At 51.6% G+C, this 57,530-nt stretch carries 57 protein-coding genes and 1 pseudogene; 22 read left to right on the top strand and 36 right to left on the bottom strand.

Annotated features, from left to right (window positions below; all coding sequences use genetic code 11):
• Positions 1-55: 55 nt before the first annotated feature.
• On the top strand, positions 56-1,216 hold the full coding sequence (locus OGX66_RS05380) for an IS30-like element ISCfr4 family transposase (RefSeq protein ID WP_286510989.1): 1,161 nt from the start codon (positions 56-58) through the stop codon (positions 1,214-1,216).
• Positions 1,217-1,350: 134 nt separating this feature from the next.
• On the opposite strand, the gene OGX66_RS05385 is transcribed toward OGX66_RS05380, so the two are convergent.
• From OGX66_RS05385 to OGX66_RS05395, 3 genes are all read right to left on the bottom strand, one after another.
• Positions 1,351-2,340: a hypothetical protein gene (locus OGX66_RS05385; protein ID WP_088902448.1), complete on the bottom strand. Its 990-nt coding sequence runs from the start codon at positions 2,338-2,340 to the stop codon at positions 1,351-1,353.
• Positions 2,341-2,370: 30 nt separating this feature from the next.
• Positions 2,371-2,916: a TetR/AcrR family transcriptional regulator gene (locus OGX66_RS05390; protein ID WP_088902449.1), complete on the bottom strand. Its 546-nt coding sequence runs from the start codon at positions 2,914-2,916 to the stop codon at positions 2,371-2,373.
• A 280-nt stretch (positions 2,917-3,196) separates the two neighbouring features.
• Positions 3,197-3,418, bottom strand: a complete 222-nt coding sequence (locus OGX66_RS05395) for a hypothetical protein (RefSeq protein WP_003036289.1) — start codon at positions 3,416-3,418, stop codon at positions 3,197-3,199.
• Positions 3,419-3,515: 97 nt separating this feature from the next.
• Between OGX66_RS05395 and OGX66_RS05400 the strand changes: the two genes are divergently transcribed.
• From OGX66_RS05400 to OGX66_RS05415, 4 genes are all read left to right on the top strand, one after another.
• A complete protein-coding gene (locus tag OGX66_RS05400; RefSeq protein WP_088902450.1) occupies positions 3,516-3,710 on the top strand; it encodes an N-acetyltransferase in 195 nt (64 codons plus the stop codon).
• Between the two features lie 244 nt (positions 3,711-3,954).
• Positions 3,955-5,271 carry a shikimate transporter gene (gene shiA / locus OGX66_RS05405; protein WP_088902451.1) on the top strand — a complete coding sequence of 439 codons (1,317 nt, stop codon included), beginning with the start codon at positions 3,955-3,957 and terminating at the stop codon, positions 5,269-5,271.
• A gap of 118 nt (positions 5,272-5,389) precedes the next feature.
• Complete coding sequence (locus OGX66_RS05410; protein WP_003836722.1) at positions 5,390-6,844, top strand: AMP nucleosidase; 1,455 nt, start codon at positions 5,390-5,392, stop codon at positions 6,842-6,844.
• Positions 6,845-6,860: 16 nt separating this feature from the next.
• Positions 6,861-8,639 (top strand): aminopeptidase P family protein, encoded by a 1,779-nt coding sequence (locus OGX66_RS05415; protein WP_094544801.1) that lies wholly within the window; start codon positions 6,861-6,863, stop codon positions 8,637-8,639.
• Positions 8,640-8,694: 55 nt separating this feature from the next.
• Here OGX66_RS05415 and ptsG read toward each other — a convergent pair.
• From ptsG to yceD, 14 genes and pseudogenes are all read right to left on the bottom strand, one after another.
• Positions 8,695-10,117 (bottom strand): annotated as a pseudogene (gene ptsG, locus OGX66_RS05420) (PTS glucose transporter subunit IIBC).
• 293 nt (positions 10,118-10,410) lie between these two features.
• Positions 10,411-11,208 (bottom strand): metal-dependent hydrolase, encoded by a 798-nt coding sequence (locus OGX66_RS05425; RefSeq protein ID WP_003036276.1) that lies wholly within the window; start codon positions 11,206-11,208, stop codon positions 10,411-10,413.
• 10 nt (positions 11,209-11,218) lie between these two features.
• Entirely contained in the window at positions 11,219-12,223 is a 1,005-nt protein-coding gene (gene holB, locus OGX66_RS05430) for a DNA polymerase III subunit delta' (RefSeq protein WP_270921794.1), read from the bottom strand.
• On the bottom strand, positions 12,220-12,861 hold the full coding sequence (gene tmk, locus OGX66_RS05435) for a dTMP kinase (protein ID WP_003036268.1): 642 nt from the start codon (positions 12,859-12,861) through the stop codon (positions 12,220-12,222). Before tmk ends, holB begins: the two co-directional genes overlap by 4 nt.
• Complete coding sequence (gene yceG, locus OGX66_RS05440) at positions 12,851-13,873, bottom strand: cell division protein YceG (protein ID WP_088902454.1); 1,023 nt, start codon at positions 13,871-13,873, stop codon at positions 12,851-12,853. The genes tmk and yceG overlap by 11 nt, the downstream gene beginning before the upstream one ends.
• Before the next feature lie 2 nt (positions 13,874-13,875).
• On the bottom strand, positions 13,876-14,685 hold the full coding sequence (gene pabC, locus OGX66_RS05445; RefSeq protein ID WP_003846794.1) for an aminodeoxychorismate lyase: 810 nt from the start codon (positions 14,683-14,685) through the stop codon (positions 13,876-13,878).
• A gap of 135 nt (positions 14,686-14,820) precedes the next feature.
• Complete coding sequence (gene fabF / locus OGX66_RS05450) at positions 14,821-16,062, bottom strand: beta-ketoacyl-ACP synthase II (RefSeq protein WP_003036260.1); 1,242 nt, start codon at positions 16,060-16,062, stop codon at positions 14,821-14,823.
• An 85-nt stretch (positions 16,063-16,147) separates the two neighbouring features.
• Positions 16,148-16,384: an acyl carrier protein gene (acpP, locus tag OGX66_RS05455; protein WP_000103754.1), complete on the bottom strand. Its 237-nt coding sequence runs from the start codon at positions 16,382-16,384 to the stop codon at positions 16,148-16,150.
• Positions 16,385-16,539: 155 nt separating this feature from the next.
• Positions 16,540-17,274 (bottom strand): 3-oxoacyl-ACP reductase FabG, encoded by a 735-nt coding sequence (fabG, locus tag OGX66_RS05460; RefSeq protein ID WP_003036255.1) that lies wholly within the window; start codon positions 17,272-17,274, stop codon positions 16,540-16,542.
• Positions 17,275-17,286: 12 nt separating this feature from the next.
• Entirely contained in the window at positions 17,287-18,216 is a 930-nt protein-coding gene (gene fabD / locus OGX66_RS05465; RefSeq protein ID WP_008320343.1) for an ACP S-malonyltransferase, read from the bottom strand.
• A gap of 15 nt (positions 18,217-18,231) precedes the next feature.
• On the bottom strand, positions 18,232-19,185 hold the full coding sequence (gene fabH / locus OGX66_RS05470) for a beta-ketoacyl-ACP synthase III (protein ID WP_003832181.1): 954 nt from the start codon (positions 19,183-19,185) through the stop codon (positions 18,232-18,234).
• A 77-nt stretch (positions 19,186-19,262) separates the two neighbouring features.
• The gene (gene plsX / locus OGX66_RS05475) at positions 19,263-20,342 is read right to left on the bottom strand and encodes a phosphate acyltransferase PlsX (RefSeq protein ID WP_003846798.1); all 1,080 of its coding nucleotides are present in this window, start codon (positions 20,340-20,342) and stop codon (positions 19,263-19,265) included.
• 122 nt (positions 20,343-20,464) lie between these two features.
• Positions 20,465-20,638 carry a 50S ribosomal protein L32 gene (gene rpmF / locus OGX66_RS05480; RefSeq protein ID WP_003036242.1) on the bottom strand — a complete coding sequence of 58 codons (174 nt, stop codon included), beginning with the start codon at positions 20,636-20,638 and terminating at the stop codon, positions 20,465-20,467.
• Positions 20,639-20,654: 16 nt separating this feature from the next.
• A complete protein-coding gene (gene yceD / locus OGX66_RS05485) occupies positions 20,655-21,176 on the bottom strand; it encodes a 23S rRNA accumulation protein YceD (protein ID WP_003036239.1) in 522 nt (173 codons plus the stop codon).
• Positions 21,177-21,373: 197 nt separating this feature from the next.
• Between yceD and OGX66_RS05490 the strand changes: the two genes are divergently transcribed.
• Entirely contained in the window at positions 21,374-21,958 is a 585-nt protein-coding gene (locus tag OGX66_RS05490; RefSeq protein WP_003836743.1) for a Maf family protein, read from the top strand.
• Positions 21,959-22,040: 82 nt separating this feature from the next.
• Here the strand turns inward: OGX66_RS05490 and rluC are convergent, their stop codons facing one another.
• Positions 22,041-22,994, bottom strand: a complete 954-nt coding sequence (gene rluC / locus OGX66_RS05495; protein ID WP_175420704.1) for a 23S rRNA pseudouridine(955/2504/2580) synthase RluC — start codon at positions 22,992-22,994, stop codon at positions 22,041-22,043.
• Positions 22,995-23,693: 699 nt separating this feature from the next.
• On the opposite strand from rluC, the gene rne reads away from it, so the two are divergent.
• Positions 23,694-26,957: a ribonuclease E gene (gene rne / locus OGX66_RS05500; RefSeq protein WP_103798227.1), complete on the top strand. Its 3,264-nt coding sequence runs from the start codon at positions 23,694-23,696 to the stop codon at positions 26,955-26,957.
• A 40-nt stretch (positions 26,958-26,997) separates the two neighbouring features.
• Here rne and OGX66_RS05505 read toward each other — a convergent pair whose 3' ends face one another.
• Positions 26,998-28,023: a LysR family transcriptional regulator gene (locus OGX66_RS05505; protein ID WP_088902456.1), complete on the bottom strand. Its 1,026-nt coding sequence runs from the start codon at positions 28,021-28,023 to the stop codon at positions 26,998-27,000.
• Between the two features lie 21 nt (positions 28,024-28,044).
• On the opposite strand from OGX66_RS05505, the gene OGX66_RS05510 reads away from it, so the two are divergent.
• Complete coding sequence (locus OGX66_RS05510) at positions 28,045-29,244, top strand: MFS transporter (RefSeq protein ID WP_088902457.1); 1,200 nt, start codon at positions 28,045-28,047, stop codon at positions 29,242-29,244.
• A 77-nt stretch (positions 29,245-29,321) separates the two neighbouring features.
• Here the strand turns inward: OGX66_RS05510 and flgL are convergent, their stop codons facing one another.
• From flgL to flgB, 11 genes are all read right to left on the bottom strand, one after another.
• A complete protein-coding gene (gene flgL / locus OGX66_RS05515; protein ID WP_003836751.1) occupies positions 29,322-30,275 on the bottom strand; it encodes a flagellar hook-associated protein FlgL in 954 nt (317 codons plus the stop codon).
• A 14-nt stretch (positions 30,276-30,289) separates the two neighbouring features.
• A complete protein-coding gene (flgK, locus tag OGX66_RS05520; RefSeq protein WP_136345695.1) occupies positions 30,290-31,948 on the bottom strand; it encodes a flagellar hook-associated protein FlgK in 1,659 nt (552 codons plus the stop codon).
• Positions 31,949-32,012: 64 nt separating this feature from the next.
• Entirely contained in the window at positions 32,013-32,963 is a 951-nt protein-coding gene (gene flgJ / locus OGX66_RS05525; RefSeq protein ID WP_003836755.1) for a flagellar assembly peptidoglycan hydrolase FlgJ, read from the bottom strand.
• Positions 32,963-34,039: a flagellar basal body P-ring protein FlgI gene (locus tag OGX66_RS05530; protein WP_057063917.1), complete on the bottom strand. Its 1,077-nt coding sequence runs from the start codon at positions 34,037-34,039 to the stop codon at positions 32,963-32,965. Before OGX66_RS05530 ends, flgJ begins: the two co-directional genes overlap by 1 nt.
• A gap of 33 nt (positions 34,040-34,072) precedes the next feature.
• Positions 34,073-34,771 (bottom strand): flagellar basal body L-ring protein FlgH, encoded by a 699-nt coding sequence (gene flgH, locus OGX66_RS05535; RefSeq protein ID WP_003836756.1) that lies wholly within the window; start codon positions 34,769-34,771, stop codon positions 34,073-34,075.
• 57 nt (positions 34,772-34,828) lie between these two features.
• Complete coding sequence (flgG, locus tag OGX66_RS05540; protein ID WP_003036202.1) at positions 34,829-35,611, bottom strand: flagellar basal-body rod protein FlgG; 783 nt, start codon at positions 35,609-35,611, stop codon at positions 34,829-34,831.
• 13 nt (positions 35,612-35,624) lie between these two features.
• On the bottom strand, positions 35,625-36,380 hold the full coding sequence (locus tag OGX66_RS05545) for a flagellar basal body rod protein FlgF (protein ID WP_003036200.1): 756 nt from the start codon (positions 36,378-36,380) through the stop codon (positions 35,625-35,627).
• Between the two features lie 20 nt (positions 36,381-36,400).
• Positions 36,401-37,612 (bottom strand): flagellar hook protein FlgE, encoded by a 1,212-nt coding sequence (flgE, locus tag OGX66_RS05550; RefSeq protein WP_044700686.1) that lies wholly within the window; start codon positions 37,610-37,612, stop codon positions 36,401-36,403.
• Positions 37,613-37,638: 26 nt separating this feature from the next.
• Positions 37,639-38,337 carry a flagellar hook assembly protein FlgD gene (flgD, locus tag OGX66_RS05555; protein WP_003832158.1) on the bottom strand — a complete coding sequence of 233 codons (699 nt, stop codon included), beginning with the start codon at positions 38,335-38,337 and terminating at the stop codon, positions 37,639-37,641.
• Between the two features lie 11 nt (positions 38,338-38,348).
• Entirely contained in the window at positions 38,349-38,753 is a 405-nt protein-coding gene (gene flgC, locus OGX66_RS05560) for a flagellar basal body rod protein FlgC (protein ID WP_003036191.1), read from the bottom strand.
• Between the two features lie 3 nt (positions 38,754-38,756).
• A complete protein-coding gene (gene flgB / locus OGX66_RS05565) occupies positions 38,757-39,173 on the bottom strand; it encodes a flagellar basal body rod protein FlgB (protein WP_003836763.1) in 417 nt (138 codons plus the stop codon).
• 157 nt (positions 39,174-39,330) lie between these two features.
• Between flgB and flgA the strand changes: the two genes are divergently transcribed.
• The 3 genes from flgA to flgN all read left to right on the top strand — a co-directional run bounded on the left by flgA (position 39,331) and on the right by flgN (position 40,803).
• Positions 39,331-39,990 (top strand): flagellar basal body P-ring formation chaperone FlgA, encoded by a 660-nt coding sequence (flgA, locus tag OGX66_RS05570; RefSeq protein ID WP_003036186.1) that lies wholly within the window; start codon positions 39,331-39,333, stop codon positions 39,988-39,990.
• Between the two features lie 93 nt (positions 39,991-40,083).
• Entirely contained in the window at positions 40,084-40,377 is a 294-nt protein-coding gene (flgM, locus tag OGX66_RS05575) for a flagellar biosynthesis anti-sigma factor FlgM (protein WP_003036183.1), read from the top strand.
• Between the two features lie 3 nt (positions 40,378-40,380).
• Positions 40,381-40,803 (top strand): flagella biosynthesis chaperone FlgN, encoded by a 423-nt coding sequence (gene flgN, locus OGX66_RS05580; protein ID WP_088902460.1) that lies wholly within the window; start codon positions 40,381-40,383, stop codon positions 40,801-40,803.
• Between the two features lie 85 nt (positions 40,804-40,888).
• On the opposite strand, the gene murJ is transcribed toward flgN, so the two are convergent.
• From murJ to rimJ, 4 genes are all read right to left on the bottom strand, one after another.
• Positions 40,889-42,424, bottom strand: coding sequence for a murein biosynthesis integral membrane protein MurJ (gene murJ / locus OGX66_RS05585; protein WP_088902461.1), 1,536 nt, complete (start codon positions 42,422-42,424; stop codon positions 40,889-40,891).
• 222 nt (positions 42,425-42,646) lie between these two features.
• Positions 42,647-43,570, bottom strand: coding sequence for a Gfo/Idh/MocA family protein (locus OGX66_RS05590; protein ID WP_088902462.1), 924 nt, complete (start codon positions 43,568-43,570; stop codon positions 42,647-42,649).
• A 1-nt stretch (position 43,571) separates the two neighbouring features.
• Positions 43,572-44,219 carry a YceH family protein gene (locus OGX66_RS05595; RefSeq protein ID WP_088902463.1) on the bottom strand — a complete coding sequence of 216 codons (648 nt, stop codon included), beginning with the start codon at positions 44,217-44,219 and terminating at the stop codon, positions 43,572-43,574.
• Positions 44,220-44,253: 34 nt separating this feature from the next.
• Positions 44,254-44,838: a ribosomal protein S5-alanine N-acetyltransferase gene (rimJ, locus tag OGX66_RS05600; RefSeq protein WP_003832145.1), complete on the bottom strand. Its 585-nt coding sequence runs from the start codon at positions 44,836-44,838 to the stop codon at positions 44,254-44,256.
• Positions 44,839-45,097: 259 nt separating this feature from the next.
• Between rimJ and mdtH the strand changes: the two genes are divergently transcribed.
• The 9 genes from mdtH to OGX66_RS05645 all read left to right on the top strand — a co-directional run bounded on the left by mdtH (position 45,098) and on the right by OGX66_RS05645 (position 51,844).
• Complete coding sequence (gene mdtH / locus OGX66_RS05605) at positions 45,098-46,306, top strand: multidrug efflux MFS transporter MdtH (protein ID WP_003036166.1); 1,209 nt, start codon at positions 45,098-45,100, stop codon at positions 46,304-46,306.
• Between the two features lie 114 nt (positions 46,307-46,420).
• Positions 46,421-46,981 (top strand): lipoprotein, encoded by a 561-nt coding sequence (locus OGX66_RS05610; RefSeq protein WP_003836774.1) that lies wholly within the window; start codon positions 46,421-46,423, stop codon positions 46,979-46,981.
• Between the two features lie 105 nt (positions 46,982-47,086).
• The gene (gene pyrC, locus OGX66_RS05615) at positions 47,087-48,133 is read left to right on the top strand and encodes a dihydroorotase (RefSeq protein WP_003836776.1); all 1,047 of its coding nucleotides are present in this window, start codon (positions 47,087-47,089) and stop codon (positions 48,131-48,133) included.
• A 65-nt stretch (positions 48,134-48,198) separates the two neighbouring features.
• Positions 48,199-48,444: a DNA damage-inducible protein I gene (gene dinI / locus OGX66_RS05620; protein ID WP_003036157.1), complete on the top strand. Its 246-nt coding sequence runs from the start codon at positions 48,199-48,201 to the stop codon at positions 48,442-48,444.
• Between the two features lie 340 nt (positions 48,445-48,784).
• Positions 48,785-49,039 (top strand): biofilm formation regulator BssS, encoded by a 255-nt coding sequence (gene bssS / locus OGX66_RS05625; protein WP_003036154.1) that lies wholly within the window; start codon positions 48,785-48,787, stop codon positions 49,037-49,039.
• A gap of 114 nt (positions 49,040-49,153) precedes the next feature.
• Complete coding sequence (solA, locus tag OGX66_RS05630) at positions 49,154-50,269, top strand: N-methyl-L-tryptophan oxidase (protein ID WP_003836779.1); 1,116 nt, start codon at positions 49,154-49,156, stop codon at positions 50,267-50,269.
• A 55-nt stretch (positions 50,270-50,324) separates the two neighbouring features.
• Entirely contained in the window at positions 50,325-50,438 is a 114-nt protein-coding gene (locus OGX66_RS05635; protein WP_003036148.1) for a YceO family protein, read from the top strand.
• Positions 50,439-50,700: 262 nt separating this feature from the next.
• On the top strand, positions 50,701-51,267 hold the full coding sequence (locus tag OGX66_RS05640) for a cytochrome b (RefSeq protein ID WP_003846816.1): 567 nt from the start codon (positions 50,701-50,703) through the stop codon (positions 51,265-51,267).
• A gap of 1 nt (position 51,268) precedes the next feature.
• Positions 51,269-51,844 carry a YceI family protein gene (locus tag OGX66_RS05645; RefSeq protein WP_003832130.1) on the top strand — a complete coding sequence of 192 codons (576 nt, stop codon included), beginning with the start codon at positions 51,269-51,271 and terminating at the stop codon, positions 51,842-51,844.
• 46 nt (positions 51,845-51,890) lie between these two features.
• Here OGX66_RS05645 and trhO read toward each other — a convergent pair whose 3' ends face one another.
• Positions 51,891-52,943 carry an oxygen-dependent tRNA uridine(34) hydroxylase TrhO gene (trhO, locus tag OGX66_RS05650; RefSeq protein ID WP_044711575.1) on the bottom strand — a complete coding sequence of 351 codons (1,053 nt, stop codon included), beginning with the start codon at positions 52,941-52,943 and terminating at the stop codon, positions 51,891-51,893.
• Between the two features lie 220 nt (positions 52,944-53,163).
• On the opposite strand from trhO, the gene OGX66_RS05655 reads away from it, so the two are divergent.
• Together OGX66_RS05655 and mdtG are read left to right on the top strand one after the other, a co-directional pair.
• Positions 53,164-54,084, top strand: a complete 921-nt coding sequence (locus OGX66_RS05655; protein ID WP_003036136.1) for a Kdo(2)-lipid IV(A) acyltransferase — start codon at positions 53,164-53,166, stop codon at positions 54,082-54,084.
• Positions 54,085-54,239: 155 nt separating this feature from the next.
• Complete coding sequence (gene mdtG, locus OGX66_RS05660) at positions 54,240-55,460, top strand: multidrug efflux MFS transporter MdtG (protein WP_057101960.1); 1,221 nt, start codon at positions 54,240-54,242, stop codon at positions 55,458-55,460.
• A gap of 62 nt (positions 55,461-55,522) precedes the next feature.
• Here the strand turns inward: mdtG and OGX66_RS05665 are convergent, their stop codons facing one another.
• Positions 55,523-56,854, bottom strand: coding sequence for a sensor domain-containing diguanylate cyclase (locus tag OGX66_RS05665; RefSeq protein ID WP_309298509.1), 1,332 nt, complete (start codon positions 56,852-56,854; stop codon positions 55,523-55,525).
• Positions 56,855-57,530: the final 676 nt, after the last annotated feature.

Raw genomic sequence — 57,530 nt, forward strand, 5'->3', positions numbered from 1 at the left:
GCTGTGAGTTCAACGGGTCGATGCAACGCTATCCTTAATCAAGGGGGACGTTGCCATGAAACGAAGAACTCGGATTAACTACACGCCAGAGCAGAAGGCAATTATCTGGGACAGATATAAGCAAGGTGATTCTCTACATGATATCGCCAGAATGTTCGACAGATATCATTCTTCCATTATGCCCACTATCCACCAGACAGGCGGCTACCGTCCTCCCGTGCCAAAACGGCACCGATTAGCGCTTTCGCTTGATGAAAGAGAGGAGATATCCAGAGGGCTGGTAGCAAAACTCAGTATCAGGGACATCGCCACCAAATTATCAAGAGCGCCCTCAACGATTAGCCGCGAGGTCAGGAGGCACGGTGGTGCAAAACAATACCGTGCAGCAAAAGCCGATGCTGCTGCGTGGGAAAATGCGCTGAGACCAAAACCTTGCAAGCTAATTGAAAGCCCCGCATTGTGTAAAATCATTGCAGAGAAGATGCATCAGGACTGGTCGCCGGAACAGATCGCCGGTTGGCTGAAACGCTGTTATCCGGATAATCAGGAAATGCATGTGTCACACGAAACGATTTATAAAACGCTTTTTATACAAACCCGGGGAGCATTAAAAAAAGAGCTGCAGCAATGCCTCAGAAGCGGAAGAGCAGTGCGTAGATCCAGAACGTCATCGCTTAAAGGGAAAGGATTAGGGTCAATCCCGCACACGATACCTATCAGCGAAAGGCCACCAGAGGCCGCTGACAGAGCCATTCCAGGTCACTGGGAAGGTGACCTGATTCAGGGCTCGAATAACTCCTATATCATCACCCTCGTAGAACGTCATTCCCGTTTTGTTATGCTGGCGAAAATCAGAGACAACAAGACCATAACGGTTATATCTGCACTCATCAGACAAGCCCGGGAATTACCTGCTGAGCTTTATAAAACATTAACTTGGGATCGTGGCGCTGAAATGACCAGCCACACACGATTTACTGTAGCGACAGACATTCAGATTTATTTTTGTGATCCTCAATCTCCCTGGCAACGTGGCTCAAATGAAAATACGAACAGATTGCTCAGACAATATTTTCCAAAAGGAACTGACTTATCGGTTCACAGCCAGCAAAGACTTAACAGTGTTGCCAGACAGCTCAACGAGAGGCCGAGAAAAACGCTAGACTATGAATCACCCGCAGAGCGGTTCAATAAGTGTGTTGCGTCCATCAGTTGAACTCACAGCCATAAGCGGACGTTCCAGTCGATATTACCCCTGTGATGAGTGGAGACTTACAGGGGATGTTATTGAAATGAACCTGCAGCTTTAGTTTCCGATAGCATGAATTTTAGCGAAAAGAAGCTATACCCTTACATCTTCACAGGCTGTAGTCTTGCCCCGGTTCGTTCAAGCCGTTCAATCATCAGTTCTGGATTGATCTTTTGCGAAGTCAGATACAGCCCTGTCTTTTCGGCATTCATCAGCATTGACTCAATACCTGCGGCTACTCCGACGGCCGTCAGATAAGACTGGCCCTTCGGATGGGTCAATTGAAATGACACGCTCTCATGTTGGCCGTTGACAAGGATGCCGTCAATCTCATACAGGATTTCTACCGACGGATTGTCTCCCTTCAGGCTTCCGGGAGACTGACCGACAACCAGATCGACCCTGACGGAATGTGCTTTCGTCATCTGAGCCAATTCTGCGGCATCAAATCCTGGCAGGCTTGAAGCAATAAAACTTGAACCATCATTCAGGATATATTTCCGCTGCTCATCGCCGTTACGGGGTACCTTCCACTGCGAGCGTTCCAGCACCAGGCCCGCCTCTTTCTGGGAAAAATCATCAAAATCAGCCATGCTGGCAGGGCCACCGAGGTCATTTTCATCCATCAGCACGCCCACCCTGATTTGTTCCACGGACCTGAAATCTTTAGTGCAGAAAATTCCTGCAGAAATTAGCGCCCCAGCAAAGCTGGTATCCTGAATGAGAACGCGACAGGTCGATAGGTGATTCAGGTACAATGCAAGTTTTGGTGCGATGTGGTTCAGTTGAGTGGCAATGCTAGTGTACGGTATGCCCTGACTAATAGCGTATTCTGCAGGGTGAGTGGATAAATCATTGGTCAACAAGGCAATACCGCTGAACTGAGCCTGTGGATCTAACCCCAGGTCAGCACGTTGTGTATCAACGGCGATGCCGGTCGCATTGCTGAAGCGGGATGCCGCTTCACTGGCTTTTTGCGCATTTCGTCCAGCGATCACAACAGGCAGTTCCGGCAGAAACTGGTTGAGTATAGACACAAGATGGGAACCCACTGTGCCGTATCCCCCGATAATAAGAAATGGATGGGTCATATGTTGCTCCAGGATTGAATAAAGTTGGTTCTAGGGTAAGGACGCCATCTGGCGCAGCTTAGCAATGAGATTATCCGGATCTCCTTGCGCTATCTGCATGCTGAGGCTAAGGCATAAACCATCAGCGGCCAGTCTCACCAAGGTAAGTTGTGGGTTGTCGTCGAGGTCGCCGCGTTTTTCAAGCATTCCCTGATACCAATCACGCCAGCGGGAACAGATGTATTCATCATCCATGGCTGATTTCCATAAGGTCATAAGACCGGCATTTTTCAGGGTTGCGAACCCCTGCTCCAGATAGGCTCGAGTAAATGCACCTTTCTCACAGGGGTCGGCAGATATAAGTCGGCCAATTTCTTCTGAATAATCTGTGATCATCTGTTCAAAGACGCACTTCAGCAGCGCGTCCTTATTCTCAAAGTGATGGAAAAAAGCCCCTTTTGTTACACCAGCCTGATCGCATACCGCCTGTACGCTGATAGCGGACAGACCGCTTCTGACTGCCAGCGTCTTCGCACATCTGAGCAAGGTTGCCCTTACGATTTCGGGCTGTTTTTTACGTTTATTATTAATAGTCATTCATGAAACATACCGGTGGGTATGTTTCATGTCAATATGTCCCGGATACAGGAAAGTACATAGTCCAGTATATGAGAATGGTAAAATCTGAACGAAAGTTGGGCATGCGAATGGACCTTTAGATAAAGAAATTAGTGGTTGGTTTACGCTGCGGGGTAATCCCCAAGGGCTGCTTTTCGCTCAAAGTTGCCCCTCAGCTCCACACCAGGTGTTGAGTAAACGCATCCGTGTAAGTGCACAATTTTCATGTGCCACTAAAGCAGTGTGTTCCCATCGACATTCAGTCAGCTTTATACGCCTGCCACTCGCGCCAGACATTCTCAGGATCAATATCGCGGTAGCCACGCTCTCTGATTATATCCTCGGCTGCTTCGGCCGGCAGGCGGATGGCTGTAGCGCCATCGCGAATGGACTCAACCTCATCGCGGGTCAATTCCCGTCCTATGTCCTGTTCTTTATCAATCAGGACTACGATCAACGCAGGGATAAAAACAATCTTCATACTGACAAGCCTCTGATATATTCGCATCCCACTGTATCACTGACAGTTTTGATATAATTCAGTAATCGTCAATTTATTACCAGGACGGGAATCATTCATGACATTGCAAATCCGTGACGCCACACCGGCCGACGCGATATTGCTCAATGCGCTGGGCTACCGCACGCACTTTGAACAAAAGGCACTGGAGCTTCGCTTATATGTCTACGGAGATAACGGGCGTGCGATTCGTGCTTATGAGCGATGTGGTTTCACTGAATCTCCGTATGCCATTATGAAAGTGGGTTTATAGCTTCCCCAAATACAGTACTCCTAATGCTCCGCCTGAAATCAGAACACTCCTGACAGGCCACGATTCCACCTGATTCAGATTTTTCATTCATCTTATTTTTCATGTTGCCATCAGATGAGGGAGATAATCGTTTTCACTTCCCGTCTGTCGCGGTAATCTCATAACGGTCGTTAATATTGCGACTGCAATGTGTGTAACCCAACTCAAATACTAATAACTAAAAAACAGTACAGACAGGATAACTATGGATTCCACCCTCACCTCCACGGGTCCCCAACAGGACGCCTCTTCGCTTAACCGCGCCCGACGCGCTGCGCTTGGCAGCTTCGCGGGTGCCGTGGTCGACTGGTATGATTTTCTGCTTTATGGCATTACTGCCGCACTGGTCTTTAACCGCGAGTTCTTCCCGCAAGTCAGCCCAGCGATGGGGACACTTGCCGCATTTGCTACCTTTGGCGTCGGATTTTTGTTCCGTCCGTTAGGCGGGGTGATCTTCGGCCACTTCGGCGATCGTCTGGGCCGTAAACGTATGCTGATGCTTACCGTCTGGACGATGGGTATTGCCACTGCGCTGATCGGGATTATTCCCTCTTTTGACACCATTGGCTGGTGGGCTCCTGTGCTGCTGGTGACACTACGCGCCATTCAGGGATTCGCCGTTGGCGGTGAATGGGGCGGCGCAGCGTTGCTCTCGGTCGAAAGCGCGCCGAAAAATAAAAAAGCCTTCTACAGCAGCGGCGTTCAGGTTGGTTACGGCGTCGGACTGTTACTTTCTACCGGTCTGGTCTCGCTGATTAGCTCGCAAACCACCGATGAGCAGTTCCTGAGTTGGGGCTGGCGTATTCCATTCCTGTTCAGCATCGTGCTGGTATTGGGCGCATTGTGGATGCGTAACCGAATGGATGAATCGGCCGAATTCGAACAGCAGCAGCAGGCACCGCAACCAGAGAAAAAGAGACTACCGGTAGTCGAGGCATTAATCCGTCATCCAGGGGCGTTTTTGAAAATTATCGCTCTGCGCCTGTGTGAACTGCTGACGATGTATATCGTCACCGCGTTTGCCCTTAATTACTCCACGCAGAATCTGGGCTTACCTCGCGAACTGTTTCTGAATATCGGGTTGTTAGTTGGTGGACTGAGCTGTCTGACCATCCCCTGCTTTGCCTGGCTCGCCGACCGCTTTGGTCGCCGGCGCGTTTACATTACTGGCGCACTGGTCGGGACGCTTAGCGCATTCCCGTTCTTTATGGCGTTAGAAGCGCAATCCATTTTCTGGATCGTGTTCTTCGCGATTATGTTGGCCAACATTGCACACGATATGGTGGTCTGCGTACAGCAGCCTATGTTTACCGGTTTGTTTGGCGCAAGCTATCGCTACAGCGGCGCAGGCGTTGGTTATCAGGTAGCAAGCGTAGTTGGCGGCGGTTTTACCCCCTTCATTGCTGCTGCACTGGTAACATTCTCCGGCGGAGACTGGCACAGTGTAGCCATTTATCTGATGGCGGGTTGTCTTATTTCCGCGACTACAGCATTGCTGATGCGGGATAAGCAGCACGGTTAAGCCCGGGTGCGGAGGCCGTCCGGTCTTCGCACAATCTTCCTCAACGTCTGACTTTTGTTTCACATTCCTGTGACATACTATCGGGAGAGCAGTACATCTGTGGAACAAGGAGACAGACATGAACAATAAGGGCTCCAGCCTGACCCCAACTCAGGCACTGGATAAACTGGACGCGCTGTACGAGCAGTCGGTTAAAGCACTGCGTAGCGCCATTGGTAAGTATATTGAAACAGGGACGCTCCCTGATGTAATCGCCCGCCATAACGGTCTTTTTGTTTACCCATCACTGTGTGTCACCTGGGATGGCATCGCCACCAATCCCCCGAAAACCCGAGCCTATGGTCGTTTTACCCATGCGGGCAGCTACACCACTACGATTACCCGTCCGTCGCTTTTTCGTCCGTATCTTGAAGAACAGCTCACGCTGCTGTATCAGGATTATGATGCGCATATCTCCGTCGAGCCGTCGCAGCATGAAATCCCCTATCCCTATGTGATTGACGGTTCAGAACTGACGCTGGATCGCTCGATGAGCGCCGGATTAACGCGCCATTTCCCCACCACTGAATTGTCGCAGATTGGTGACGAAACGGCAGACGGGATTTTTCATCCGGCGGAATTTTCTCCGCTGTCTCACTTCGATGCCCGACGCGTGGATTTTTCGCTGGCGCGACTACGTCATTACACGGGAACGCCGGTTGAACATTTTCAACCTTTTGTGCTGTTCACCAACTACACCCGCTACGTCGATGAGTTTGTGCGTTGGGGTTGCAGCCAGATCCTCGACCCGGACAGCCCATATATCGCGCTCTCTTGTGCGGGCGGGATCTGGATCACCGCCGAAACCGAAGCGCCAGAAGAAGCCATCTCCGATCTCGCCTGGAAGAAACACCAGATGCCCGCCTGGCATTTAATCACGGCTGACGGTCAGGGGATCACGCTGGTCAATATCGGCGTTGGCCCGTCTAACGCCAAAACCATTTGCGATCATCTGGCCGTACTGCGTCCTGACGTCTGGCTGATGATTGGTCACTGCGGTGGTCTGCGTGAAAGTCAGGCGATTGGCGACTATGTTCTGGCCCATGCTTATCTGCGTGACGACCACGTGTTGGATGCCGTACTACCGCCGGATATTCCGATTCCGAGCATTGCGGAAGTACAACGCGCCCTGTATGACGCCACCAAAGAAGTCAGCGGTATGCCCGGTGAAGAAGTTAAACAGCGCTTGCGTACCGGTACTGTCGTCACCACCGACGATCGTAACTGGGAGCTACGCTATTCCGCTTCTGCGCTGCGTTTCAACCTCAGTCGCGCGGTGGCTATCGATATGGAAAGCGCCACCATCGCCGCTCAGGGATACCGTTTCCGCGTTCCGTACGGCACGCTGCTGTGCGTTTCCGACAAGCCGCTGCACGGTGAGATCAAACTACCTGGTCAGGCCAACCGTTTTTATGAAGGTGCTATTTCTGAGCATCTGCAAATAGGTATCCGGGCTATCGATCGTCTGCGTGCTGAAGGCGACCGACTGCACTCCCGTAAATTACGTACATTCAACGAACCGCCGTTCCGTTAAGACCTGAAGGTTAACTATGCACAACTCAACTCCTCTTTCCGCCCTGCGCAACCTGCTGATAGCGCAGGGGCTGGATGGCATGATTGTTCCGCGCGCCGACGCTCATCAAAGCGAAGATTGTACACCGCATGACAATAAACTGGCCTGGCTGACCGGATTTAGCGGCTCTGCCGGCCTCGCGTTGGCCCTTCGGGATCGCGCGTTAATGTTTGTCGATGGACGCTATCAGGTCCAGGTACGCAATGAAGTCTCGCTGGATGATTTTGAAATTCATCATTTACACGATGAACCGCTGGCCGACTATTTGCAGTCTCACGTTGCAGCGGGTACACGTATCGGCTTTGAACCACTGCTGATGGTCAACAGCCAGTTTGAAGCCTTGTCGGCAACTCATTGCGAGCTGGTACCTCTTGAGCAAGATCCTTTTGACCAGGTGTGGCTTGACCGACCGGCAGCCCCCTGCGGCATCATTCGTGAAATGCCCATTGAAATCAGCGGGGAAAGCAGCACGCAAAAGCGTGCCCGCGTCGTGGAACAACTCGCTCAACATGAGACTGACGTACTGGCAATTACCCTGCCGGATAACATTGCCTGGCTGTTGAATGTACGCGGTTCAGATCTGGCTATGGTGCCAGTACCGTTTTCGTTTGCCCTGCTCCATCGCAGCGGTGAGCTGGAATGGTTTGTGGATAGCAACAAAACGCAGCAACTCCCCGTATCACTGCTAAACACGCTCACGCTGGCCCCGCAAGAGAGTTTCCTGGTACGTTGCCAGCAACTGGCCAGTGGGAAACGCTTTCTGGTCGATAAAGACTACGCCCCGGTTGCGTTGCGTTTTGCCATTGAAGAACACGGTGGCAACGTCTTATGGGCCCCTGATCCCATCACCTTGATGAAAGCCCACAAAAATGACGTTGAACTGGCGGGCTATCGGGAATGCCATGAACAAGATGGCGCAGCCTGGGTAAACTTCCTTGCCTGGCTGGCCCATGAAGTCCCTTTGCGCGAAGCGGCTGGCAATCCGGTCACTGAACTGGAAGCCCAGGCGAAGCAACTGGAATTTCGCCAGCAGCAGCCGGGATTTATTGAGCAAAGCTTCAGCACGATATCGGCCTCTGCCAGCAATGCGGCGATGTGTCATTACCACTCCAGTGAAAAAACCAATACGCCAATTACCTCGCAGGCCATGTATCTGAATGATTCCGGCGGCCAGTACCACAATGGTACGACGGATACGACGCGTACCTTCGCGTTTGGTCCACAGGATCCGCAACGTCGTCTGCATTACACCGCCGTGCTGAAAGGCTTTTTGTCGCTTATTTCACTGCAGTTTCCCAGCGGCACTCAGGGCCATCAACTGGATGCCTTTAGCCGTCGGGCGTTGTGGGATTTAGGCCTGGATTTTGATCATGGAACAGGACACGGAGTAGGCCACCAGTTGCTTATCCATGAACAGCCCCATCGCATTGCCAAGAAAGTAAACCCCTGGCCTCTGGTCGCGGGCAATATCATCACCATCGAACCGGGTTATTATCTGGCCGGACAATATGGGATCCGCATTGAAAACCAGGTGGAGATTATCAACAGTCGTCCAGGCTTCTGCCGTTTCTCAACGCTGACGCTGGTACCGATTGATTTGAATCTGGTTGAACTGCATCTGCTGAGTGAAGCTGAAAAGCAGTGGATTGATGATTACCACCAACAGGTCAGAGAGACGCTATCCCCGCGCGTGAACGCAGAGGCACGTCCCTGGCTGTTCGCTGCCACCGCACCAATTCGCGTTCAGGCTAATTAATGCAATAAAAAAGGCAGCCCGCAGGCTGCCTTAGTTCTCCCCAACTTCTTACTGCTTAGCTGTTACGGATGTACTCATCCATTTCAGTTTTCAGGTTATCGGACTTAGTCCCGAAGATAGCCTGAACACCGGAACCAGCTACCACAACGCCTGCCGCACCCAGTTTCTTCAGGCCAGCCTGATCCACTTTAGCAACGTCAGCCACGCTGACACGCAGACGAGTGATGCACGCATCGAGGTTAGTGATGTTTTCTTTACCGCCGAATGCAGCAACCAGAGCCGGAGCCATTTCACCGGTCGCACCTGCTTTGCTGTCTTCAGTAGCATCTTCACGACCCGGAGTTTTCAGGTCCAGCGCTTTAATCAGCACACGGAAGATGGTGTAGTAAACGATCGCATAACCGATACCAACAATCGGGAACAGCCACAGCTTGCTGCTGTTACCGGACAGAACGATAAAGTCGATCAGACCGTGGGAGAACGACGTACCGTCACGCATACCCAGCAGGATACAGATCGGGAATGCCAGACCAGCCAGAATCGCGTGGATGATGTACAGGATCGGCGCCACGAACATGAAGGAGAACTCGATCGGCTCGGTAATACCGGTCAGGAACGAGGTCAGCGCAGCGGAGATCATGATACCGCCCACTTTCGCGCGGTTTTCTGGTTTAGCAGAGTGCCAGATAGCGATAGCAGCAGCCGGCAGACCGTACATTTTGAACAGGAAGCCACCGGACAGTTTGCCCGCAGTCGGGTCACCCGCCATATAGCGAGGAATGTCGCCGTGGAACACCTGACCTGCAGCGTTGGTGTATTCACCGATCTGCATCTGGAATGGAACGTTCCAGATATGGTGCAGACCAAACGGCACCAGGCAGCGTTCAATGAAGCCATAGATACCGAACGCCACGACCGGGTTCTGGTATGCAGCCCACTGGGAGAACGTCTGAATAGCAGTACCGATTGGCGGCCAAATGAAGGACAGAACCACACCGGTGAAGATAGCAGCCAGACCAGAAATGATAGGAACGAAGCGCTTACCCGCAAAGAAGCCAAGATACTCAGGCAATTTAATACGGTAGAAGCGGTTGAACATATACGCTGCAATCGCACCGGAGATAATCCCTCCGAGAACACCCGTATCAGCAAGGTGTTTAGCTGCGATCTCTTCAGCAGGTAAATGCAGAACCAGCGGCGCAACAACAGCCATGGTCTTAACCATGATGCCGTAAGCAACAACGGATGCCAGTGCAGATACACCGTCATTATTAGTGAAGCCTAACGCAACACCGATAGCAAAAATCAGCGGCATGTTCGCCGCCCGCTTCTGCCATTACGTGCGATACAACGGCTGGCAGCCAGCTGAAGTTAGCGGAACCGACGCCCAGCAGGATACCTGCAATTGGGAGTACGGATACCGGCAGCATCAGCGATTTACCGACCTTTTGCAGGTTAGCAAATGCATTCTTAAACATAATTAGGAGTGCTCCTGAGTATTTGTGCTTTTCTACGTTCTCACGCATTAGCGAGGGGGGAGAACCTCGCCGTGTACAGGGCATCTAAGTACCCTTTATTTATTACACAGAGTAAAATAATTCAGTTTGTTTTTGTTTGACGGCTATCACAGTTCAGTCGTGAATGGCCGCAAAATCCGCACATTCCGATAAAATGCGTTTCTGAATGTGTCAAGCTGGTTATTCACCGCCCATTTTGTGGCGGTGAACTTTACTCGCATTAGTGATTAATTACGAGCTTTAAAAAAAGTCAGTTAACGAACAGATTGCAGGCGAGAAGCGTCGATGTGAAACAGGCGGGCAAAGTTATCAGTGGTTGCCTGCGCCAGTTCTTCAACGGCAACACCTTTCACTACGGCCATGTACTCTGCAACGTCACGAGTCATGGCGGGCTGGTTCTCTTTTCCACGATGCGGTACAGGCGCAAGGTAGGGAGAATCCGTCTCGACCAATAACCGGTCCAGAGGAACATAGCGGGCGGCATCACGGAGCTGCTCTGCATTTCGGAACGTGACGATGCCGGAAAACGAGATATAGAATCCAAGGTCCAGTAATTTGCCCGCCGTTTCTCTGTCCTCTGTAAAACAGTGTAGTACGCCGCCACAATCCGTCACTTTTTCTTCGCGCAGAATAGACAGCGTGTCGGCTCGCGCATCGCGGGTATGCACGATAACTGGCTTCTGTAACTCACGGCCAATCTGAATATGGTGGATAAAAGATTCCTGCTGGCGCACCTTTGTTTCCGGCGTGTAAAAATAGTCCAGCCCGGTTTCTCCCATCGCCACAACCCCCTCTTCGGCGGCAAAACGACGCAGCTCCTCAACATCATAGGTTTCATCCTGATTTAACGGATGCACGCCGCAGGAAAAAACCACATTGTCACGCTCACCAACCAGTTCACGCATACTGCGGTATCCTGGCAAGGTGGTTGCAACGGCAAGACAGAATTTCACATCGCGTGCGGCCGCTTTCGCCAGCACGTCGTCCACGTCCTTATGCAGAGATTGATAATCCAGGCCATCAAGATGGCAGTGTGAGTCGACTAAAAACATAATGTCTCTCTCAAAGATGGGGAACAGGCAGTACGGTGCCTGGTTGCAGGTAATGCTCAATACGAAGAATAAGATCGGTTAATACCAGCTCGCGGTTTACGCCCGTCACGTTCAGCAACTGCTGACGACAATGGCAAACGTCACCGAGTATCGCCTGTATCTGGGCAACGGATAACCGTTCTGCGATGGAAGATATCAGGTCCAGGGCATCGGGATTGGTTAAATGGGCAACCCCATACGGACGTTTCAACGCATCCGTAAACAACGTTGCCAGCCAGTGTAAACGGGCGGCAGCCTGATCGTGGTTTAACGCCGCGAGCAAGATATACCAATCACCGGCATTTAATGTATTCACCAGTGCCGCACAAAAATCTGTACGGTGCGCCCAGCTTTCAGCCTGTAACAGCGTGAGTGCCGCGCCTGGCGAACCGGCACTTAGACGTAACGCGCTAAGCAGCGCTTCTGACGACGCAGTCACTTCACGAGCAAGCCAGGAGATAGCATACGACTCCGGAGGTGGCGCAAGATGATGTAACCGACAACGGCTGCGTAATGTCGCCAGCAAACGAGCTGGCTCTGTGCTGGCGAGGAAAAACCAGGTCTGTGCCGGGGGTTCTTCCAGCGTTTTCAACAGGGCATTGGCGGCAGCATCGGTTAACTGGGCGGCATCAGGGATCCACACGACCTTCGCACCGCCGAGACGCGAATGCTCGTACAGCTTTTCACTGACTTCGCGTACAGCATCAACCCCCAGCGTGCTTTTGCCTTTTTCTGGCAGCAGCGAATAGTAGTCAGGGTGTGTCCCCGCCTGCATCAGCTGACAGCCACGGCACTGTCCGCAGCTTTTATGTCCTTCCGGCTGCTGGCACATTAAATATCGGCTGAGGGCGTAAATAAGCGCGTCGTCGCCCATTCCGGGTAACGCCTGAATCAGTAACGCATGGTGACCACGACCCGCCTGGTAGCTGGCCACCAGTTTTTCAAAATCCGGTCGTAACCATGGGTACCATCTCATGCGCCCTGCTCCTTCACCCATTGGGTGATGGTATTGCGAATATCAGCCATCACAGCCTCCAGCGGCTGCGTAGCGTCTATAGTGCGAATGCTGGCATCTTTGGCAGCCAGCTCAAGATAGCGCGCGCGGGTACGATTAAAGAAATCGAAAGATTCCTGCTCAATACGATCCAGCTCGCCGCGTGCACGGGCACGCTTCAACCCGACTTCTGGCGTCACATCCAGATAGATAGTCAGATCCGGGCGAAAATCGCCGAGCACTGCATCGCGCAGGGTTGCCAGCATGTTTTGATCGATACCACGTCCACCGCCCTGATACGCCTGAGTAGACAGATCGTGACGATCGCCAATTACCCACGCGCCTTTCGCCAGCGCAGGTTTAATAACGGTTTCGACCAGCTGTACGCGCGCAGCGTAAAACATCAGAACTTCGGCTTTGTCAGTGATAACCTCGTCACCCACCGACTTAATGTCCAGCACCAGGCTTCTTAGTTTCTCAGCCAGTTGCGTGCCGCCAGGTTCGCGGGTGAAAACCATGTCACGAATACCGAGTTGCTCAAGTGTCTCTACCACTACGTTACGCGCGGTGGTTTTTCCGGCGCCTTCCAGGCCCTCGATGACGATATAGTTACTGCCCATTTTTTTCCTTAAGCACTTTCAGGTAATCCTGCACGGACCGGTTGTGGCTGGCAAGATTGGTGTTAAACGTGTGGCCACCTTTACCGTCAGCCACAAAATAAAGATACGGCGTTTTTGCCGGATGTGCCGCGGCCTGCAACGATGCCTCTCCCGGCATGGCAATCGGGCCAGGTGGCAGTCCTGTAATGGTATAGGTGTTATAAGCGGTCGGGGTGTCTAAATCCACGCGCGACAATTTGCCATTATACCGTGACCCCATACCGTAAATCACCGTCGGATCGGTTTGTAAACGCATACCGATACGTAAACGGTTAATAAACACCGAAGCCACCTGGTCACGCTCGCTGGCAACCGCAGTCTCTTTTTCAATAATAGAAGCCATGGTTACCAGCTGATTTTTGTCCTGATAAGGCAGGCCGTCAGGGCGCCCTTCCCAGACAGTATCCACCGCTTTAACCATTTTCTGATGCGCGCGTTTTAGCAACGCTACGTCAGTCGTATTGGCGGTATACATCCAGGTATCTGGCCAGAACCAACCTTCCACCCATTGCGGTTTTTCCAGCTTCAGCGCCTGGGCCACGGTCTCATAGCTATCGTCGCTTAACGTATGTTTGATATACGGGGCATCGCGCAGCTGTTTCAGGTAATCGCTTAGGCGCATCCCTTCAACCAGACGTAACGGGAACTGCGCCTCTTTTCCGCTTTCCAGCAGTTGCAGCATATCCCGAACCGTCATGTCGGGTGTAAAACGGTAGGTTCCGGCCTTAAAATGCGACAGTTCGGGTTCCACACGCAGCAGCCATTGGAACACGCGCGGACGGTTAATAACCTTGTCCGCATACAGCTGTTCGCCAAGGGCCAGGCGGCCCGTCCCCGCTTTCAGCGTAAAAATCGTCTCTTCTTTAATCAATAATTTACTGTCCGCCAGATGGCGAACTTTCCACATTCCCACTCCCGCGGCAATGCCCACCACAACCAGCAATAACAGGACAACGAGTAACAGTTTTTTCATGACTAATTCGGGTGCTCACAAAGTGGGGCTAAAAAATCGAATAACAAACGTGAAGACAGCAATGTGTCGCCACAGGCACGCACGGGAATAATGGGCATTAACGCGTTACAGACGACGATTTCATCAGCCTGCATAACCTCCTCCAACCCGGCATACACTTCGACAATACTGAATGGCGATTGTGCCAGCATCCGGATACAGAATTGTCGCATAATGCCGTTTACTCCGGACTGATCCAGGCGGGGCGTGTAAACCACATAACCTTTACGCCAGAACAAATTAGCCGCACAGCATTCCGTAACCCATCCCTCGCTGTCAAGAACCAGTGCTTCATCTGCGTCCGTCTGTTCAAGATGAGAGCGAATCAACACCTGCTCCAGTCGATTCAGATGTTTAAGCCCGGCAAGCAGTGGATTACGTCCCAGACGTACTGGGCTTAGCGCCAGCACAATGCCATCTTGCCGCCAACGATCGTAATGAACGGGCCAGGCTGAAACGGAGAGGATGCGTGTGGCGCTGTGACAACTTTTGCCACTGTAGCCCCGGCCTCCAGTGCCACGGCTGATAATCACTTTCAACACCCCGCGTACGTGCCCTTTCGCCAGCATTTTCATTTCATTTTGCAGCTCGGGCCAATTTTCAAAAGAGATCAGCAGTTTTTGGCAAGCGTCTTGTAAACGCTCAAGATGCGCTGCAAAGAGAGGGATTTCGCCGTCGATAATACAGGCAGTGGTAAAACAGCCATCACCAAATTGGGTCGCTCGATCGCTTGCTGCCAGCATATTCTGCTCGCAGCCATTAATTAAGAACATGGTGGCTCCTTATTTCTGGTCCGCTAGTTTGGCAGGATGAGTAACACAGGACAAGGGCGGAAAACCGAATAAAAAAAGGCCCGACAAGCGGACCTTTTCAATTTGCTATCGATGCTAGCGCATCACCTAACAGGCTTAAATCTTTTTAAAGATCAAAGAGCCGTTGGTACCACCGAAGCCAAAGGAGTTACACAGTGCATACTCCAGACCACTAACCTGACGCGCTTCGTGAGGTACGAAGTCCAGATCACAACCTTCATCCGGGTTATCCAGGTTGATGGTTGGCGGAATAGCTTGATCGCGCAGCGCCAGGATAGAGAAAATAGACTCTACCGCGCCCGCCGCACCCAACAGGTGTCCGGTCATAGATTTGGTGGAGCTTACCATTACACGGCTTGCCGCATCACCAAAGACAGATTTCACTGCCTGGGTTTCTGCTTTATCGCCTGCAGGCGTAGACGTACCATGCGCGTTGACATAGCCAATCTGACCCGCTTCGATAGCCGCATCACGCAGCGCGTTGACCATTGCCAGCGCAGCGCCTGCACCGTTTTCCGGTGGTGACGTCATGTGGTAAGCATCACTGCTCATACCGAAGCCAACGACTTCAGCATAGATTTTTGCACCGCGCGCTTTCGCATGTTCGTACTCTTCCAGTACAACCATGCCTGCGCCGTCGCCCAGCACAAAGCCATCACGTTCTTTGTCCCACGGACGGCTTGCCGCTTGCGGGTTATCATTACGCGTAGACAGCGCACGTGCCGCGCCAAAACCACCCACGCCCAGCGGCGTACTGGCTTTTTCTGCACCACCCGCAACCATCGCGTCCGCATCGCCGTATGCAATGATACGTGCAGCATGACCGATGTTATGCACGCCTGAAGTACAGGCGGTCGCGATGGAGATGCTTGGCCCTTGCAGGCCGTACATGATGGTCAGGTGACCTGCCACCATGTTAACAATCGTCGACGGAACGAAGAACGGGCTGATCTTACGCGGTCCACCATTTACCAGAGAGGTATGGTTTTCTTCGATAAGACCGAGACCGCCAATACCAGAGCCGATAGCGGCGCCAATACGGTGGGCGTTCTCTTCCGTTATTTCGAGGCCAGAATCCTGCATGGCCTGAACGCCAGCGACAATTCCATATTGAATGAAAGCATCCATCTTGCGCTGTTCTTTGCGCGAGATAATGTCTTCACAGTTAAAATCCTTTACTAAGCCAGCAAATTTCGTTGCATAGGCGCTAGTATCGAAATGGTCGATCAGGCTGATGCCACTCTGACCGGCAAGGAGAGCTTTCCAGGTAGACTCTACGGTATTGCCGACAGGAGACAACATGCCCAGTCCGGTCACAACTACACGACGCTTAGACACGGTTGTCCTCCAGGGAGGGAAAATAATTCAAGTGGGATAAAAAGATAAAACTCAGGCGGTCGAATGACCGCCTGGAGATGTTCACTTACGCCTGGTGGCCGTTGATGTAATCAATGGCAGCCTGAACGGTAGTGATTTTCTCAGCTTCTTCGTCCGGAATCTCAGTATCAAACTCTTCTTCCAGAGCCATTACCAGCTCAACGGTGTCAAGAGAATCTGCGCCCAGGTCTTCAACGAAGGAAGCATTGTTGGTTACTTCTTCCTGCTTAACGCCCAGCTGTTCGCCGATAATTTTCTTAACGCGTTCTTCGATAGTGCTCATACTCTTAAATTTCCTATCAAAACTCGCTTTCGCGATGGTTTTCGTAGTGTATAAAATGTTGAAAAATTTGCAACTAAATCCCGGCAGGTCTTACCACGATTTTGCGCTATTTTGAGGCCATTCACCCTAATAACGCAAATATTTTTCAATCGTGGTTAAACCATGTACATCCCGCCGTTGACGTGCAAAGTCTCACCTGTGATGTAACTTGCTTCGTCAGAAGCTAAAAATGCAACCGCACTGGCGATTTCCTGAGCGCCGCCAAGGCGACCCGCAGGAACCTGCGCCAGAATACCCGCACGCTGATCATCAGACAGCGCACGCGTCATGTCCGTTTCAATAAAGCCCGGAGCAACAACGTTTACAGTAATGCCACGAGACGCAACTTCGCGCGCCAGTGATTTACTGAAGCCGATCAGACCCGCTTTCGCCGCAGCGTAGTTAGCCTGACCTGCATTTCCCATGGTACCAACCACAGAACCGATAGTGATAATACGCCCATGACGCTTTTTCATCATAGCTCGCATTACCGCTTTTGACAGACGGAAAACAGATGACAGGTTGGTTTCGATGATATCGTTCCACTCGTCATCTTTCATGCGCATTAACAGGTTATCACGAGTAATCCCGGCATTATTGACCAGGATATCGACTTCACCAAATTCTGCGCGAATATTTTCCAGAACAGATTCGATAGATGCAGGATCGGTCACATTCAACATCAGACCTTTACCATTTGCACCTAAATAATCGCTAATGGCCTGCGCGCCGCTTTCGCTGGTAGCAGTACCGATAACTTTCGCGCCACGGGCAACGAGTGTCTCAGCAATTGCGCGGCCAATGCCACGGCTTGCACCGGTAACCAGCGCGATTTTTCCTTCAAAACTCATGGTCTTCCTCTTTTATTGCTCTAGCGCCGCAGACAGTGCCGCCGGCTCATTCAGTGCCGAAGCAGTCAGGGTGTCAACAATACGTTTCGTCAAACCGGTCAGAACTTTACCCGGACCGACTTCATACAGGTGCTCTACGCCCTGGGACGCCATAAATTCAACGGTTTTAGTCCACTGAACCGGGCTATACAGCTGACGAACCAACGCATCGCGAATAGCGTCTGCCGTGGTTTCACACTTCACATCGACGTTGTTCACGACCGGAACCGTCGGTGCGTTAAAGGTGATTTTCTGCAGCTCAACGGCCAGTTTCTCAGCAGCAGGCTTCATCAGCGCACAGTGAGACGGCACGCTAACTGGCAGTGGCAGAGCACGTTTCGCACCCGCAGCTTTACAGGCAGCGCCCGCACGTTCAACCGCTTCTTTATGACCCGCGATAACCACCTGACCTGGCGAGTTGAAGTTGACCGGAGAAACGACCTGACCTTCTGCTGACTCTTCACATGCTTTAGCGATAGACGCATCATCAAGACCGATAATCGCAGACATGCCGCCTGTGCCTTCTGGTACAGCTTCCTGCATGAACTTACCGCGCAGTTCAACCAGACGTACGGCATCAGCAAATGCGATCACGCCTGCGCAGACCAGCGCAGAATATTCGCCCAGGCTGTGACCCGCCATCAGCGCAGGTGTTTTACCGCCCTGCTGCTGCCATACGCGGTAAAGCGCGACAGATGCGGTCAACAGCGCTGGCTGCGTCTGCCAGGTTTTATTCAGTTCTTCGGCCGGACCCTGCTGAGTCAACGCCCACAGATCATAGCCCAGCGCAGCTGATGCTTCAGCAAATGTTTCTTCAACAATTGGGTAGTTTGCTGCCATTTCAGACAACATCCCAACGGTCTGGGAACCCTGCCCCGGAAACACAAATGCAAATTGCGTCATGTTTAAATCCTTATACTAGAAACGAACCAGCGCGGAGCCCCAGGTGAATCCACCCCCGAAGGCTTCAAGCAATATCAACTGCCCAGCTTTAATACGCCCGTCGCGGACGGCTTCGTCCAGCGCGCACGGTACGGAGGCAGCAGAGGTATTACCATGTCTGTCGAGCGTCACGACAACATTATCCATCGACATACCCAGCTTTTTCGCCGTCGCGCTGATAATGCGCAGGTTAGCCTGATGCGGTACCAGCCAGTCCAGCGCAGAACGGTCGAGATTATTGGCTTCCAGCGTTTCATCAACGATGTGCGCAAGCTCGGTCACCGCGACTTTAAATACTTCGTTACCCGCCATCGTCAGATGAATCGGGTTTTCTGGGTTCACGCGATCGGCGTTAGGCAGCGTCAACAGTTCGCCATAGCGACCGTCAGCGTGCAGATGCGTGGAGAGAATGCCTGGCTCTTCTGATGCGCTCAGTACAACCGCGCCCGCCCCATCACCGAAAATGATGATCGTTCCGCGATCGGTTGGATCACAGGTGCGCGCCAGAACATCAGAACCAACGACCAGTGCATGCTTAACTGCGCCAGATTTAACATACTGGTCGGCAACGCTCAGGGCGTAAGTGAAACCAGCGCAAGCGGCTGCAACGTCAAACGCCGGACAGCCTTTGATCCCTAGCATACTTTGGATCTGGCACGCCGCGCTTGGAAATGCGTGAGTGGATGATGTGGTAGCAACCACAATCAGACCAATTTGCTCTTTGTCGATGCCCGCCATTTCAATCGCACGGTTTGCGGCGGCAAAGCCCATCGTCGCAACTGTTTCATTTGGCGCTGCAATATGGCGTTCACGGATACCTGTACGAGTGACGATCCACTCATCAGATGTCTCAACCATTTTTTCCAAATCGGCGTTAGTACGCACTTGTTCAGGCAGATAGCTGCCAGTACCAATAATCTTCGTATACATGTACGCTCAGTCACTTTTTGGTTATATACCGCCACGAGCAAATCGCTGATACGTTGGCTACATTCACAAACGCACCGTTATCTGTGTGCTCGTGAGGTTGCGCTTTCGCCACCGTCCAGCAGTTCGAATCCAGCTGGGTATACAGATTCCAGGCGAGCGGCAATTCGCTGAGGAACTTGTCGCTGCACCGCCTGCACTGCCTGTTCAATCGCGACTTCAAATGCTCGCTGATTGGCCGCACCATGACTCTTAATCACCGTGCCGCGCAATCCTAACAGACAGGCGCCATTATACTGGTCGGGGTTGAGGTGACTAAATCGCCTTGTCAGGCTTTTTTGTAACCATCGTTTTAATAACAGAAGCCACCACGACCGTTTTTTGCCCTCACCCTGAGATTTCAGCAGTGAAAGGAACATTCTGACAACACCTTCCATCGTCTTTAATGTGACATTACCTGTAAAGCCGTCACAGACCAACACATCGGTTTTGCCAGTCAGTAACTCATTGGCTTCAAGATAGCCGATATAATTAATGGAAGGGATTGTTTTTAGCACAGCTGAAGCATCTCGAATACTGTCGAGACCTTTCGTTTCTTCTTCGCCGATGTTGAGTAACGCTACGCGAGGATTGGCAATGCCAACAACCTCTTCTGCCAACACGGAACCCATGACGGCAAATTGCACCAACATCGTGCTATCACAATCTACGTTGGCGCCCAAATCCAGCACCACCGTTTTGCCCTTTTGCTGATGCGGTAAAACCGTCACCAACGCCGGACGCTCAATCCCCTCAAGGGGTTTGAGCAATAACTTCGCAAGTCCCATAAGTGCGCCCGTATTACCGGCGCTGACACAAGCTTGTGCCTGACCTTCTTTCACGAGCTCCAGGGCAACACGCATTGAGCTTCCACGACTGGCGCGAATAGCTTGCGAGGGCCGGGCATCACTGGCAATAACTGACTGAGCAGGGATAATCTGCAGACGCGAACGTTGTTCGAAGTCAGCTTTGGCAAGTAATGGCGTGATTGTATCGGGATCCCCGACTAAAAGAAGTGTGAGTTGCGAATTAGAATTCAGTGCCTGCAATGCTGCAGGCACTGTCACGGTAGGGCCAAAATCTCCCCCCATGACATCTAACGCCAGGGTTAGACGTGTCAAGGTATCGTCGCTGCCCGGTTAGGTGTTTCCCCAGTTACCCGGGGAAAGCCTCACTAAGCTTCATCACGCGTTCACTCTTTGTCTTTCTCACCAGGGGTGGAAAGCCATTGAGTCATGCGTGATTACTTAGCGATTACCTTACGGCCACGGTAGAAACCGTCGGCAGTGATGTGGTGACGCAGGTGTTGTTCACCAGAAGTTTTGTCTACAGACAGGCTGGTGACTGCGGTCAGAGCGTCATGAGAACGACGCATGCCACGTTTGGAACGGGTTGGTTTATTCTGTTGTACGGCCATGGACCTTACTCCTCAATTACTTACGCTTTAAGCTGGCTAATACGGCAAATGGGTTTGGTTTTTGCGCTTCATCAGGCAATTCGCCAAAGACCATGTCCGCCTCGGACACTTCACAGTGTTCAGAATCATGCACCGGAACTACCGGCAAGGAGAGGATAATCTCATCTTCAACCATTGCAAGCAGATCGATTTCACCGAATTCGTTAACCTCAATCGGCTCATACGCTTCCGGGAGTGCTTCAGCCTGCTCGTCAGAACGGACAGGACTAAAACAATATGTTGTGTGAACATGAAGTGGGAACGGTTTCCCGCAACGCTGACATTCGAGCGTAACCGATACCTTCGCATCACCGGTTATAACGGCGAGACGCTGGTTATCGATAGCGAACGACATGGAGCATTCCACATCACTGTCCACACTGACTACAGAATCGGCGACGCGCTCAACCAGATCAGAAGTATAGATACCTTCATAATCGAGGCGTTTTTGAGCCGTACGAACCGGATCAAGAGTCAGGGGTAATTTTACCTTTTGCATAGGGCGCGCATATTAACTTTGTAACGTCATATAGTCAAAGAAAAAGGCAGCCTGTGGTTGCCTTTTGCCAATAATTCGCACACATTGCGGGTCATCGACTTAAAATCGCTCAAGACAAGCCACTACAGCCAGCTTGTAGGTCGAAGTCCATAGTTTAAAATGGCTCTCATCAATACGCTATATGCGAGGGAAAAAATATGCCTCAACTTATTCTTGCTTCCACCTCTCCCTGGCGTCGCGCTTTACTCGAAAAACTGGCAATTCCGTTCGAATGCGCAGCACCAGAGGTTGATGAAACACCATTACCAGGCGAGGCGCCACGTCATCTGGTGTTGCGACTGGCGCAGCAAAAAGCGCAATCACTCGCCCACCGTTATCCCTCGCATCTGATTATTGGCTCCGATCAAATTTGTGTTCTTGATGGTGAAATAACCGGCAAACCATTAACAGAAGAAAATGCGCGCCAGCAATTACTCAAAGCCCGTGGCAATATTGTGACATTTTACACCGGACTGGCGCTGTATAATTCTGCGACCGGACATTTACAAACTGAAGTAGAACCTTTTGACGTCCATTTCCGTCATTTAAGCGAGGCGGAAATTGATGATTATCTGCGCAAAGAGCGTCCGCTCCATTGTGCAGGTAGTTTCAAAAGTGAAGGATTAGGTATTGCACTCTTTGAACGCCTGGAGGGTCGTGACCCAAATACCTTGGTAGGTTTGCCGCTGATCGCGTTGTGTCAAATGCTGCGGCGGGAAGAAATGAACCCGTTGAACGCCTGATTAATCTGCCTGATGTCGACGCGATGCGTCTTATCAGGCCTACGGTCCATCACACGATTGTAGGCCTGATAAGCAACGCGCATCAGGCTTTGCTGCGTAATACCTCGAGGCAGCGCTTCAACTGTTTATCCATTGGCGCTTCAATACGCATCACTTCCCCCGTACCTGGATGAGTAAACTTCAACGCTGCGGCATGCAGGAAAAGTCGGATCAACCCCGTATCCGCCAGTTGCTTATCGAACTCACGGTCACCGTAGCGATCGTCAAAAGCAATTGGATGACCGGCATACTGGGTATGCACACGGATCTGGTGCGTACGTCCGGTCACCGGGCTACAGCGCACAAGCGTGGCAAACGCATAGCGCTCTTCCACTTTAAAACGTGTTTCTGACGGTTTGCCTTCCTGATTCACCCGCACGATACGCTCGCCGCTTTGCAGAATGTTCTTTAACAGCGGCGCCTGCACGGTTTTGACATGCGACTGCCATTGGCCTCGAACCAGCGCGAGGTAATCTTTCTGCATGCCTTTTTCACGCAGTTGTTCATGCAATGAACGCAAGGCTGAGCGTTTTTTGGCAACCAGCAGCACACCGGAGGTATCCCGGTCGAGGCGATGCACCAGCTCAAGGAAACGCGCTTCCGGACGCAACGCACGTAATCCTTCAATGACGCCAAAGCTTAACCCGCTTCCGCCATGCACGGCCGTACCTGAAGGTTTGTTCAGCACCAGAATGTGGTCATCTTCATATAAAATGACATCGGTCAGCGCCGCAACCTTCTGCAGGTTTGGCGAAATGGCCTCTTCTTCACGTTCAGCGACACGCACAGGTGGAATACGCACAATATCCCCATCTTCGAGTTTGTACTCGGGTTTAATGCGTTTTTTATTCACCCGCACTTCGCCTTTACGCAAAATGCGATAAATCATACTTTTCGGCACGCCCTTAAGCTGGGTGCGCAAAAAGTTGTCGATGCGTTGCCCTGCTTCGTCGGCAGTAATGGCAACTGTTTTTACGGCTGGAGTCTCTGTTTTCATGGGGGCCGATTTTAAATAGCCATCAAGATTCGCGCCACACATTTTTCTATGCTTATATTAACTGCTATACCTTATTACTTAAGTTTGACATAGCCGATTTGGTGGTTATTAAAGCAATCACTACGCGGAAGTGAAAAAACTGTGAGTAACCGGGTGATAAATGGCAAAAGTCATCTTGCTATAACAAGGTTAGCAGTGGAATAATGCGGTTGTTTCCGTGTTGAATCTTGTTAAAACAAGAACTTTTCCGGAATGACCCAATTTTGCCCGACCGATCATCAACGCAGCAATGGCGTAAGACGTATTGATCTTTCAGGCAGTTAGCGGGCTGCGGGTTGCAGTCCTTACCGGTAAGTGCTCTATGGATTTCACATTGTAGGAAGGCGGCAAGTCTGGATACCCCCAGGTTCTTACTCCTGTAAGTGACCAGGGTGAGAAGATAAAGCCAACGCACCGACAGCGTGAAAGACGACAAGCACAATGGAAGCTTCTCTGGAGAGTAACACCCAGACTGTTCCCCTGATAATTGCGCTGTGTTTCCGTATGAAATACAGGCAACCGACACTCTGCGCCTCTTTGAGCTGACGATAACCGTGAGGTTGGCGACGCGAATAGACACGAGGCCATCGGTTCACACCCGGAAAGGCATTACTCTGCCCGCAGCTTAGTCGTCAATGTAAGAATAATGAGTAAGTTACGATGAAAAGAATGTTAATTAACGCGACTCAGCAGGAAGAGTTGCGTGTCGCCCTTGTAGATGGGCAACGTCTGTACGATCTGGATATCGAAAGTCCTGGACACGAACAGAAAAAAGCCAACATCTATAAAGGCAAAATTACCCGTATTGAACCGAGTCTGGAAGCTGCTTTTGTTGATTACGGCGCTGAACGTCACGGTTTCCTCCCGTTAAAAGAAATTGCCCGCGAATACTTTCCCGCTAACTACAACTCCCATGGTCGTCCCAACATTAAAGACGTGTTGCGTGAAGGTCAGGAAGTCATCGTTCAGATCGATAAAGAAGAACGCGGCAACAAAGGCGCTGCGCTGACTACCTTTATCAGCCTGGCGGGTAGTTATCTGGTTCTGATGCCGAACAACCCGCGCGCGGGCGGCATCTCCCGTCGCATTGAAGGCGACGACCGTACCGAATTAAAAGAAGCGCTGGCAAGCCTGGAACTGCCTGATGGCATGGGGCTTATCGTGCGTACCGCAGGGGTAGGCAAATCCGCCGAAGCGCTGCAGTGGGACCTGAGCTTCCGCCTGAAGCACTGGGAAGCAATTCAAAAAGCCGCTGACAGCCGCCCTGCTCCGTTCCTGATCCATCAGGAAAGCAACGTTATCGTGCGTGCCTTCCGCGACTATCTGCGCCAGGACATCGGCGAAATCCTCATCGACAACCCAAAAGTCATGGAGATGGCGCGTCAGCACATCGCCGCGCTGGGTCGTCCGGATTTCAGCAGCAAAATCAAACTGTACACCGGCGAAATCCCGCTGTTCAGCCACTATCAGATCGAGTCTCAGATTGAGTCCGCGTTCCAACGCGAAGTGCGTCTGCCGTCCGGCGGCTCAATCGTTATCGACAGCACTGAAGCACTGACCGCTATCGATATCAACTCCGCACGCGCAACCCGCGGCGGCGACATCGAAGAAACAGCGTTCAACACCAACCTTGAAGCAGCCGATGAAATTGCACGTCAGCTGCGTCTGCGCGACCTCGGCGGTCTGATTGTAATCGACTTCATTGATATGACGCCGGTTCGTCACCAGCGCGCGGTTGAAAACCGTCTGCGCGAGGCCGTACGCCAGGACAGAGCGCGTATTCAGATCAGCCATATTTCTCGCTTCGGTCTGCTGGAAATGTCCCGTCAGCGTCTGAGCCCGTCACTGGGTGAATCCAGCCATCACGTGTGCCCGCGCTGCTCCGGCACCGGTACCGTACGTGATAACGAATCACTGTCGCTGTCTATTCTGCGTCTGATCGAAGAAGAAGCACTGAAAGAAAATACGCAGGAAGTACACGCTATTGTTCCTGTGCCGATCGCTTCCTACCTGCTCAACGAAAAGCGTACCGCGGTAAATGCAATCGAGACGCGTCAGAATGGCGTGCGCTGTGTGATCGTGCCAAACGATCAGATGGAAACCCCGCACTATTCTGTGCTGCGCGTACGTAAAGGGGAAGAAACCCCGACCCTGAGCTATCTACTGCCGAAACTGCATGAAGAGGCAATGGCATTGCCGACGGAAGAAGAGTACGTCGAGCGTAAACAGCCTGAGCAACCGGCGCTGGCCACCTTCGCCATGCCAGACGTTCCGCCAGCCCCTGCTCTGCAGGAACCTGCCGCGAAAGCCGCCGCGCCTAAAGCTGCGGCAGCGACCGCAGCCGTTGCCGCACAGCCCGGTTTGATTAGCCGTTTCTTTGGCGCACTGAAGTCCATCTTCGGTGGTAGCGAAGAAGTGAAACCGGTTGAACAACCTGCGCCGAAAGCTGAAGAGAACACCGAACGCCAGCAGGATCGTCGTAAACCGCGTCAGAACAATCGTCGTGACCGTAACGATCGTCGTGATAACCGTGATAATCGCGGTGACCGTGACAACCGTAACGAACGTTCAGAAAACGGCGAAAACCGTGAAGATAACCGCCGTAACCGTCGTCAGTCACAGCAGCAAAATGCGGAAGCTCGCGATAACCGCCAGCAAACTACTGACGTTGCAGACAAAGCGAAATCTGGCGATGAGCAGCAAGCTCCGCGTCGCGAACGCAACCGCCGTCGTAACGATGACAAGCGTCAGGCACAGCAGGAAGTTAAAGAGCTGAACCAGGCTGAACAACCTGTGCAGGATGCCGAGCAGGAAGAGCGCGTACGTCAGCCTCAGACTCGCCGTAAACAGCGTCAGTTGACTCAGAAAGTGCGTTTCACTGAAAGCCCGGCGGTTGAAGCCGAAGTGGTAACTGCCGCAGTAGTCGCTGAAACCGCTGTCGCTCAGCCTACTGAACAGTCTGCGCCGGTACAGCGTACCGAACTGGCGAAAGTTGATCTTCCAGCCGTCGTTGCGACTGAGCAGGAAGACAACAGCGACGCGCGTGACTCCAATGGTATGCCGCGTCGTTCCCGTCGCTCCCCTCGCCATCTGCGCGTCAGTGGACAGCGTCGTCGTCGTTACCGTGACGAGCGTTATCCGGTTCAGTCACCAATGCCGTTAACGGTCGCCTGTGCATCTCCTGAATTAGCGTCCGGTAAAGTTTGGATCCGCTACCCTGTCGCACGTCCTCAGGATCAGCAGGTTGAAGAACAGCGCGAACAAGAAATGGTCCAGCAGCAAGCCGCACCTGTCGCCGTAGAGCCTCAGGTTGCTGCAGCTGCCGTGGAACACATTGTGGATGCCCCTGCGCCAGTTGAAGCCGTGCAGCCAGAGATTGTTGTAGCTGAGCCTCAGGCCGCCGTTGTTGAAACCACACAGGTTGAAACCACGCATCCGGAAGTTATTGCGACCCCGGTCGAGGAACAACCGCAAATTATCGCTGCATCTGATGCGCCCGTTGCAGAAGAAATCGCCGCTGAAGCCGAACCTGTGGCTGACGTTGTGACTGCGCCGGTTGTTGAAGAGCCTGCAGAGGTTGTTATTTCCCAGCCAGAAGTGGTTGAAGAGATTGCCGAAGTTGTGGAAACAGCGCCAGTTGCTGAAGAGATTGCTGCGCCGCAGGAAGTTGTTGCAGCGCCAATTGTAGAAGCGACTGTCGTTAAGCCTGAAGTTGTCGCAGCCAGTGTTGATGCTGAACACCTTCACAGCCATGCGACCGCACCGATGACCCGCGCCCCGGCACCGGAATATGTGCCAGAAGCGCCGCGTCATAGCGACTGGCAGCGTCCGGCATTCGCCTTTGAAGGCAAAGGTGCCGCAGGAGGACACAGTGCAACGCATCAAGCGACTGCGCCAGCAACACGTCCTCAGCCTGTCGAGTAAGCCATAATCAATATCAAAGCCGGCCTTCGGGTCGGCTTTTTTATATCTGATCTACGCCTTTCATCCCCGTCAGCTGCGGCATAACATCCTTCATTAAGTCCAGAAACTTGCGTAAGCGAATCGGATAGTAACGCGCCCACGGATAAACCAAATGTACAGGCAACGGCGCCGCATGCCACTCAGGTAGCAACGCAACCAGACGTCCGTTGGCAATATCCTCCGCCACCATCCAACTTGAAACAATAGTCACTCCCAACCCCGCCAGCGCGGCATTCCTTGCGACATAAATACTGTCGGTACTTAATCTGGGTGAAATATTCAACGTGACTGGCTCATTACGCAATTGGTGCAACAACGAAACGCTATGTTGATAAAACGTATTCACGGCAATCCAGGGCAGCGCTGATAACTGCTCAGGATGAGAAAGCTCGCCGAATTGTTCCAGCAGCCCAGGGCTCGCCACCATACTACGGGGAACTTCAGCCAGTAAAACGGCAACCGTGGCCGGATCCACCTCCGCACCAACCCTGATAGCGCAGTCAATATTATCGCTCAGAAAATCAACGGTTTTATCGTTGAGCATCCACTCTACTGCTACATGGGGATAGCGCGAAAGAAACTGCAAAAGCGGCTCAAGCAGTTGTTGTTGCCCGAACGCATGCGGTGCACGGACTCGCAACGTCCCCACCGGTTCATCTTCTGTGACATTAAGTCCATCTTCCAGCGCCAGCCAGGCATCAATAATCTTCTTGGCATGCTGGTAGCCTCTTTCGCCGTCGTCGGTCAATTTCATCGCATGCGTGGTACGCATGATCAGTTTCACACCCAGCAGAGTTTCCAGGGATTGCAACCGTCGGCTTACGGTCGCTTGCGTTGTCCCCATCTGTTTTGCCGCTGCCGAAAGCGATCCTGCTTCGACAATACGTACAAACGTACGCATCAGCTCCACCCTGTCTATACGCTCATTTTTTATCATTTTCAGTTTCATCATACGTCTGACGTATAACTGTTTTACCACTGCGCTCGCTACCACGCCACTCGCTGAAGGATAAAAATAGCCGCACATCCTGTGATTGAGGAATCATCTGTGAACACATTTACCGCACTTTCCCGTTGGGTCACTTTCGTTCTGGCAGTAGGTGCCGGATTCAGTGTCGCTGCTATCTACTATGCTCAACCCCTTCTGCCTTTAATGGGTCAGGATCTGAACTTAAGTATTACCGGCATGGGGTTGGTCCCGACGCTGACCCAGGCGGGATACGCGCTGGGTATTTTGTTTTTATTGCCATTGGGCGATCGTTATGACCGCAGGACATTAATCCTGCTGAAAAGTATCTCTCTTGCTGTGCTGCTTCTGGCATGCAGCTTTACCGGGCAGTTGCATTCACTGTTAATAGTGAGTCTGTTGATGGGCATGGCGGCAACCATGGCACAAGATATTGTGCCTGCGGCGGCAATACTGGCGCCCGAAGGCAAACAGGGAAAAACGGTGGGCACCGTAATGACGGGCCTTCTGCTGGGAATTTTACTCTCACGTACCGTCAGTGGACTGGTCGGTGAGGCGTTTGGCTGGCGTGAGATGTACCAACTTGCTGCCGTCAGTATTGCCGTAATTACCGCGATTATGTGGAAAGCACTGCCTCGTTTTACGGTCCATTCCACGTTGAGCTATCCATCATTAATGCTCTCGATGGTGCAACTTTGGCAACGATATTCCACCTTGCGCCGCGCAGCACTAGCACAAGGCTTTCTGTCCATTGCTTTTAGCGCCTTCTGGTCTACGCTGGCGGTGATGTTATCTGAGCATTACCACCTGGGTAGCGCTATAGCGGGTGCTTTTGGTATCGCGGGAGCAGCCGGAGCGCTTGCTGCACCGATGGCGGGCCATCTTGCCGATAAAGTGGGTGCAGCAAAAGTGACGCAATTGGGTGCTTTGCTGGTAACGGTATCTTTCGCACTGATGTTTTTGTTACCCGCCCTGCCCGTTCAGGGGCAGTGGCTGCTTATCGCCCTTTCGGCGGTAGGTTTTGATCTCGGATTGCAATCCAGCCTGGTTGCCCACCAAAACCTGGTCTATAGCCTGGAGCCTCAGGCACGAGGACGATTGAACGCTCTGCTGTTTACGATGGTGTTTATCGGTATGGCGCTGGGTTCCGTTCTTGGGAGTCAGGTCTATGCGCTTGCCAACTGGGAAGGAGTGGTGACGCTGGCAACATTCAGCAGTGCGATCGCGTTGGCCATAAGACTGACGGGGAACCCGTCGCTTAGTAAGGCGTCGGTTGCCTAAAAGAATGCCCGCTCCGGGGTGTTAAAGGAGCGGGCAGACAAACATACCCAGTTTCATGATATGTTCAAAATGGATCGTTACCGGTTAAGCTGGAACAGCGACATTCCCTGCATATCAGTAAACGTTTTATACGATGCCTGTAGTGCGGCTTGTTGCATCACGTAAGACGAAATCGCGGCGTTCCAGTCGACATCCACCAGATTACTCATCTGCTGAGTTTGCCCCAATGCACGATCGGCGCCCAGTGAATCCAGCGAGCTCAATTCGCTAAGCTGCGTGCCTAATTCTGCACGCACGGACAGCACATTATTCAGCGAGTTTTTAAGACCTCGGCTGGTTTTATCGATGGCTGCAGTGGCAGTAGCTTTTGCCGCATCATTGCCCTCAACCGGTGTCTTAAGCGCATCAATAGCAGTATCCAACATTTTGAACACATTCTTTTCCTGGGTACCGCCGCCTGGCTCCGGCACAGCGTTGCTGGTCAGACTGGCGAAGACTTTATCACCGGTATGACCAATCACCATGGTCCGGGAGGCATCAACCTGCTGGGTGACGTTTGTCGTACCGCCGCTGTAAGCGCCATCAGCCTGGGCAAACGGTGCAGATTCTGTTTTATATCCGCCAAAAATGTAGCGCCCATTACCGTCGGTGCTGTTCGCCAGGTTCATCAGTTGATCGCGGATCCCCTGCAGGTCGGTGGCCAACGATGCACGGTCATCATCACTTAACGTACCGTTTCCCGCACTAACGATTTTTTCCTGCGCGGTCTGGATCGCCGTCGTCACCTGATTCAGCACGTTCTCTTCCAGCGATACTTTTTGCGTCGCGAATGAACGCGCCAGCGTGTATTGGCTGTTCTGCGCCTGAGCCTGCGAAAGTACTACGGCCTGCGAGGCGGCAATCGGATCGTCAGATGGATTGATCACGCGTTTACCCGTCGACATCTGCTCGCCGAACTTCATCCATTCAGCCTGAGAGTTAGTGATGCCGCGCATATTCTGCTGGTACATCATCTGGGTGCTAATACGCATAGTCTCCCTCTCCCTTAGCGAATATTGATCAGTGCATCAAACAGCGCATTCGCAGTTTGCAGAACTTGCGCATTAGCCAGGTAATATTGTTGATAACGCTGCAAATTTCCGTACTCTTCATCGAGGTTAACCCCGGAAATAGACTGCTGCTGCTTATAAAGCTGCGTTACCACGTTGTTCTGAGTGGTGGCGCTGGTTTTCAGCGTCGCCGTTTTGTTCCCGACATCGCTCACCAGCGTAGCGTAGGCATCATTAAACGTTTTATCACCGACGGTAGACTTGGTTTGCAGATCCAGCAGCTTTTGACCGTTACGGTTATCGCTTTTGCCTTTATCAACATTCGGATCAAGGTCGTTTTTGGATACTTCTGCCATGGCGATTTTCGACTCATCGCTCACCGCCACTTTCATATTGATAATGGCGTCACCCACGGGTTTCACCGTAAAGCTGTCATTTGCCAGCGCACCATTTTTGACAGTGATTTCCAGCCCATCAAACGACATTTTTCCGCCAGTGACGGTCGGCTTAAAGCTGGTATTGTCAGCCAGACGGGTTACCTGCCAGTCAGTACCATCAAACGTAATTTTATAGTCTGTGGCTTGCACCGACGAACTATCCGTTATTTTAACATCAAGCGCACCGGTCCCTTTATTCGTCGTATTGCTAAGGACTGCCGGGCCACCAATATCGAAAAAGTTTTTGCCCGGGTCGCCGTTGGCATCAAAACCTTCTTTGTGCTGCGTGTTAAACGCATCAGCAAAAGCGAGGGCCAACTGACCAAGGGTATTACGCGTTTGGTCGAGTTCCTGCGAACGGAACGTCAACAGCCCGCCCAGCGAACCGGTCGTGATCAGCTTTTCCGGGATGGCAACTTCTCCGGCCACGCCGTCAACATAAGCGACAGTCGTGCGAGAGGGGTCGTCGCTGGAAGGGACTGCCGCCAGTTGGCGAGCGTTGCTGCCCTGCACCAGCGAATAGCCATTCGCCATGGTCACGTTGTAAGTCCCGCCGTCCTGCACGCTGACTTCCACGCCGACAATTTGGTTCAGTTCACTCACCAACTGGTCGCGCTGGTCGAGTAAATCGTTCGGCGATGCCCCCGCGCCGACGCCCGTCATGCGGGAAATCTGGTCGTTAAGGTTGGCAATCTGTTTCGAGTAATTGTTGATCTGGTCAACGCTGGCCTTAATCGCCGTGTTTACCTGCCTGTCCTGATCCCGCAGATATTGGTCGGTTGTTCTGAACTGGTTGACTAAACCTTCCGCTTTGCCGATCAGCGCCTGGCGCGCCGCCGGATCTTCAGCGTTACTGACCAGCGTCTGCAGGCTGGTAAAAAAACCCTGCATTGAGGTCGAAATAGAGCTGGTTTTGCTGGAGAGCAAATTATCGATTTTTGACATTTGCTCATAGCGCGTCGTCAGACCGCTGCTCTGGTTCTGCGCTGCTCTCAACTGGTTAGTGATAAAGGAGTCATATTCACGTTGTACACCAGAAACATAGACGCCATTGCCTACCCAGCCCCCCGCACCCAGCGTGCTGTTCGCTTGCGCCATAATTGTTGTTTGTCGGGTATATCCGGCAACGTTATAGCTGGAGATGTTATTACTGGCAGTATTCAACGCGGCCTGCGCTGCGCTGAGTCCACTCATCGCGTTATTAATCAAGCTGGACATGGAGGTTCCTTGTAATCCTTCAATACTCGTTATTATCGGCAGCAGGTCGGTAGACTTGAGCTATTTAAAAGAGATTATCGAGATTCGTGCTGTAGGTTTTACTCACCTTTTCGCTCATCGATTTCAACTGCTGGATCATGCTGGTTAATTTACGTGCATAGTTAGGGTCTGTGGCGTAACCCGCATTTTGCAATGCCTGCGCCCCCTGTTCGGCGGTCGCGGCAGCGGTCACCGCCGCATATCGCGGGTTACGGGATATCAGACCGACATAATCCGACAACGCCTCAAGGTAAGAGCTATAGACACGGAATCTGGCTTTCACCTTTTTCGCCTCACCGTTCTCATATTCAGTGGTGGTGATTTCAGTGGTTGGACCTTTCCAGCTTCCCGAAGCCTTCACACCAAAAATGTTGAAACTCGGTTCGCCATTCTCGCGACGAATTTGTCGCTGCCCCCATCCGGACTCCAGCGCCGCCTGCGCCAAAATCAGATGATGCGGGACCCCGCTCTGCTGACTGGCCAGCTTAGCCGGCAGTGACAGCTGGGCGAGGAAGTCTTTGCTGTCACCTGACAGCGGCTGATCATTACTTTCTGTCGCCCGGGGGATGGCTTTGCGGACCAGTTGCGTCAGTGCCTGATTTTGATAGCTGGTCACCGTTTCCAGTGAAAACTTCATCGGCACCTGCGGCGCGTCATCCGCAGGTTGCGCTTGCCCTTCAGTCATCTGCTTGACCATCATTTCAGCCAGCCCCAGACCTTTGCCTGCGGTCATCTGCTGCGCAATTTGTTGGTCATACATGCTGGTATACAAGCGCGTTGAATCGCTGCTAAACACGCCATCTTTCGGTAACGCTTCACGCATGCTTTTCAACATCATTTGCACGAACATCCCTTCAACCTGACGGGCGACCGGGCGGATATTCGCCGCCGGGTCCTGACCCGCTTTCGCTTTCAGTTCGTTCAGAGATTGCGCATCCCAGGCGGCACTGGTCAGCAGTTTGCTGTCACCAATCATTAGATGATTTCCAGTTTGGCGCGTAAGCAACCCGCGCTCTGCATCGATTGCAGAATGGACATCAAATCCATCGGCGTTGCTCCCAGCGCATTCAGCGCACGCACAACATTGTTCAGGTTGGCGCTGGAACGCACGCTTTGCAGCGAACCACCGCTTTGGCGCAGGTCAATCTGAGTTTGTGGCGTCACTACGGTTTGTCCACCGCCAAACGGTGTGTCCGGCTGGCTGACGTTCGCCTGGCGGTTCACCGTGATCGACAAGTTGCCTTGTGCCACGGCACAGCTATCCAGCGTTACTTCGCGGTTCATGACGACAGATCCGGTGCGCGAGTTGATAATCACTTTAGCGTCCTGCGGCGTGACGTTCACCTCCATATTCTGGATATCAGCAAGGAAACGCACCTGCGAGCTGTTGCCGCTTGGCACGCGCACCTGAATAGTGCGGGCATCCAACGCCGTTGCGCTGCCAAAACCACGCGAGCGGTTAATAGTGTCGGTAATTTGCTGCGCCATCGTGAAATCTTCATTATTCAGTTGCAGATTAATGGTGTTACCGCCGCCGAACTGGCTGGGTAATTCACGTTCGATGGTCGCGCCGTTGGTAATGCGTCCGCCATTGAGCTGGTTTACCTGCACGCTGCTGCCACCCGCAGCTGCGCCCGCACCGCCAACCAGAATATTCCCCTGCGCCAACGCATATACCTGGCTATCGACCCCTTTTAACGGGGTCATCAGCAGCGTTCCGCCGCGCAGGCTTTTAGCGTTACCCATGGAAGAGACTACAACGTCAATAGTTTGCCCCTGACGACCAAAGGCCGGGAACTGCGCGGTGACCATTACCGCTGCCACGTTTTTCAACTGCATATTAGTGCCGGTGGGCACGGTGATCCCCAACTGCGACAGCATGTTGTTGAGCGTTTGCGTGGTAAACGGCGTCTGGGTGGTCTGGTCACCTGTACCATCCAGACCCACCACCAACCCATAACCAATCAGCGAGTTTTCCCGCACGCCCTGCACGCTGGTCAGGTCACGAATACGGTCGGCATGCGCGAAGGCGGTTACCAGCACCAGTGCCATTCCAACAAAAAATTTAAACACCGGGTACCTCGCTTACATCGGCGACAAGTTAAGGAAGAAACGCTGCAACCAGCCCATATTTTGCGCTTCATTGATGTAGCCGTTTCCGACGTACTCAATACGCGCGTCCGCAACCTGGGTTGACGGTACGGAGTTGCTGCCACTGATGGTGCGCGGGTTAACGACCCCGGAGAAGCGAATGAATTCAGTGCCCTGATTTATGGCGATCTGTTTTTCACCCACGACATGTAAGTTGCCATTCACCAGTACCTGATCGACCGTTACGGTCAGCGTGCCGCTGAAGGTATTTCTGGCGTTCGCGCCGCCTTTACCGTTAAAGGAGTTACCGCCTGAGGCTTCTACGTCGGCACGTTCGTTACCGAACAGACCTTGCAGATAGCGCGGTACGGTATCAAAGCCAAAGTTTGTCTTGCCGTCGCGGCTGGCGTTCGCCGAAGAGCTTTTGCTCGCGCTGACGTTTTCCTGCAACACGATGGTCAGCGTATCGCCAATATTGCGTGGACGACGGTCTTCAAAGAGTGGCTGATAACCATAGTTAATCGGTTGTGCCGACTGGAAGATTGAGCCATTCGCCACCGGCGTTGGACCTGGAACGGGCTGGGCAGTCGTCGCGCCCTGCACGAGGGGAGTAGCCGGGATCCAGGCACATCCTGTTAGTGAAACCACCAGCAGGGCTAAAATAGGGTATGGGTGAAGCGCGTATTTTCGCATTGCGGTCATCTTCAAAATCAGTGTGCCGGTGAGGTTTTCACCCCACCGGACTCCACTTTAGAGTTGCGTCAGTTTTTGCAGCATCTGATCGGTGGTCGATACCGCTTTACTGTTGATTTCGTAAGCGCGCTGAACCTGGATCATGTTTACCAGCTCTTCCGCCACGTTGACGTTAGAGGTTTCAACATAGCCCTGATACAGCAGACCCGCGCCGTTCAGCCCCGGCGTGCTCTCGTTCGGCGCACCGGATGACTGCGTTTCGGTGTACAGATTCTCACCAATGCTTTCCAGACCGGTATCGTTCATAAAGGTTGTCAGGTTAAGCTGCCCGACCTGAACAGGCGCCGCCTGTCCCTGTTGGGTCACGCTGACAATCCCGTCGCGTCCAATGGTGATACTGAGCGAGTTAGCCGGAATGGTGATGGCAGGCTGAACCTGAAAACCACCCGCCGTCACCAACTGACCGTTCTGATCCACCTGGAAAGAACCGTCGCGGGTATAAGCGGACGTACCATCGGGCAACATGACCTGGAAAAAGCCCTGGCCTTTAATCGCCACATCTTTACTGTTGTTGGTCTGCGACAGGTTACCCTGGCTGTGTAAACGCTCGGTTGCAACCGGACGTACACCGGTACCAATCTGCAAACCAGACGGCAGCGTGGTTTGTTCAGAAGACTGTGCGCCAGGCTGACGAATCGTCTGGTACAACAGATCTTCAAACACGGCGCGTTGACGCTTAAATCCGTTGGTGCTGACGTTTGCCAGGTTGTTGGCAATCACATCCATGTTGGTTTGCTGCGCATCCAGGCCGGTTTTGGCGATCCATAATGAACTGATCATAAAATGTCCTGTATTAACTCATCGACAGCAGTTGGTTGGCGCGGCCCGCGTTATCATCCACGCTACTGATAATTTTCATCTGCATTTCAAAGCGGCGGGCGTTGGCGATCATGTCGCTCATCGCAGCAACCGGTTTAACATTACTGCCTTCCAGCACGCCCGACATCACACGGATACTGGGGTCGGCCTGTAACGTCGCACCACGGGTAGCCTGTGCGGCCTGGGTCAGACGGAACATACCGTCATCGCCACGTTGCACTTCGATCCCTGTAGCCTTCACCAGCTTCAGCCGCCCCACTGGCGCGACCGTATTAGCCGGATCGCCAGGGTTAAGTGCAGAAATTGTCCCGTCCGCCGCAATGGTGACTTCTGAACCTTCCGGTACGGCTATCGGTCCGGCTTCGCCAATTACCGGGTGTCCCTGAATAGTCAGTTCACCCGTTGGGCTTACCTGAATAGCACCGTTACGGGTATATCCTTCGCTACCATCCGCGGTCTGCACAGCCAACCAGCCATCCTGTTGCAGCGCCACATCCAGCGGGCGGGAGGTATAGTCCATCTGACCCGGTGTCATATCGGCCCCCGGTGTGGAGGCCACGACCAGCGTACGCGTCGGTAAAGACAATCCTTCTACAGGAACCGCGCGCAGTGCATTGAGCTGCGCACGAAACCCTGGCGTGGAGGCGTTTGCCAGGTTGCTCGCCGTCACCGCCTGTTGATTCAGCGTCTGACTGGCCGCGCCCATGGCGGTATAAATTGCGTGATCCATTAAGCCATCCCGTCAGGCGCTTAGCGCAGGTTGACCAGCGTGTTGAGGATTTGATCCTGGGTTTTGATGGTCTGCGCATTCGACTGATAGTTACGCTGGGCGACAATCATATTCACCAGTTCTTTACTCAAATCCACGTTTGACGCTTCAAGCGCCCCGTTGGTCAGCTTGCCGAAGTTACCCGTACCCGCGGTACCCAGCAGCGCCACACCGGAGGCCTGAGTGGCCGCCCAGACGTTGTTGCCCTGAGACGCCAGACCTTCGTTGTTGGCAAAGTTTGCCAGCACGATCTGTCCTAGAACCTGTTGCTGTTCGTTGGAGTAGTTGCCGACTACGGTACCGTCATTGTTAATCTGGTAGCTCACCAGATCGCCTGGTTTGTAGCCGTCCTGTTTAGTGGCAACAATGTTGTTGGCACCTGTGTTCTGCTGCATGGAGTTCTGGAAACTCATTGCGAAGGTGACAGCCGGTGCGCCATTGAGCGCAGCTGTGGTGATATTGAATGTACCGCCGCCGATTAGCGCTCCATTAGTATCAAATTCCAGCGTGGACGTCGGTGCGGTTGGTACAGCAGCCTTAGGATCACTGCTATCAACGGTATAGACAGCCCATTTGTTATCAGGCTGTTTTACAAAATAGGCGTTAACTTCGTGGGCATTTCCCAGACTGTCATAAACGGTGACGGGGCCTTTTTTGTTATAGCTGTCAGCATCTTTCGGATCAAACTTTGTCGTTGTCGGGATTTTATCCGATGAGTTGAGGTTGATCTGCATTGAGGCCTTGCTGGTTGCCTGTGCCGCCATCAATGTGTTGGGGATCGTAATCGGCCCCGGGTTTGCACCCTGCTGAACTGTCGGTGGTGTACCGGTAGCCGGATAGCCCGTCAACTGCAGCCCCTGCATATTAACGATATTGCGATTTTCATCGAGCTTGAACTGACCGTTACGGCTGTAGAAAACGGAACCGTTACTGTCTACCATGCGGAAAAAACCGTTCTGGCTGATAGCAACATCCAGACCACGTCCGGTGTTGGTGGTAGTACCGTCGGTAAAGTCCTGAGTAATACCCGCAACTTTAACGCCCAAACCGACTTTCGAACCGGCAAACATATCGGCAAAAGATGCCGTACCGGATTTAAAACCGTAGGTGGCGGAGTTGGCGATGTTGTTACCAATGACATCGAGGTTGGTCGCTGCAGCGTTCAGACCGCTGACCGCTTGAGAAAAGGCCATGACTTACTCCTGATAAGTGTGAAGGCTTAAATTATCTGCCGTACTTCGTCGAGGGTGGTGGTTCCATAGGTGCCAAGATCCAGCGTATTACCGCCGTTACTGCGAATAACGCCCTGCACCAGCGCAAACTGAAGCGGCTGTGCCACCAGTTGCGTTCCGCCATTGCTGGCAGCAATTGACACGTTGTAAGAACCGCTTGGTGCATCCGTGCCATCGGTCATGGTGCCGTCCCAGGTAAAGGTATGAACGCCCGCTTTCAATCCACCAATGTCAATGGTGCGTACCACTTTGCCGTCTTTATCGGTAATGGTTGCGGTAACCTTATCTGCCGGTTGCTGCAGCTCAACGCCAAATGGTGTTGTCGTGGTTTTGGCACCCTCTTCCGTCCCTTTACCGGTCAGGATGGTAGTACCCGGGATCATGACCCCGTGGCCAATCAGCGTACTGGCCTGCAGCGACTGACTGTTGTCGATCTGCCCGGAGATCGACCCTAACGTGGTGTTCAGTTTCTCAATCCCGCTCACGGTACTGATTTGCGCCAACTGGGTAGTCAGTTCGTTGTTTTGCAGCGGGTTGGTAGGATCCTGGTTTTTCAGTTGTGCAACCAGCAGCGTAAGAAAGCTGCTCTGCAGGTCAGCGGCATTGCTGCCCGTCAGAGAGCTATTCCCCGTGGCGGCATTAACCCCCGTCGTGCTCGGGTCATTCATTTTTACAGCAATAGACATGTGCGCCTCCTTTACTGGCCTAGCGTCAACGTTTTGAGCATCAGGCTTTTCACGGTGTTGAGCACTTCGACGTTTGCCTGATAGCTACGTGAGGCAGACATGGTGTTGACCATCTCGCCAACGACATCCACATTCGGCATTTTTACGTAGCCATTCGCATCGGCCAGCGGATTACCGGGTTCATAAACCAACTTATCCGGCGCCTGACTTTCAATGACGTCAGCAACTTTTACGCCACCGGTAGCCGCACCTGGCGCAGCATCTACCTGAAAAACAACCTGTTTCGCGCGATACGGCTGACCGTCGGGCCCGCTGACGCTATCCGCATTCGCCATGTTACTGGCCGCGACGTTCAGGCGTTTAGACTGAGCCGTCAGCGCAGAACCTGCGATATCAAAAATATTTAACAGCGCCACGAATTAGTTCCCTCCTTGCAGCACGTTCATCATGCCTTTGATTTGCCCACCCAGCGCGGTCAGCCCCATTTGATACTTGAGGCTGTTGTCTGCAAATTGCGTGCGCTCCCGGTCCATATCCACCGTGTTGCCATCAAGAGATGGCTGGTCAGGAATACGGTAGAGCAGCTCCGTAGACGGCGAAGAAACGGTCTGGGCCGGAATGTGTTGTGCAGAGGTCAGCGTCAACGAAACGCCGCCGGTTTGTTCCCGTCCTCGCACCATGACTTTTTTTAATTCACTGGCGAAATCCAGGTCACGCGCCTGGTACCCCGGCGTGTCGGCATTGGCAATGTTGGCCGCCAATATTTCCTGGCGTTGGGCGCGCAAATTCAGCGCTTCCTGTTGAAAACGTAAGGCGGCGTCGAGCTTATCGAGCATATCTCCTCCGCAAATGACAAAATTCAGCCGACAGCTTAAATCCCATTACGCGCGCGTTATCGCCGGAATAAACGCAAAATGCGTCGCTATTTGTTGCGTTGATGACTGCGTCACACAGGTAAAATCCTGCCACTACCTGAAAAAGCGCGAGGTTTTGATGCAAACGTTTAAACGTGGAATAGTCGTGGCAGCACTGCTGTTCAGCCCTATGACGCTGGCGCAAGACCTGAATTCGCAGCTAACGGCATGGTTTTCCCAGCGCCTGGCCGGATTTAGCGATGAGGTGGTGGTCACTATCCGAACGTCGCCAAACTTATTGCCGAGCTGTGAGCAACCGGCATTAAGCGTGTCAGGTAGCGCGAAACTGTGGGGTAATGTGAATGTGCTGGCTCGCTGTGCCAACGAAAAACGTTATCTGCAGGTGAACGTCCAGGCGACGGGAAACTACGTAGTAGCCGCCGCGCCTGTAGCGCGAGGTAGCACCCTGACCCCAGCCAGCGTAACGCTGAAGCGTGGTCGACTGGACCAACTACCGCCGCGCGCGGTGCTGGATATGAGTCAGGTGCAGGATGCTGTGAGCCTGCGCGATCTGGTCCCTGGTCAACCGATACAGCTTTCGATGTTGCGCCAGGCATGGCGGATCAAGGCCGGTCAGCGCGTGCTGGTTATTGCCAACGGAGATGGCTTTCGGGTTAACGCCGAAGGTAAAGCGCTGAACAACGCCGCTGTCGCACAGAATGCGCGAGTGCGGATGATTTCAGGCCAGGTGGTGAGCGGCGTCGTCGATTCTGATGGGAATATTCTTATTAACCTATAATAGGTTAAAGATTTTTTAGCGTGTGCCGATAGATAAACAACCAATGATTACAGCGGGCCGCTATAGCGTAACCCCTCGATGAGGAAAAATAAAATGAGCATTGATCGTACCTCACCATTGAAGCCAGTAAGCACCGTTCAGCCGCGTGAAACCAGCGATGCGCCGGTACAAAAAGCGCAGAAGGAAAAAACCACCGCGACCACCAGCACCAGCGTCATGCTGAGCGACGCCCAGGCCAAACTGATGCAGCCCGGCACCAATGACATCAATATGGAACGCGTGGAAGCACTGAAAACCGCAATCCGTAACGGTGAATTGAAAATGGATACCGGAAAAATTGCCGACTCGCTGATTCGCGAGGCGCAGAGCTACCTACAGAGTAAATAAAGTATGACTCGTTTGTCAGAAATACTTGACCAGATGACGACTGTCCTCAATGACCTGAAAACGGTAATGGATGCTGAACAGCAGCAGCTTTCCGCAGGGCATATCAATGGCAGCCAGCTACAGCGTATTACAGAAGAAAAAAGCTCGCTGCTGGCAACCCTTGATTATCTTGAGCAACAGCGCCGCCTGGAGCATGACGCCACGCGCAGCGCCAATGATGAGATTGCTGAACGCTGGCAGACTATCACCATGAAAACACAGCACTTACGTGACCTCAACCAGCACAATGGCTGGCTGCTGGAAGGGCAGATCGAGCGTAATCAACAAGCAATACAAGTGCTGAAACCGCACCAGGAACCGGCGTTATATGGCGCAAACGGTCAAACTTCAGCTGCGCACCGCGGCGGGAAAAAATTCTCTATCTGATGCAAGCCTGATAACGTTTTGCTTATCAGGCCTACACTTTTTGTAGGCCGGATACGGCGTTATGCCGCCATCCGGCATTGATTCTTTATGCCGTCCGGCGCACAAACTCTTTTACTTTAAAGCCCAGCACAGCGAGTGCTACGAAGTAAGCAGCAATACCTGCCACCACGACCGCCATCAGACGCAGCAGGCGCCACAACATCGTTCCCTGCGACCAATCTGGCATGATGTAGAGCATCCCAACCAGCACCGCCGACATCACCAACACGGAAATCACCAGTCGCGCCAGGAACCAGGTCCAGCCCGGTTGCGGGGTGAAGATTTTCTGCTTACGCAACTGCCAGTACAGCAGTGAAGCGTTCAGACACGCCGCCAGACCAATCGACAGCGACAGCCCGGCATGCTTTAACGGCCCGATAAACGCCAGGTTCATCACCTGGGTCATAATCAGCGTCACAATGGCAATCTTCACTGGCGTTTTTATATCCTGGCGCGAGTAAAAGCCCGGAGCCAACACTTTCACCACGATCAAACCAATCAAACCTACCGAATACGCCACCAGCGCACGCTGGGTCATCGCGGCATCAAAGGCGGTAAATTTACCGTACTGGAACAGAGACACCGTCAGTGGTTTGGCCAGAATACCCAACGCTACGGCACTCGGTAATGCCAACAGGAAACACAAGCGCAGGCCCCAGTCCATCAGGCGACAATACTCATCATGATTACCGCTGGAAAAGCTTTTGGACAGCGATGGCAGCAGGATAGTCCCCAGCGCTACGCCAAGCACACCGGACGGAAACTCCATCAGACGGTCGGCATAGTACATCCACGAAACTGAGCCAGAGGCCAAAAACGAGGCGAATATCGTATTGATAATCAGTGAAATCTGGCTGACTGATACCCCAAGGATCGCCGGGCCCATCTGCTTGACGACACGCATCGCCCCCGCATCGCGGAAGTTCACACGCGGCAGTACCAGCATGCCAATTTTCTTCAGATGCGGAAGCTGATAAATCAGCTGTAGCACGCCACCCACGGTAACGGCCCACGCCAGCGCCAGCACTGGCGGATGAAAATAAGGGGCCGCAAACAACGCGAAACCGATCATGCTGATATTCAGAAAAGTCGGGGCAAACGCAGGAATAGAAAAGCGGTTCCAGGTGTTAAGGATCGCACCAACCAGTGAGGCCAGTGAAATCAGTAGAATATAGGGAAAAGTGATCCGCAGCAGTTGAGTAGTCAGCGCAAATTTATCCGCTGTGTCGGCAAACCCCGGCGCGGTAACTAAAATCACCCATGGCGCAGCCAACATCCCGGCTACCGTCACCACAGCCAGCGCCAGCGTCAACAGTCCGGAAACGTAGGCAACAAACACGCGGGTAGCATCTTCCCCCTGCTTGCTTTTATACTCAGCAAGAATCGGCACAAACGCCTGCGAAAATGCGCCTTCGGCAAAAATTCGGCGCAGCAGGTTAGGAAGTTTGAATGCCACAAAAAAGGCATCTGTCGCCATCCCTGCACCAAAGATTCTGGCGACAATCGCATCACGCGCAAAACCCAGCACACGTGAAAACATCGTCATCGAGCTGACGGCTGCCAGCGACTTTAATAAATTCATCTATGTTGTATTCCAGACTCTGAGGCAAAACCCCGACAAACCAGCCCGTAGGTCGGATAAGGCATTTTCGCCGCCATCCGACACTTTTGCTGTGCCTGATGGCGACACCGTAGCGCCTTATCAGGCCGACAAATCAGCCTATGGTTGAAAAGAGGTGTTATTTTGAGTGGGCATATAGTACCTGGATTACAATGAATTACTACCGCCAGATGTTACAGGGGGTTATTCAGCCATCGCCTCCCGCCACAGCTTTTCAACAACACGCTGGGCCAGTAGCGCCTGCTCGCCTGCCGTCTGGGGAACCGTCTGATTTTGCACGCACTCAATGAAATGACGCGCACATCCGGCAAAACCACGCTGTTCTAAGGTCGTTTGCCAGCCCGCTATCGGCTTATGAACAACACCTTGCCCACGCTCTTCCCGCCATTCCCGCATATCAGTTACGTCAATCAGGCCACCGTCCGTCACCGCCTGCACGCTTTCGCGCTGGCTACCGGCACGGCGATGCATACTGGTCGTTATCTGCATTTGACCGGTAGAAAAATGGTGCTCGGCGTAAAGCATCGCACCAGATTCATTGGTCAGCAGCGTGCCGTTATTTAACTGCGCCTGCCCTCCCGCCAGCCACAATGCGGTATCGACTACGTGCAGATAGTCGTCCAGCAAAGTGAAACGCAGATCGTGCGGCCCAACGCTATCCGTACGGTGCTTATCCATACGTACAGACGCTGCGGTGCTCAACTGGGTTTTGAGATCCTGGTACAGCGGTGCAAACCGGCGGTTAAACCCGACCATCAGCGTGAGTTTTTTCCGCGCGGCCAGCTCCACCAGTTGCTCAGCCTCACGCAGGTTTTCCGCCAGCGGCTTATCCACACACACGTGAACTCCGGCATTCAGCAATTCACTGACGACCGCATAGTGAGTCGCGGTGCTGGAATGGACGAAAACCGCGTCGCTGGTTTGCGCCAGATTCACCAGTGAATCCACGTAGGGTATCCGCCAGGTATCACAGATACGCTGTGCTTTATCGCGCGAAGGTGAAAAGGCGCCTTGCAGCGTCCAGTCCGCGGAGGTGCCCAGCACGGGTAGCCAGGCCTTTTGTGCAATACCGCCAAGGCCGACAACGCCGATACGTAATTTATTCACGTTAGTCTCCCAGGTGCGCCAGCAAGGAATCAAGTCGCTGCTTAAGTTCTGCGACCTCCGTTTCCAGCATTTCCACGCGAGCCTGCAGATCACCGGAGGCTGCAGGGAGTTGATCTGCCGCGGCAATGGCTTCATCAACCTCACCGCAAAACAGGTGCATATAGCGACTTTCACGTTTGCCCGGCTCGCGCGCCAGGCGGATCACATAAGGCCCATCTTCCCGGGTTGCCAGATTTTCCAGTATCGATTCCACTTCGGCCATATCGCTGAATTCGTACATACGGGATGCGCGACTACGCAATTCACCAGGCGTCTGAGCGCCCCTCAGCAGCAGTGTAGTGATTACGGCCACCTCTGCGGCACTGAGCTTCAGATTGCCAAATTCAGAGTTGCAGAAACGCTGCTCATATTTCGTAACGCGATTGCCAAAGCCGCTCACCGTGCGCAGAAAATGTCGCTTAACCAGGTTATCTAATTGCTCCTGCACGTCCGATTCCGACAGGTTCATCACCGGTTCACGATTCGTTTTTTGATTGCAGGCTGTTACGACTCCATTAACGGAGAGTGGGTACTGTTCCGGCGTTGTCACTTGTTTTTCTAATAAACAGCCAATCACTCGTGCTTCGGTGGCGGTTAATTCGTATTTCATCGTCTTCTCCATTAATCATGGCTGCATCTGAAACTTAGCGGCCGGGGGTCCATTCTGATGTGGTCAACGCCGTCAGCACGTGATCGCGCCACTGCCCGTCAATCAGCAGGTAGTCTTTGGCATACCCTTCTTTTTCAAAACCCAGTCGCGCCAACAGGTCACCGCTGCGCTTATTATGTGGCATGTAGTTAGCCATAATGCGGTGAATATGCTGCGTGCGCTGCATATAACGGATGGCCGAAGTTAAGGCTTCATACATTAGCCCCTGCCCCTGCCATTTCTGCGCAATGGAGTAGCCGAGATAACAGGCATGGAAGGATCCCCGCACTACGTTTGAGAAGTTCGCAACGCCGATAATCTCTTTTTCGTCCGGATCGAGCAGCGCAAAATAATAAGCGGTGCCCTGTTTATGAAACTCAGAGATCATGCTGAGACGCGCCTGCCAGCCGGACGGATAGCAGTGGCTTTCATCGCGAATAGGTTCCCAGGGTTTTAAGAAATGACGATTTTCTGCGTAATAATCTGCCAGACGCCAGGCATCACGCTCATGCACTAAACGCACGACCAGGCGGTCCGTGGTTAAGCGCACTTTTGGCACGTTACTGCGATAGCCAAACATTCTATACCTACTCCTTCCCGTAACGTCTTCAATACGCTATTCGCATTACTATACCTGTGCGAATACACCCTGTGAAAAGAGCAAAATGCCATTTTTTGAATTATTCACACATTTTGATGAAAACTCTCTATCAAGACGGACTTTTGATAAAAAAATATTGTCCCGCGAAGGGTGGGAAAAGCGATGACGACACCGCAGAATAGAAGGTGCTTATCTTTTAAACTCTATCCAGAGTGACGAGTTTTTCCCTGGAGGGGAAATGTCGCAAGTCTCGCAGGCAAGGAACCTGGGTAAATACTTCCTTCTCATCGATAATATGCTGGTCGTGCTGGGTTTCTTCGTCGTTTTCCCGCTGATCTCAATTCGTTTCGTCGACCAAATGGGCTGGGCCGCCGTGATGGTCGGTATCGCGCTTGGATTACGTCAATTTATCCAGCAGGGGTTGGGTATTTTCGGTGGTGCTATTGCTGACCGTTTCGGCGCCAAACCGATGATCGTCACCGGCATGCTGATGCGCGCAGCCGGGTTCGCCACCATGGGCATTGCGCATGAACCGTGGCTGCTGTGGTTTTCCTGCTTTCTTTCCGGGCTGGGTGGCACGCTGTTTGATCCTCCCCGTTCGGCGCTGGTAGTCAAGCTGATCCGCCCGGAAAAGCGCGGGCGTTTTTTCTCTATTCTGATGATGCAGGATAGCGCCGGGGCCGTGGTCGGCGCGTTACTCGGCAGTTGGTTATTGCAATACGATTTCCGTCTGGTATGTGCCACCGGCGCAATTTTGTTCGTTCTGTGCGCGGCGTTTAACGCCTGGCTGCTCCCGGCATGGAAGCTGTCGACGGTGAAAATTCCGGTGCGTGAAGGGATGAGCCATGTGATGCATGACAAGCGCTTTGTCACCTATGTGCTGACGCTGGCGGGCTATTACATGCTGGCGGTACAGGTGATGCTGATGCTGCCTATCATGGTGAACGACATCGCTGGCTCACCAGCCGCCGTGAAATGGATGTATGCCATTGAGGCATGTCTCTCTTTAACGCTGCTGTACCCGATTGCCCGCTGGAGTGAAAAACGCTTTCGCCTTGAACATCGCCTGATGGCGGGCCTGCTGGTGATGTCTCTGAGCATGATGCCCATTGGCCTGGTCGGGAATTTACAGCAGTTGTTCACCCTGATCTGCACGTTCTATATTGGCTCGATCATCGCCGAACCGGCGCGTGAAACTCTGAGCGCCTCGCTGGCGAATGCGCGGGCCAGAGGAAGCTATATGGGCTTCAGCCGACTGGGACTCGCCATCGGTGGCGCAATTGGCTATGTCGGCGGCGGCTGGCTGTTTGACATGGGCAAGGCCCTGGCACAGCCTGAGCTGCCCTGGATGATGCTCGGTATTATTGGCTTCATCACCTTCCTGGCGCTGGGCTGGCAATTCAGTCTCAAACGCCCAACGCGAGGTATGCTGGAACCAGACGCCTGATAGCCGAACCCGCGCCCGGGCACTTTTCAGTTTTTTCTGCTGGCGTCCGGGGCGCTGGTACTCGATGATGCTTTGTGTCACGATTACGCCACATGCATCATGTTGAGGAACCCCATGAAAAAGTTTTTTTTTGCCGCTGCACTGATTGTCAGCGGCCTGTTGGTTGGTTGTAATCAACTCACGCAATACACGGTTAGCGAGCAAGAAATTAATCAAGCCCTGGCAAAGCATAATAACTTTTCAAAAGACATCGGTTTGCCCGGCGTTGCTGAAGCACATATCGTACTGAATAATCTCGCCAGCCAGATTGGTCGTGAAGAGCCAAACAAAGTAACCCTGACCGGCGATGCCAACCTGGACATGAACTCCCTGTTTGGCAGTCAGAAAGCGACCATGAAGCTGAAGCTGAAAGCCTTACCGGTTTTCAATAAAGAAAAAGGCGCGATTTATCTGCAAGAGATGGAAGTCGTCGACGCCACCGTCACGCCAGAGAAAATGCAGTCAGTACTGCAAACCCTGATGCCTTATTTAAATCAGTCGCTGCGTAACTATTTCAACCAGCAACCAGCGTACATTCTGAAGGAAGACAGCAGCCAGGGTGAAGCGCTGGCGAAAAAACTGGCGAAAGGTATTGAGGTCAAACCGGGTGAAATCATCATCCCGTTCACCGACTAATAAAACTGAGGGCGCTGATGCGCCCTTTTTTTTCGTGCAAACGAAAACGTTTCCGCTTATCCTTTGTTTCCGGCAAAAAAGACCATCCTCAGCCGGAGCATATTGATGACTGCACCATCCCAGGTTTTAAAGATCCGCCGCCCAGACGACTGGCATCTTCACTTTCGCGATGGCGACATGTTAAAAACTGTCGTGCCCTATACCAGTGAAGTTTATGGCCGCGCCATTGTCATGCCGAACCTGGTACCGCCCGTCACCACGGTTGACGCGGCTATCGCTTATCGCCAGCGCATTCTTGACGCGGTACCTGCCGGACACGACTTCACGCCATTAATGACCTGCTACTTAACGGATACGCTGGATCCCAACGAGCTGGAACGTGGATTCAACGAAGGCGTATTCACCGCGGCAAAACTCTATCCAGCCAATGCCACCACCAACTCGACGCATGGCGTAACCTCTATTGACGCCATCATGCCAGTGCTGGAGCGGATGGAAAAATTGGGTATGCCACTGCTGGTGCACGGCGAAGTCACCCATGCAGATATCGATATTTTCGATCGCGAAGCGCGCTTTATTGAAACGGTGATGGAGCCGCTGCGTCAGCGTTTGACCTCGCTGAAAGTGGTGTTCGAGCATATCACCACCAAAGATGCTGCCGAATACGTTCGCGACGGTAACGAACTTTTGGCTGCGACCATTACGCCACAGCACCTGATGTTTAACCGCAACCACATGCTGGTTGGTGGGATTCGCCCTCACCTGTATTGCCTGCCAATCCTCAAACGTAACGTCCACCAACAGGCGCTGCGTGAACTGGTTGCCAGCGGGTTTAAGCGCGCATTCCTCGGTACCGACTCAGCGCCGCACGCTCGTCATCGCAAAGAGTCAAGCTGTGGCTGTGCGGGCTGTTTTAATGCACCGACCGCGCTGGGCAGCTATGCCACCGTGTTTGAAGAGATGAATGCGCTCGACCATTTCGAAGCCTTCTGCTCACTCAACGGCCCACAGTTCTATGGCTTGCCGGTAAATGAGACCTTTATTGAGCTGGAACGCGTGGAGCACCTGGTTCCTGAGAGCATTGCACTGGAAGACGATACGCTGGTGCCTTTCCTGGGTGGCGAAACGGTACGCTGGTCAGTAAAAAGCTAAAAAAAGTGTAGCCAACTGATGCGAATAACTGTATAAATAAACAGTATATTCCACAGGGGGCTACTATGCGTATTGAAGTCACTATTGCCAAAACTTCACCTTTACCTGCCGGTGCAATTGACGCACTGGCAGGTGAACTCTCCCGCCGTATTCAGCACCATTTTCCAGATAACGAAGGTAACGTTACCGTCCGTTATGCCGGCGCAAACAATTTGTCGGTTATTGGCGCGACTAAAGAGGACAAAGAACGCATCAGCGAGATCCTACAGGAAACCTGGGAAAGCGCGGATGACTGGTTCATCAACGAATAAATAATGATATGCAGTGATGTTTGTTTGCCGGGTCGCCCCGGCTTTTTTATACACACTATCCTGTAATCAATCGCGCATTTCTTCTGACGAGTTTTTAATTTAATATTAACTCACCGATTATCTTTTAACCAATACAACAAAATAATTGTGCAACATACTAAAAAAAAATGAATAACATGTTGGTTTCTTAGTCAGATAACGCTGAAAACAAAAAATTTATGCCCTTCCCTCTTTAAATTTTCAATGAATATCCTTATTTATTGATATACTGAAGTTGCTTCAGAAAAAAACGCATTGAACCTCGAAAACCGTTGTCTAGTAACACGAATTAGGGGGCATGATGGAAAAGAATAATGAAGTCATTCAGACTCATCCGCTTGTAGGGTGGGACATCAGCACTGTTGATAGCTACGATGCGCTGATGCTGCGTTTGCACTACCAGACCCCGAATCGCCCTGACCCGGATGGGACTGAAGTTGGTCAAACGCTCTGGTTAACCACTGATGTTGCCAGGCAATTTATTTCGATATTAGAAGCAGGAATCGCCAAAATTGAATCTGGCGATTACCAGGTAAATGAGTATCAGCGACATTAAACCTGATACATCCAACCATCAAAAGGCACCTTAACGGTGCCTTTCTTATTTCCAGGTTGAATATTCCGGGTCAGTTATTTAACCTGCTACTATCGCGATTGCAGAGAGAAGCGGATGAAATACGACTTAATCATTATTGGCAGCGGTTCAGTAGGCGCCGCAGCTGGATACTATGCCACTCGTGCCGGTCTGAAGGTTCTGATGATCGATGCACATATGCCTCCTCATCAGCAGGGCAGCCACCACGGCGACACTCGATTAATTCGTCATGCTTATGGCGAAGGTGAAAAATACGTTCCGCTGGTACTACGTGCGCAAACATTGTGGGATGAACTGTCCACCCATAATGAAGAACCGATTTTTGTTCGCTCCGGTGTTATCAACCTCGGTCCGGCAGAGTCCACCTTCTTAGCGACCGCAGCGCAAAGCGCCAAACAGTGGCAACTCAACGTTGAACAACTGGATGCGGCAGCCATCATGGCGCGCTGGCCGGAGATTCGTGTACCTGACAACTATATCGGTCTGTTTGAAGCGGAGTCCGGTTTTTTACGCAGTGAGTTAGCAATTAAAACCTGGATCCGTCTGGCGGAAGAAGCAGGCTGTGCGCAACTGTTTAAATGCCCGGTCAGCGCAATTCATCACGGTGATGATGGCATCACGGTAGAAACGGCTGACGGTGACTACCACGCGAAAAAAGCAGTGATCAGCGCCGGTACCTGGGTGCAGGCTTTAGTCCCTGAACTACCGATACAACCGGTGCGCAAAGTGTTCGCCTGGTATCAGGCCGATGGGCGCTACAGCGTTAAGAATAACTTCCCAGCCTTCACCGGCGAGCTGCCAAATGGTGATCAATACTACGGTTTCCCGGCAGAAAACGACGAACTGAAAATTGGTAAGCACAACGGCGGACAAGTCATTCACTCTGCTGATGAGCGTAAGCCATTTGCCGCTGTAGCCAGCGATGGTTCTGAAGCCTTCCCATTCCTGCGCACAATTCTACCGGGCGTTGGCTGCTGCCTACACGGCGCGTCCTGCACTTACGATAATTCACCGGATGAAGACTTTATTATCGATACTCTGCCAGCGCACGACAACACGCTAATCATTACCGGGCTGAGCGGACATGGCTTTAAGTTTGCCTCTGTTCTGGGAGAGATTGCGGCAAACTTCGCTCAGGACAAACCGTCTGACTTTGACCTGACCCCCTTCAGGCTAAGCCGTTTTAAGTGATAATAAATGAATGGCCTCGATGGTGAGGCCATTTTTAATGACAGGAATAACGTTAATGCGCCGTATCTTTCACTATCTTGTTAATAATATTCGCGAGCATCTTATGCTCTACATTATTTTATGGTCGCTGCTGGCCATTATGGATGTAATATATATTATGTTTTTCTGATTCCTGCGCGCTGACAATAATTGACAAAAATTGAAATTATCTTAATTTTCATTGCAATAAACTGAACAATAATAAAAATCATAACCACCCATAAACCAAGCATTATCACCTACTCTCACACTAATCCCTTGATGATTAATTCAATAATCAGTCAACTTTACTGAACAAAAAATAAATATCATCACCATTGTTATTTATTAGTTGCATTAATGTCTTTTACACGCCATTTTCATTCACTTCTGAAATATCAATCGGTGTGCTTATGCAATTCAAAAATAGTTCACAGCGCTATGGCGTAGTGTCAGCCACATTACATTGGCTGGTTGCGATTGCTGTATATGGCATGTTCGCGTTGGGCTTATGGATGGTCACGCTTAGTTACTATGACGGCTGGTATCACCAGGCCCCTGAACTGCATAAAAGCATCGGCATCCTTCTCATGATGGGACTGGTTATCCGCGTTGTCTGGCGGTTGTTCTCTCCTCCACCTGCTGCGTTGGCAAGCTACTCCCGTTTAACCCGCATCGCAGCGGCAATGGGTCACCTCGCTCTTTATTTGCTGCTCTTTTCAATTGTCATCAGCGGATATCTAATTTCCACCGCAGATGGCAAAGCGATAAGCGTCTTTGGTTGGTTCGACATTCCAGCCACCGTTGCCAACGCTGGTGCTCAGGCCGACCTCGCCGGTAGCTTGCACCTGTGGCTTGCGTGGACCGTGGTGATTTTATCCCTACTGCACGGACTGATGGCCCTGAAACATCACTTTATTGATAACGACGATACCCTCAATCGCATGTTGGGAAAATCGTCATCTGACTATGGAGCTTAAAATGAAAAAAAACCTGCTGGGACTTACACTCGCCTCTCTGTTATTCACCACCGGGTCAGCCGTGGCGGCAGATTACAAAATTGACAAGGAAGGACAGCATGCCTTTGTTAATTTCCGTATTCAGCATCTGGGTTACAGCTGGCTGTACGGCACATTTAAAGATTTCGACGGTACGTTTACCTTTGATGAGAAAAATCCCGCAGCCGATAAGGTTAACGTAACCATCAACACCAACAGTGTTGACACTAATCACGCCGAACGTGACAAGCATCTGCGCAGCGCAGATTTCCTTAACGTAGCAAAATTCCCGCAGGCGACCTTCAGCTCCACCAGCGTGAAGAAAGAAGGTAATGACCTGGATATCACCGGTAATTTAACCCTGAACGGCGTTACCAAACCGGTTACGCTGGACGCGAAGCTCATCGGTCAGGGCGGCGATCCTTGGGGCGGTACGCGCGCTGGTTTTGAAGCGCAAGGTAAGATTAAGCTGAAGGATTTCAACATCACCACCGATCTCGGTCCGGCGTCGCAGGAAGTCGATTTGATCATCTCAGTGGAAGGTGTGCAACAGAAGTAACGCATGAATGGCCGGATGGGGCTCAAGCCACCATCCGGCATAGCGACTATTGTGCAGGGTCTGGAATACCCAGTTTGGTATTCAGTTGACCACGTGATTTATTAAAGATTTTATTGCCATTTTCACGCCCAGCGCGACGACGCCGTTGTTCCTCTTCCGGCAACTCACTCTCTTCGCTACACAGCTCGCTACAGCAGCCTTTATATTTCTGCGCACAAGCCGGGCACTGAATAAACAACAGATGGCAGCCATCATTTTTGCAATTAGTATGGCTATCGCACGCCGTGCCGCACTGATGGCAATGTGCGATAACATCTTCAGAGATCCTTTCGCCCATGCGCTCATCAAAGACAAAGTTTTTACCGATAAAACGCACCGGAAGTCCCTGCTCACGCGCCTTGCGGGCATACTCAATAATACCGCCCTCAATGTGCCAGACTTTGCTAAATCCATTGTGTTTCATCCAGGCGCTAGCTTTCTCACAGCGGATCCCACCCGTGCAGTACATCACGATTTTTTTATCTTTATGCGCCTGCATCATTTCAACAGCTTTCGGCAACTGATCGCGGAATGTGTCTGCCGGGATCTCCAGCGCATTCTCGAAGTGACCCACCTCATATTCATAGTGGTTGCGCATATCAATGAATACCGCTTCAGGATCGTCCAGCATGGCATTCACTTCTGCTGCCTTGAGATAATCCCCCACGTTGCTGGCGTCAAAGTCAGGATCGTCAATACCATCCGCCACGATACGTTCACGGACTTTCATACGCAGTACCCAGAACGATTTACCGTCATCATCCAGCGCAATATTCAGACGTAAATCGTTCAATGCAGGATCAAACGCATAGAGTTGCTGGCGAAATGCCTCGACGTTGCTTTGCGGTACGCTGATTTGCGCGTTAATTCCTTCATGGGCAAGATATACTCGCCCGAAGACGTTCAATGCGGTGAACATCTGGTACAGTGCATCACGCGTGTGCTGAGGATTGGCAATGGTGAAATATTTATAGAATGAGATCGTCGTACGCGGCTCGGTCTCGGCCAGCATTTTGGCTTTGAGGGCGTCGTTCGAAATGCGGTTGTGTAACACTGGCATGGTGTACGTATCCTGCAAATAGGGAATAAATGAAAATCGGCGGCATAATAAAGCAAACATCGCCAATTTACATCCACACATTTTACGCTACATTTCATACTTCACTATAAAGTTGCAACAACAATTGCGGAATTAATCACCGTTCTCCCGTCACAAATTTTTGATACGCGCGAAAAAATGCGACAATACAGGGAATTGGTCGTTTGAAGACAGGATAGACATGACGAATTTACCCAAGTTTTCGGCTGCGTTACTGCATCCACGTTATTGGTTAACCTGGCTGGGTATTGGCATCCTTTGGTTAATCGTGCAGTTACCCTACCCCATCCTCTTTAAGTTGGGCTGTGCATTAGGTCGACTGGCGCTACGTTTGATGAAACGTCGGGCAAAAATTGTTTCCCGAAATCTGGAACTGTGCTTCCCGCAGATGAGTGAGCAGGAACGCCAGCAGATGGTCGTCAAGAACTTCGAATCAGTGGGCATGGGCGTAATGGAAACCGGGATGGCCTGGTTTTGGTCCGATAAGCGTATTTCACGCTGGACTGAAGTGATCGGGATGGAACATATCCGTGACGTTCAGGCGCAAAAACGCGGGATCCTATTAGTGGGTCTGCACTTTCTGACTCTGGAACTGGGTGCGCGTCAGTTTGGTTTGCAGGAACCGGGTATTGGTGTGTATCGCCCTAACGACAACCCGCTTCTCGACTGGCTACAAACCTGGGGCCGTATGCGCTCGAATAAATCAATGCTCGATCGTAAAGACCTGAAAGGGATGATTAAAGCGTTGAAAAAGGGCGAAGTGGTCTGGTACGCGCCGGATCACGATTACGGCCCTCGTGCCAGTGTGTTTGTACCACTTTTTGCTGTTGAACAAGCCGCAACAACCTCTGGGACCTGGATGCTTTCACGCATGTCCAATGCCTGCCTGGTACCGTTTGTTCCTCGCCGCAAACCTGACGGTAAAGGGTATCAATTGATTATGCTGCCTCCGGAGTGTTCACCGCCTTTGGACGACGCAGAGACCACTGCTGCGTGGATGAACAAAATTGTTGAGCAATGCATCATGATGGCACCAGAGCAGTATATGTGGCTGCATCGTCGCTTCAAGACGCGCCCTGAAGGTTCTCCTTCCCTGTACTAAAACACTGTTGCAGTCCTGTGGGCTGCAACACCTTCCCTGCCTGCTTTAGGTTTAACTGCTATCCGCATTGCAGCAATTATCTACCAGGCGCATAATTAGCCTGCTTACTTATACTCAATCGATAGCGCAAACAGCGCGCCACACTGCGGAACGCTATGTCACCCTCAGATGCTCCCATAAACTGGAAACGCAACCTCACTGTTGCCTGGTTAGGTTGTTTTTTAACCGGCGCAGCATTTAGCCTGGTCATGCCCTTTTTGCCCCTTTACGTCGAAAGTCTCGGCGTCACGGGACATAGTGCACTGAATATGTGGTCAGGCCTGGTCTTCAGCATCACCTTTCTTTTTTCCGCCATCGCCTCTCCTTTCTGGGGTGGCCTTGCCGATCGCAAGGGGCGAAAAATCATGCTGCTACGGTCTGCGTTGGGTATGGCTGTTGTGATGCTGCTGATGGGACTGGCGCAAAATATCTGGCAGTTCTTGATCCTGCGCGCCTTGTTGGGGCTGCTTGGTGGATTCATCCCCAATGCGAATGCACTGATCGCCACCCAGGTTCCACGCAATAAAAGCGGCTGGGCACTGGGAACGCTTTCCACCGGTGGTGTTAGTGGCGCACTGCTCGGGCCGCTGGCGGGCGGCCTCCTCGCGGATCAGTACGGACTGCGCCCCGTATTTTTCATCACCGCCAGCGTGCTGCTGGTCTGCTTCATCTTGACGCTATTTTTTATCCGCGAGCGATTCCAGCCAGTGAGCAAGAAGGAAATGCTGCACATTCGTGAAGTCGTGGCCTCTTTAAAGAACCCCAAACTGGTGCTGAGCCTGTTTGTCACCACTTTGATCATTCAGGTAGCCACCGGTTCTATCGCGCCAATACTGACACTGTACGTTCGAGAATTGGCTGACAACGTCAGCAATATTGCGTTTATCAGTGGGATGATAGCCTCAGTCCCCGGCGTTGCGGCATTAATCAGCGCCCCTAAACTTGGCAAATTAGGCGATCGGATTGGCCCGGAGAAGATCCTGATCGTCGCGCTGATCGTTTCCGTGTTACTGCTAATTCCAATGTCATTTGTCCAGACGCCCTGGCAGCTTGGTATTCTGCGCTTTTTATTGGGGGCGGCCGACGGCGCTCTGCTCCCGGCGGTACAAACGCTGCTGGTCTATAACTCGACTAATCAAATAGCTGGACGTATTTTCAGTTATAACCAGTCATTTCGCGACATTGGTAACGTAACAGGGCCTCTAATGGGGGCAGCGATATCCGCCAACTACGGTTTTCGTGCTGTATTCTGTGTGACCGCAGGAGTCGTACTGTTCAACGCCCTGTACTCGTGGAATAGCCTGCGCCGTCGTCGGAGTACAGAGGTCGTGGGATGATTTATATATTCATATTCTTAGGTTCAGAATAAAAATTATCTCACATGACATATATTTCAGTCTTAATGATAATAGTAACACACCTTATTTCTGCCAGAATTTTTGGCTTCATACAAAGCGGCATCAGCATATGAAACAACTTTATCCGCTGATTCATCATCAATTTTACTGCAATATACACCGATACTTATCGTCATTTTTTCTTTTAAATAATATGAATTTGGTATTGTCGTACCATTCTCGACATTTCGCCTAATTCGTTCTGCAACAACAATTGCCTCATCTTGATCGTTACACTTAAGAAGGATCGCAAATTCTTCGCCACCTACTCTGGCAAAAATATCCGTATCTCTGATTGATTTATTGATAATATCGACAATGCTGATTATTACTCTGTCACCTTCCTGATGACCGTAGGTATCGTTAATCCGTTTGAATTTATCAATATCCAGAACCATTACACACACTACACCTTTTGCTAATGATGATTTTAATGACTTATAGAATAATTTACGATTATATATTTTAGTCATTGCGTCTTTAATAGCTGAGTCCCTTTCTTTTTTTAAGATGATGAAGGTGTTGTACATCAGTATTGAGATTATACACAGGGCACTTATCACCTCAATCCCCCGGCTAACATACCAAATATACATGCTATATTCATCCAGGCTCAGAAGTAGTACATTGGTCAATATTGCAGAGCAACACAGTAGCCCTATACTTTTCCACAAGATGTTGTGCGTTTTGGTTTTAATGATTAAATACAACAGGACCAGTCCCCAGGATACAATAAGCGAATAAATGTACCCAATATGCCAGTGCACCGTGACATTATCAGGCTTCAGGCTTGTTATCTCGAGTGTAAAATTAGGGTTGTAACTGGCCAGAGTGTGCGCCATCACCGCGATAACTAGCATGATTAAAAATGACAGAACGATATAGCAAGGTTCTCTTTCTTTGGTTTCAATAACTGTCGATGATGTTTTATAACATTTCAATGAAACAAATAGCAGAGCGATGAAACTAATCTGCCGAAAGTAATAGAATATAGCTATATCGTTAGTTCTTTTTTCGATTGATGCATAATCATTAATTAAGTCCTGAACGATGTAGATAGTCTCGACGAAAAATATGTTATTGCCAAGAAACGCCATGCCTAATATCATGAGGCAGGTGAGATCTTTTCTACAAAGATACTGAAATAGCATAAACAGAAAAATTATCCCATATAAAAAGAACAACCCTACAATTATAATCAGATATACAGTTTGCGGGACACTTTGCATCGTTAATTTAAATTGTGTAAGACACAAACCACCAAGAATATAGCTAGCCAAACAGATTATATAGAAAGCCATTAATCTTCCATTATTTGAATTATAGTTATCCATAACAACCTTAAGGTAAATCTTAATTTTGCATTTTATATAATACAGCATAAGATTTTGCAAACTATTATACCCGCACAATTTCAATAACATTAATTCATTTCTTATTTAATGGTTTCTTATAGATTTATAACCTTTGTCATTAATAATATTTTATTATGTATACTATTTTTGTATCACTCACACCATTCACAACCTCTATACGCAAAAGACGCATTGTCACTTCCAGAGACACCACTAAGTTTAGCCACTTTCATTGATTACCTCTGTAACACTTCCGTATTGGGCATTAATTTTCTCCTTTACTTTTATTGGGTTATGCAATGTTAATTCATAAGCGTTCGCATCCCTCCCTCTAAAACACATAAAAAATGGTGTTTAAAACTGAAGATTTTCTAATATAACGCCAGCTTTTATTTATTTGATTTTCATTACTGCATTGCAAACCACATACATTACTCTTTTTTCTTGAATTTTTTTCCTGATATTACGTAGGCTTCAGTATCTGCCAATGTAAATTTTTTCATAAACTACCGAAGTTACTTTCACCTGCTCTCGTTGGCATTGCAGGCAGTAATCATCTGATTGTGTTAGCCACGCAGCTAACGGGTTTGACGCTCTGCGGATCGCCGTCTATAGATTGAATCATCCCCCTTTATTGTTCGCCTTAGGAGAAGAA

This window comes from Citrobacter sp. Cf072, assembly GCF_030334485.1.
GTDB classification, from domain to species: Bacteria; Pseudomonadota; Gammaproteobacteria; order Enterobacterales; family Enterobacteriaceae; genus Citrobacter; species Citrobacter freundii.

Coding starts and splice junctions, on each gene's coding strand:
- OGX66_RS05380 (WP_286510989.1), top strand. CDS start 56: ATGAAACGAAGAACTCGGATTAACTACACGCCAGAGCAGAAGGCAATT.
- OGX66_RS05385 (WP_088902448.1), bottom strand. CDS start 2,340: ATGACCCATCCATTTCTTATTATCGGGGGATACGGCACAGTGGGTTCC.
- OGX66_RS05390 (WP_088902449.1), bottom strand. CDS start 2,916: ATGACTATTAATAATAAACGTAAAAAACAGCCCGAAATCGTAAGGGCA.
- OGX66_RS05395 (WP_003036289.1), bottom strand. CDS start 3,418: ATGAAGATTGTTTTTATCCCTGCGTTGATCGTAGTCCTGATTGATAAA.
- OGX66_RS05400 (WP_088902450.1), top strand. CDS start 3,516: ATGACATTGCAAATCCGTGACGCCACACCGGCCGACGCGATATTGCTC.
- shiA (WP_088902451.1), top strand. CDS start 3,955: ATGGATTCCACCCTCACCTCCACGGGTCCCCAACAGGACGCCTCTTCG.
- OGX66_RS05410 (WP_003836722.1), top strand. CDS start 5,390: ATGAACAATAAGGGCTCCAGCCTGACCCCAACTCAGGCACTGGATAAA.
- OGX66_RS05415 (WP_094544801.1), top strand. CDS start 6,861: ATGCACAACTCAACTCCTCTTTCCGCCCTGCGCAACCTGCTGATAGCG.
- OGX66_RS05425 (WP_003036276.1), bottom strand. CDS start 11,208: ATGTTTTTAGTCGACTCACACTGCCATCTTGATGGCCTGGATTATCAA.
- holB (WP_270921794.1), bottom strand. CDS start 12,223: ATGAGATGGTACCCATGGTTACGACCGGATTTTGAAAAACTGGTGGCC.
- tmk (WP_003036268.1), bottom strand. CDS start 12,861: ATGGGCAGTAACTATATCGTCATCGAGGGCCTGGAAGGCGCCGGAAAA.
- yceG (WP_088902454.1), bottom strand. CDS start 13,873: ATGAAAAAACTGTTACTCGTTGTCCTGTTATTGCTGGTTGTGGTGGGC.
- pabC (WP_003846794.1), bottom strand. CDS start 14,685: ATGTTCTTAATTAATGGCTGCGAGCAGAATATGCTGGCAGCAAGCGAT.
- acpP (WP_000103754.1), bottom strand. CDS start 16,384: ATGAGCACTATCGAAGAACGCGTTAAGAAAATTATCGGCGAACAGCTG.
- fabG (WP_003036255.1), bottom strand. CDS start 17,274: ATGAGTTTTGAAGGAAAAATCGCGCTGGTTACCGGTGCAAGCCGTGGC.
- fabD (WP_008320343.1), bottom strand. CDS start 18,216: ATGACGCAATTTGCATTTGTGTTTCCGGGGCAGGGTTCCCAGACCGTT.
- fabH (WP_003832181.1), bottom strand. CDS start 19,185: ATGTATACGAAGATTATTGGTACTGGCAGCTATCTGCCTGAACAAGTG.
- rpmF (WP_003036242.1), bottom strand. CDS start 20,638: ATGGCCGTACAACAGAATAAACCAACCCGTTCCAAACGTGGCATGCGT.
- yceD (WP_003036239.1), bottom strand. CDS start 21,176: ATGCAAAAGGTAAAATTACCCCTGACTCTTGATCCGGTTCGTACGGCT.
- OGX66_RS05490 (WP_003836743.1), top strand. CDS start 21,374: ATGCCTCAACTTATTCTTGCTTCCACCTCTCCCTGGCGTCGCGCTTTA.
- rluC (WP_175420704.1), bottom strand. CDS start 22,994: ATGAAAACAGAGACTCCAGCCGTAAAAACAGTTGCCATTACTGCCGAC.
- rne (WP_103798227.1), top strand. CDS start 23,694: ATGAAAAGAATGTTAATTAACGCGACTCAGCAGGAAGAGTTGCGTGTC.
- OGX66_RS05505 (WP_088902456.1), bottom strand. CDS start 28,023: ATGTGCGGCTATTTTTATCCTTCAGCGAGTGGCGTGGTAGCGAGCGCA.
- flgL (WP_003836751.1), bottom strand. CDS start 30,275: ATGCGTATTAGCACCCAGATGATGTACCAGCAGAATATGCGCGGCATC.
- flgK (WP_136345695.1), bottom strand. CDS start 31,948: ATGTCCAGCTTGATTAATAACGCGATGAGTGGACTCAGCGCAGCGCAG.
- flgJ (WP_003836755.1), bottom strand. CDS start 32,963: ATGATTGGTGACAGCAAACTGCTGACCAGTGCCGCCTGGGATGCGCAA.
- OGX66_RS05530 (WP_057063917.1), bottom strand. CDS start 34,039: ATGGCACTGGTGCTGGTAACCGCCTTCGCGCATGCCGACCGTATTCGT.
- flgH (WP_003836756.1), bottom strand. CDS start 34,771: ATGCGAAAATACGCGCTTCACCCATACCCTATTTTAGCCCTGCTGGTG.
- flgG (WP_003036202.1), bottom strand. CDS start 35,611: ATGATCAGTTCATTATGGATCGCCAAAACCGGCCTGGATGCGCAGCAA.
- OGX66_RS05545 (WP_003036200.1), bottom strand. CDS start 36,380: ATGGATCACGCAATTTATACCGCCATGGGCGCGGCCAGTCAGACGCTG.
- flgE (WP_044700686.1), bottom strand. CDS start 37,612: ATGGCCTTTTCTCAAGCGGTCAGCGGTCTGAACGCTGCAGCGACCAAC.
- flgD (WP_003832158.1), bottom strand. CDS start 38,337: ATGTCTATTGCTGTAAAAATGAATGACCCGAGCACGACGGGGGTTAAT.
- flgB (WP_003836763.1), bottom strand. CDS start 39,173: ATGCTCGATAAGCTCGACGCCGCCTTACGTTTTCAACAGGAAGCGCTG.
- flgA (WP_003036186.1), top strand. CDS start 39,331: ATGCAAACGTTTAAACGTGGAATAGTCGTGGCAGCACTGCTGTTCAGC.
- flgM (WP_003036183.1), top strand. CDS start 40,084: ATGAGCATTGATCGTACCTCACCATTGAAGCCAGTAAGCACCGTTCAG.
- flgN (WP_088902460.1), top strand. CDS start 40,381: ATGACTCGTTTGTCAGAAATACTTGACCAGATGACGACTGTCCTCAAT.
- murJ (WP_088902461.1), bottom strand. CDS start 42,424: ATGAATTTATTAAAGTCGCTGGCAGCCGTCAGCTCGATGACGATGTTT.
- OGX66_RS05595 (WP_088902463.1), bottom strand. CDS start 44,219: ATGAAATACGAATTAACCGCCACCGAAGCACGAGTGATTGGCTGTTTA.
- rimJ (WP_003832145.1), bottom strand. CDS start 44,838: ATGTTTGGCTATCGCAGTAACGTGCCAAAAGTGCGCTTAACCACGGAC.
- mdtH (WP_003036166.1), top strand. CDS start 45,098: ATGTCGCAAGTCTCGCAGGCAAGGAACCTGGGTAAATACTTCCTTCTC.
- OGX66_RS05610 (WP_003836774.1), top strand. CDS start 46,421: ATGAAAAAGTTTTTTTTTGCCGCTGCACTGATTGTCAGCGGCCTGTTG.
- pyrC (WP_003836776.1), top strand. CDS start 47,087: ATGACTGCACCATCCCAGGTTTTAAAGATCCGCCGCCCAGACGACTGG.
- dinI (WP_003036157.1), top strand. CDS start 48,199: ATGCGTATTGAAGTCACTATTGCCAAAACTTCACCTTTACCTGCCGGT.
- bssS (WP_003036154.1), top strand. CDS start 48,785: ATGGAAAAGAATAATGAAGTCATTCAGACTCATCCGCTTGTAGGGTGG.
- solA (WP_003836779.1), top strand. CDS start 49,154: ATGAAATACGACTTAATCATTATTGGCAGCGGTTCAGTAGGCGCCGCA.
- OGX66_RS05635 (WP_003036148.1), top strand. CDS start 50,325: ATGCGCCGTATCTTTCACTATCTTGTTAATAATATTCGCGAGCATCTT.
- OGX66_RS05640 (WP_003846816.1), top strand. CDS start 50,701: ATGCAATTCAAAAATAGTTCACAGCGCTATGGCGTAGTGTCAGCCACA.
- OGX66_RS05645 (WP_003832130.1), top strand. CDS start 51,269: ATGAAAAAAAACCTGCTGGGACTTACACTCGCCTCTCTGTTATTCACC.
- trhO (WP_044711575.1), bottom strand. CDS start 52,943: ATGCCAGTGTTACACAACCGCATTTCGAACGACGCCCTCAAAGCCAAA.
- OGX66_RS05655 (WP_003036136.1), top strand. CDS start 53,164: ATGACGAATTTACCCAAGTTTTCGGCTGCGTTACTGCATCCACGTTAT.
- mdtG (WP_057101960.1), top strand. CDS start 54,240: ATGTCACCCTCAGATGCTCCCATAAACTGGAAACGCAACCTCACTGTT.
- OGX66_RS05665 (WP_309298509.1), bottom strand. CDS start 56,854: ATGGATAACTATAATTCAAATAATGGAAGATTAATGGCTTTCTATATA.